Consider the following 57,671-nt stretch of genomic DNA (forward strand, 5'->3'; position numbering starts at 1 on the left):
TCCAAGCATACGCTAATCCAACTAGCAACATTACAACAAAGATGAGCATCTCAATTAATGCAAATAAACCTAGCTTGTCATACGCAACAGCCCAAGGATATAAAAATAAAGTTTCTACATCAAAGATCACAAACAATAAAGCGAAAATATAATAACGAGCATGAAACCGAATATTTGCATCGTGAAAAGGCTCAATTCCACTCTCATACGTCGTCGCCTTTGCTGCACTTGGTTTATTTGGGCGCAGCATCCTTCCTAATGTAAGAGCCACTACCGGCAGCAATATACCTAATAGCAAGAAAATCAAAACGATCATATAACTATTTTCATATACACTTGCCATTGTGAAACCCTCCCCCCTAAATTAAGAACAAGTTCACATAGTAAACAATATGTCCTAGTTGCAGTAATTATTATTTTTAAATTTTTCTAAATAATGCAACTATTCTAATCATTATAGCAAACTTCAAATTCCTATGTCGATATGTTGGGAGACAGAAACAAGAATTATTAAAATCTATCTTTACAACTTGCTATAATTGTGCAAAATAAATATAAAACTTATATATGCTTTTCAAGGAACCGTAGGTGATATAAATGAAAAAACAAACACATGTAAGTATTCTTATAAGCATTGTATTGCTGTCCATAACGCTTCACTACGTAGCGATGCCTTTTCTATATGAATACTCATTTCCTTTTCAGCTATTAATCGGAACGAGTACCCTATTAATTGATATTATCGCTTGTAGTTATATTCTTTACTTTTCAAACATGAAAGAAGGGCTACCTCGTTTATTTTGGATCATATTATCTGTTGGAGCTCTCTCTTATTTTATCGGTGATATAGTCGTTGCCTATCAGCGTTTAATTGTAAAGGACTTCTATACGTTCGTTGATCCGTCTGATTTTTTTTACTTACTTTTTTTAGTTAGTTTTGCCTTTGCCTTTCTATACGAAATCATTTACAACCGAGATTTATTAGAAAAACTTTTTATGCTATGTGATATTTGTATTATCGTTACAGCCCAATTTACTTTAAGTTACTACTTACTTATTGAACGAACCATTCACATCTTTACAACATCCTATATCGACATATTTGTTCAACTTACCTATCCAATGGCTGATTTACTCTTTCTCTTAATAGGAATCAATCTTTTATTCAAACCACTATCCTTATTACCTAAAAAGGTTGGTGCGCTTCTTGGCAGTGCTTTAATTTTATATGCTACTACCGATGCGATTTATGCTTATATAAAATACTTCATACCAGAGTATTCTATGTTTACAGTTACTCCTTTCTATCAAGTAACCTTAGTACTAGTAGCAATTGCCTGTATTCTCCATACAAAAGAACCTGAAAAACAAGAACAAGTACTACTAACACTTAAAATTGGTGAAGCAATCCGATTATCATTACCGTATATTTCGGTAGTAATGCTTATTGTTTTTATATTAGTCGAATACGTTTTTGCGCCTATTATAGTAATCGGACTTATAATAACTTTCTCTTTCGTTCTCATACGTCATAGTTTAGTTCGAAAACAAAATAAAATATTATTGCTAGCTCAAATGCAATTCAACTCAGAACTCGAGAAACAAATTGAACTACGTACAGAAGATTTAGTAGAACAGAAAAATGAACTCTATCATAATCAACAAATGTTTAAATCTTTATACGAGCATCATCCAGATCCAATCTTCACATTAGATTTGTACGGTAATTTTCTCAAAGTAAATAACGCTGGTACTACTTTACTTGGTTATCAAACGAATGAATTATTAAACCAGCCTTACTATTCACTCATATACGAAGAAGATTTAGAAGAAATGATTAACGCCTTTCATCGTGTAAAAAAGGGATATTCTATCTCTTTAGAAATACGGGCGTACCATAAAAACAGAGATATTTACTACTTGCACGTTACCGCCGTACCGATCTTTTTAAAGGAGAAAATTTCTGGGGTTTATTTAATGATTAAAGATATTACGGAAAGCAAACAACAACAAGAACAAATTAATTTCCTAGCATACCATGATACTTTAACAGAGCTTGCAAATCGTCGTGCATTTCATAAACATTTAGAACAGGCAATTGCACGAGCAAAAGTATCGAAAAAGCCTTTTGCTGTTATGTTTCTCGACCTAGACCGTTTTAAAGTTATTAATGATACCCTCGGTCATCGAGTAGGAGACCTATTGCTTATCGCAGTAGCAAAAAGGCTCGAAAGAATATCAACATCAAATATGAAACTCGCTCGGCTAGCTGGGGATGAGTTCACGATCCTTATCGAAAATTACAAAAAAAAGCCAGATGTCCAAAAAATGGCTGATATGATTGTAGCGGCCATGAATGAGCCATTTGAAATCGAAAATCAACATTTACAAATCTCACCAAGTATCGGAATTGCAATATATCCTGAAGCAGGTGAAGATCCACTATCCATTTTGCAGCATGCTGATATGGCCATGTACGAAGCAAAGAATAAAGGAAAAAACGGTAGCTCTCTTTACACGAAAGAACTATATAAAAAAATGGAGCGAAAAGCTCGAATTGAAAAAGATCTGCCAATCGCTTTAGTAAACAAAGAATTTTATCTCGTTTATCAACCACAAATTGATACGACAACAAATAAAATTATCGGTGCTGAAGCTTTAATACGGTGGAAACACCCGCTATTAGGTGATATTTCACCATGTGAGTTTATTCCAATTGTAGAAGAGACGCCACAAGTAGTCCCACTTGGACATTGGGTATTACAAGAAGCTTGTCTCCAATTAAAAATATGGCATACCTTTGGCTACCAAAATTTAAAAATAAGTGTTAATTTATCTGCAAAAGAGTTCCGGCAAGATCAATTAATCGAAAACATTTCACAAATATTAAACGACGTGCAAGTCGACCCAAAATATGTAACCCTTGAGTTAACAGAAAGAATTGCAATGATTGACGAGAAAGAAACGTTATTAAGACTGAAGCAATTAAAAGAATACGGTATCCAAACTTCCATTGATGACTTCGGTACTGGGTATTCTTCTCTTGCTTATTTATCAATTTTTCCAATCGACACATTAAAAGTACCGAGAGAATTTACACAATTAGCTGATCATCGTCCTGAAGAACGAGCCATCGTTTCTACAATCCTTTCCCTCGCAAATACTTTAAATCTTTCAGTCGTTGCCGAAGGAATTGAAACCGAAAAACAACTTAAGTTCCTGCAAAAACATAAATGTAAATATATGCAAGGTTACTATTTCAGTAAACCACTTACTAGCAATCAATTTATAAAGTTTCTACAAAAAACCCCCAGTATGAACAAATAATTCATACTGGGGGTTTTATAGTGCTAAATATTTTTCTCATAATATTCTTCTGCAATCTCTTCGTAAAAAGCTGCAGATGTCGTATAGAAATATGGAATTAACCATAAGAATCCAATCCCTAATGTAATACAACTTAATATAAACCAACCGATAAAACTTAAACATAAAATGAAATACTCCATCTTATGTCCATCCATCATACGACGACTTTCTGTAATAGCTTGGTTCAGTGAATACTCAGGATGATCATTTATAATAAAGTATGTCATCGCATAAGAAAATGATTTAATAATACCTGGAATAATGAACAATAACGTCCATAAGAAAAGATAAAGATTTACTAATAAATATAATAAAAATGATTTTAGAAATCTCTTTCCCTCTGAAAACCAAATGAATACATTACCGATACTAGCTTGATTTTCACGAAGGATATTTAAACCAAGGTAATATCCACCTAAAGTTAACGGTCCAGTAACAAAAAATGTAAGAATATTCGTTGAAAGTGAACCATTTGTTTTTTGCCAACCGAAAATTAAAGAAAATCCCCAATCAACACTAAAACTAAAAGCCGTGATAAGAATTGAAATGAGCAGTGTAGCTCCAACAGCTAATCCCCATTTCCCTTCTAATGAATCTAGTGCTTCTCCTTTTAAATCACTAATCATGCGTAGCCTCGCCTCCTATACACAATAATTCTATTAGTATAGCATGTTCCTATTGCAATTCACCTTTTGAAATGTAACGATAAAAGTGTGCTGTCGTTGTACTCATATACGGACTAAGCCAAAGAAATCCTATTCCAAAAGTAAGAAGCGCTAAAACAACCCAGCCTATGAAGCTCAGCCATAAAAGAAACAAATCTAACTTATGACCCCTCATAAGATTCTTACTTTCCTTCATCGCCTGCGAAACACTATATTCTGGATTTTCAATCATCACATAGTACGTCAGTGCATAAGAAAAATACATCACAATCATACCAACAATTGAAATTGCTAATAGTACGAAGAAAGCTATTGTAAACGACAGATTTCCTTCTTCACCTAAGAATATGAATAAACCTGTTAACAACATCGGAATCCATGTACCCGTATATAACAAAATTGCAAGCATTGCCCACATTGTTTTCATCATTCTTTTAAAGCCACGAAATCCTTCGAATAAGTAATCTACTTTAGCATCTTCTCGTTTACTAATCTGTAAAAATACATTTGTATAACCATATGACGTAATCCCATACGATGCGTTACTCAAAATTATCATAATGCAATAAAAAATTCCAAAGGTAATACCCGCTCCAATTGACATCGTTTCCGCTTCAAATGATCCAGTCACACTTACAACTAAAAGAAATATAATAATTCCTGGAATTAATAATATAAGCATTGCAGCCATCGAAACGACATAACTTAAAATAAAATATAAAATCGTTGATCCAACACCTAGTCCCCATTTTCCCTTTAAAGAGTACAATGCTTCTCGTTTCATTTCACCAATCATTGATTCATCCCCTTCATAAAATATAAATTGTTGTACACTTCTACTTATACAAGCATCAATATAATTATACCATTTTTGTAAAATTATCCATAAAATACACACAAAAAAAATCTGTAAGGGCAAGAGCCCTTACAGATTTTTTTATTTCATATCAGAAACGTTTAAACGGTTCACGGCACGTTGCAAGGCCATTTCTGCACGTCTAAAGTCAACATGTGCTTGTTTGTCTTGCATACGTTGCTCAGCGCGACGCTTCGCTTCATTTGCACGATGGATATCGATATGGTTTGCTTCTTCAGCAGATGATGATAATACAGTCACTTTATCTGGACGAACTTCGATAAAGCCACCGCTTACTGCTACATAATCAGTGTGTCCACCATTTTTCAGACGAACTGCACTAATTTTTAATGGTGCAACAGTTGGAATGTGACCTGGTAAGATCCCCATTTCCCCACTCTCTGCTTTTACACTTACCATTTCTACTTCTTTTTCGTAAACCGGTCCATCAGGAGTTACAATACTGACTGGAAATGTCTTCATACTTCGTCCCTCCTAAGGCCTTACGCCATCATTTTCTTCGCGTTCTCAATAACTTCTTCAATGCTACCAACTAAGCGGAATGCATCTTCTGGAAGGTCATCATATTTTCCTTCTAGAATTTCTTTGAAGCCACTAACTGTATTTTTTACAGGTACGTAAGAACCTTTTTGACCTGTAAACTGCTCAGCTACGTGGAAGTTTTGAGATAAGAAGAATTGAATACGACGAGCACGATGTACAACTAACTTATCTTCTTCAGATAACTCATCCATACCTAAGATAGCGATGATATCTTGAAGTTCTTTGTAACGTTGTAAAGTTTGCTGCACTTGACGTGCTACTTCATAATGCTCTTCTCCTACGATTTCTGGAGAAAGTGCACGAGATGTAGATGCTAATGGATCTACGGCTGGGTAAATACCCATTTGTGTTAAACGACGCTCTAAGTTTGTTGTTGCATCTAAGTGAGCGAATGTTGTAGCTGGTGCTGGGTCAGTATAGTCATCGGCTGGTACATATACCGCTTGGATAGACGTGATAGACCCTTTATTTGTAGATGTAATACGCTCTTGTAATTGACCCATTTCTGTTGCAAGTGTTGGTTGGTAACCTACCGCAGATGGCATACGACCAAGAAGGGCAGATACTTCAGAACCAGCTTGCGTGAAACGGAAGATGTTATCGATGAACAGAAGTACGTCTTGTCCTTGCTCATCACGGAAATGCTCAGCCATTGTTAAACCTGTTAATGCAACACGTTGACGTGCTCCAGGTGGCTCATTCATTTGTCCGAATACCATCGCAGTTTTCTTGATTACGCCAGAATCGCTCATTTCATGGTATAAGTCATTACCCTCACGAGTACGCTCACCTACACCAGCGAATACAGAGATACCACCGTGCTCTTGTGCGATGTTGTTAATTAATTCCTGAATTAATACTGTTTTACCTACGCCGGCACCACCGAATAGGCCGATCTTACCACCCTTAATGTAAGGAGCAAGTAAGTCTACTACTTTAATACCAGTTTCAAGAATTTCTACTTTAGTAGATAATTCTTCGAATGCAGGTGCTTGACGGTGAATTGGATCACGGTGTACATCCGCAGGAAGTTCACCATCTAAGTCAATTGCATCACCTAATACGTTGAATACACGACCAAGTGTTGCATCACCAACTGGTACAGAGATTGCTTTACCAGTATCTTCTACTTCTGTGCCACGAACAAGTCCATCTGTGGAAGACATCGCAACTGTACGAACTGTATCATCACCTAAATGAAGTGCAACTTCAAATGTTAAGTTCATGCTTCCGTTTTCGTTGCTTTGTTTTACCGTAAGGGCGTTGTAGATTTCTGGTAGCTTTCCGCCATCAAACTTAACGTCTACAACCGGACCCATGATTTGCGTAACGCGCCCTTTATTCATCGGGTTCCCTCCTAGCTTTCTTTTAATTAGCCAGCTTTCTAAGCGAAGTCGGCTTTTAATTTTTTATTAGTTTAGCTTACGCGACTCTTTTGAAAGAGCCGCTTCCACTTTTTATTGAATCTAGTTCCAGCGGCTAGAACAGTCGGTCATTTCGCGCCTTCCTGTGAGGCAAACTACGCCTCTTCGTCAGGAGCTCCAATGCCCTCCTGTTCTGGACGAGCCGCTTCCACTTTTTATTACTATTCTAACGCTGCTGCTCCACCAACGATTTCCGTAATTTCTTGCGTAATCGCTGCCTGACGCGCACGGTTGAATGAAAGTGTAAGTGAATCGATAACTTCCATTGCGTTGTCTGTAGCACTCTTCATTGCTGTCATACGCGCTGCGTGCTCACTTGCTTTACCATCTAGTAATGCACCGTACACTAAGCTTTCTGCGTATTGTGGCAATAATACTTTTAAAATTTCTTCTTCAGAAGGTTCAAATTCATAAGCTGTCGTCGGTTTGTCAGACGCCACATCAGTAAGCGGTAAAATTTTATTTTCCGTTACTTCTTGTGAAATTTTACTTACGTAATGGTTGTAGTAAATATACAGCTCATCATAAGCACCATCTGCGAACATCGCAATTGCTCGAGAAGCAAGATCTTTAATATCAGTAAATGATGGGTGGTCAGATAATCCAACTACTTCATCAATGATGTTAAAGCCGCGACGTTTTAAATAATCACGTCCTAGTCGTCCAAGTACAATAATTGAATATTGATTTGAATCCATATTATGACGTTCACGAATTACGTTACTTACTGTACGTAATACGTTACTGTTATAACCACCTGCTAGTCCGCGATCAGATGTAATAACGATGTATCCTGTACGCTTTACAGGACGCGCATTTAGCATTGGATGATTAATTCCTTTACTTCCTTGCGCAATGCTCGCTACTACTTCTTGAATCTTTTCCATATACGGAACGAAAGATTTAGCATTTTGCTCTGCACGGTTTAACTTAGATGCAGATACCATCTCCATCGCCTTCGTAATTTGACTCGTTTTCTTTGTCGAGGTAATCTTCGCTTTTATATCGCGTAAAGATGCCACAGGTTTTCACCACCTTTTTTCCGGAAGTTGGCACGATTAGTAAGAATCCTCTTCCTAATCTACGTTGCAAGATATTCTTGCTCATGATTGAAGGAAAAGAATAGGTGCACCTACTCTTTTCCTTTACATAACCGTCAGCAATCTCAGAGGCTGAGATGCCTTATATATTATCTAGCGTCGGCGGCTTGTACGAGCCGCTTCCGCTTTTATTAATCTAGTTCCGCCTCTTAGCCGATGGGGCTGAACAGTCGGCTTCACTTTTATTATTATTCAGAAGCTACGAATACTTTTTTAAATCCGTTAATTGCTGCTGCAAATTTGTCGTCATCCGCAAGTTTCTTAGTTGTGCGGATTTCTTCTAATAAGTCAGTCGCATTAGAATCTAACCAAGCATGGAATTCTTCTTCGAAACGAGTGATATCTACTACTGGGATATCATCTAGGAATCCACGTGTTAAAGCGTAAAGAATGATAACTTGTTTCTCTACACGTAACGGTTTGTGTAATCCTTGTTTTAATACCTCAACAGTACGAGCACCACGGTTTAATTTCGCTTGAGTTGCTTTATCAAGGTCAGAACCGAACTGAGCGAACGCTTCTAACTCACGGTAAGATGCAAGGTCAAGACGAAGTGTACCTGATACTTTACTCATTGCTTTAATCTGAGCAGATCCACCTACACGAGATACAGAAGTACCCGCATCAATCGCTGGACGTACGCCAGAGAAGAATAGGTCAGATTGTAAGAAGATTTGTCCATCCGTAATAGAAATTACGTTTGTTGGGATGTATGCTGATACGTCCCCTGCTTGTGTTTCGATGAAAGGTAGTGCAGTTAAAGAACCGCCGCCTCTTGCATCACTTAATTTTGCTGCACGCTCTAATAAGCGAGAATGTAAGTAGAATACATCCCCTGGATAAGCTTCACGACCTGGAGGACGACGTAATAGTAATGACAGCTCACGGTAAGCCGCTGCTTGTTTTGATAAGTCATCATATACTACTAATACGTGTTTACCATTGTACATGAACTCTTCACCCATTGTTACACCAGCATAAGGAGCTAAGTATAATAATGGAGCTGGTTGAGAAGCAGATGCAGTTACAACGATTGTGTACTCTAATGCACCGTGCTTACGTAGTGTTTCTACTACGTTACGTACAGTTGATTCTTTTTGTCCGATAGCTACATAGATACAAATCATATCTTCATCTTTTTGGTTAATGATTGTATCAAGTGCAACTGCTGTTTTACCAGTTTGACGGTCACCGATGATTAACTCACGTTGACCACGGCCAATTGGTACAAGAGCGTCGATCGCTTTAATACCTGTTTGAAGTGGCTCATGAACAGATTTACGATCCATTACACCTGGTGCTGGACTTTCGATTGGACGAGTGTTTGTTGTATTGATTGGGCCTAAACCATCAACTGGTTGACCTAATGGGTTTACAACACGACCAATTAGTTCTTTTCCTACTGGTACTTGCATGATGCGACCAGTACGACGAACTTCGTCACCTTCACGGATTTCTGTGTAAGGTCCTAAAATGATAATACCTACGTTGTTTTCCTCTAAGTTTTGTGCTAGTCCCATAACGCCGTTAGAGAACTCTACAAGCTCACCAGCCATAACGTTATCAAGACCATGAGCACGCGCAATACCGTCACCAACTTGGATAACTGTACCAACATCACTAACTTCGATTTCAGACTGATAGTTCTCGATTTGTTGCTTTATCAGTGCGCTAATTTCTTCAGCTCTGATGCTCATGTGCTTCACCCCTATCTATTCTTCATTAATTCACGCTGAATACGTGCTAATTTTCCTTGTAAACTTCCGTCATAAATGCGATTTCCAATGCGTACTTTAATTCCGCCTAGTAAATCTTCATCTACAACATTTTTCACGCGAATTGCATCTTTTCCCGTTCTCTTTGCAAATGCTTCTGCAATGTTAAGCTTCTCTTCTTCAGATAGAAGACGAATAGAATATACAGTTGCATCCGCTACGTTACGTTCTTCATTAGCAAGAACAACATATTCATCTGCAATTTCAGGTAAGATATCAATACGCTTGTTATCAATTAAAATATATAACGTATTTAAAATTGATTCAGAAACAGATCCGAATACGTTTGCAAGAAACGTTTTCTTCTGCTCTTTTGAAATGTTCGGTTGCGTTAAAAAGCTATGTAGTTCTCCGTTCTTTACATAAACGTTTTGTACAAGGCGTAATTCTTCTTCAAACATTTCTAATACGTGTTTTTCTTTTGCAATTTTAAAAAGAGCGACAGCATAACGTTTTGCTACAATCCCATTGCTCATCGCGCTTCTCCTACTTCTTTAATATAATCGCGAATTAACTTAACTTGATCTTCTTCTTTTAATTCTTTTTCAATTACTTTAGAAGCAATTTGAACAGATAAAGAAGCGACTTGTTCTTGTAAAGCAGCAATCGCTTGCTCTTTTTCGCGTTGAATTTCTTGTACAGCAGATGCTTTAATTGACTCTGCTTCTTCTTTCGCAGCAGCAACAATAACATCCTTTTGATCTACAGCTTGTTTTTTCGCTCTTTCGATTAACTCTTGTGCTTCAACACGTGATTGTTTTAACATTTCACGTTGTTCTTCTACTAACTTCTTCGCTTCAGCGTTACTTCTTTCTGCAGCGTCGATTTCATTAGTAACATGCTCTTCACGTTCTTTCATAATTCCCATTAAAGGACCCCACGCAAATTTGCGTAGCATTACTAATAGAATTAAGAAAATGAACAATGTATAAGCAATCGTTCCAAATGGAATGGCAGCTCCTAATAATAAAGTTGGCACAAGGATTCACTCCCTTCAAAATATCTAAATTGATCATATGAAAAAAAAAGACATACGTTTCGTTCATAAAGCAATGGCGAAGAAAGTTCGGAAAAACACTCTTCGCCATCTATGTAAGGGGAGTCTCCCTTATTTGTTCATTACGATGAATGCAATAACTACACCGATGATTGGAAGTGCCTCAACTAAAGCAACCCCGATGAACATAATTGTTTGAAGTGCGCCTTTTAATTCTGGTTGACGAGCAACACCTTCGATTGTACGTGATACGATAAGACCGTTACCAATACCTGCACCTAATGCTGATAAACCAATTGCAATTGCAGCTGCGATTACACCTAAACTCATTTAATTTGTCCTCCTTTGTATTATAAAAAAATAAATTTTTTCTTACTTAAATTATATTAATGGTCATGACTTACTTTATGAGCCATATAAACCATCGTTAACATAACGAAAATAAATGCTTGGATTGATCCAACGAATACACTGAATCCCATCCATGCTAACATTGGTACAAGCGCACCTAATGCTCCAAGGAATGATGCCCCGCCTAACTTAGCAAGTAATCCTAATAAGATCTCACCTGCATAAATGTTACCGAATAAACGAAGACCTAACGTTAATGTGTTAGCAAACTCCTCAATAACCTTTAATGGGAATAAGAATTTCATAGGTTGGAAATAACCTTTAACATACTCTTTCGTACCCTTCATCTTAATTCCATAATAATGGGTGAGGGTAACTACCATCACGGCTAATGTTAATGTAACTGCTGGATCAGACGTTGGTGACCTCCACCATGCAATATGTTCGCCAGCTTCAGTTGCTGAATACATGAATGGTAAACCAAGGAAGTTCGATACGATGATAAACATGATAAGCGTAACGCCAAGCGTTAAGAAACGTCCACCTGTTTTCCAGTCCATCGTACTATTGATAATCCCTTTCACGAAGTCAAACACCCATTCCATGAAGTTTTGCATCCCGGTTGGGCGAAGGGCTAAGCTGCGAGTTCCGATAACAGCGATTAAGAAAACAATAACTGCTGCTACAGTAACCATCATAACTGATGACAAATCGAACGTTAAACCTAGAAATTCAACTAATTTACCGTGTTCCACTAGTAATTCACCTCTCTTCCCTGCTCTTATACTCTAAATAAAGAAAATCTATGATCATGACAAGGTATCCTGTCAGCAATCCTACACCTAAGCCCCACATCGCAATTAACTCTTGATATTTGGCTGCAAATAAAATTAATAACCCAATCGTGGCGAATCTTGAATATGTACTTACAGCTGTCGCCTTAAACTTCACGTTTTCTCCATTTGTTACGCGATCTAACAGCTTGTCTGTTCTACGTGCAATGATGCGCAAACTAAGAAAACTGAAAATCGTTCCGATAATCAGCCCAAGAAATACATCCTTGTAAGAGGTAAATCCCCATCCTAGCACTAGAAGCGCAAGCAAGTAGTACATATATTTCTTTTGTCTTTGGACAAGTCCATGTACGTCTATCATCATTGCTCTCCCGAATAGTAATGTCGAATGAGTCGAATCATTGCGTATACCCCTGTTCCTAACCCGAGTAATAACCCTATAATAAGAAACAATGGAAACGTTCCAACCTTATTATCAATCCACTGCCCACCAAAGATTCCAACAAGTATAGAACCGACTAACTGAGCAAGAATTCCTGACATTAAAGCATATGCTTTTATATGGCTGCGATCGTTTTTTTGCAAGGATTCATCCCTCCAATATGTAACCCTCATTCACGATGTGTTAATAATAACTCATTTTTTTGCATAAATCCTATACAAAACAAAAAGTTTACATTTTCGTCACGGAATAGATGTAATTTTGTCACTGAAAGCCCTACCATCTATCCCCGTTGTTAGCATACAATAGGGTATTAACAGTGTCAACGAGAAATCGTAAAAAATCTAAAAATTTGAGTATTAGGCATTTCCTCCCAAAAATGAAAACGTTCCCCTTCTAAATACTGGTTACATATATGCAATTTCTAACAGTTTTCTCTTTATAATAGAAGGAAATGTTCACAAGTTTGTCACTATTATATTTTCGAGATATAACGCTTTTCTTCCATAATATAGTGTTCCTCAGACGTAAGACTTCTATATTATATGTGATGTGTATGCAACTTATGTTGTATATACGATGTATATTTATCCTCCCCCTCCCCTACTTGTTTGCAGCAAAAAAAAAACGAGCAGGGGAATCTCCCCTGCTCGTCAGTTGTCTTACTTCGTTCCGAATAAACGGTCACCAGCATCACCAAGACCTGGTACTACATATCCGTGGTCATTTAATTTCTCATCTAATGCTGCTACATAAATATCAACATCAGGATGTTCTTCTTGTACTACTTTTACCCCTTCTGGAGCTGCAACGATACACATTAATTTAATTTGTTTCGCACCGCGCTTTTTCAGAGAGTTAATCGCTTCAGCCGCAGAACCACCTGTTGCTAGCATCGGATCTAGTACGATAAAGTCGCGCTCTTCTACATCCGTTGGAAGTTTCACATAGTATTCTACCGGTTGCAATGTTTTAGGGTCACGGTATAAACCAACGTGTCCTACTTTTGCTGCTGGAATTAATTTCAGAATTCCATCAACCATTCCTAAACCTGCACGTAAAATCGGAATTAAACCAAGTTTTTTACCAGCGATCACTTTTGTTGTCGCTTTGCTTACAGGCGTTTCAATTTCGATGTCCTTAAGCGGAAGGTCGCGAGTAATTTCGAAAGCCATTAAGCTTGCTACTTCGTCCACTAATTCACGAAAATCTTTCGTACCTGTATTCTTATCGCGAATATATGTAATCTTATGTTGAATTAACGGGTGATCAAATACATACAGTTTTCCCATGTGAATCTCTCCTTTAGATGATATTCATGCGTTTGCACGCTTTTTTACACTATTTACGATTGTAAAGAAAACGCTACTAATATTCAAGGGCAAATTTGGCAAAATCATGATTTTACGATGAATCTATCTAGTATCTTTACCAATTATGGGAGCTGTATCCTTCATTATATCGCCAAAATTTATTCATCATTTGTATACATACTTTAAAAATAATATATGTCCACAAAAAAGACCGCCAAAACAATTAAGTCTCGGCAGTCTTCTTCAATCTATTATAGATTTGGATACATTGGGAATTTGCTAGTTAACGCTTCTACACGCTTACGTACTTCTTCTAATGCAGCTTCATTTTCATGATTTTTTAATGTATAAGCAATAAGTGACGCAATTTCATCCATTTCTTCTAAACCGAAACCACGAGATGTTACAGCTGCTGTACCGATACGTACACCACTTGTTACAAATGGGCTTGCTGTTTCAAATGGAATTGTATTTTTGTTCACTGTAATACCAACTTCATCTAATACGTGCTCTGCTACTTTACCTGTGATTTCTAAGTTACGAACATCAATCAAGATTAAGTGATTGTCTGTTCCGCCAGAAACAAGTGTAAGTCCTTCTTTTTGAAGACCTTCAGCTAAGCGGTTCGCATTGTTAATGATATTTTGTGCATATGTTTTGAAATCATCTTGAAGTGCTTCACCAAACGCAACAGCTTTTGCAGCGATTACGTGCATAAGTGGACCACCTTGAATACCAGGGAAGATTGATTTATCAATTTGTTTTGCAAATTGCTCTTCACATAAAATCATACCACCACGCGGGCCACGTAACGTTTTATGTGTTGTCGTTGTAACGAAATGTGCATGTGGTACTGGATTTGGATGTAAACCAGCAGCTACTAAACCAGCGATATGTGCCATATCAACCATTAAATAAGCGCCCACTTCATCTGCAATCTCACGGAATCGCTTGAAATCGATAACACGAGGGTATGCACTTGCACCTGCAACGATTAATTTTGGTTTATGTTCTTTCGCTTTTGCTAATACATCATCGTAATTAATACGGTGAGAATCAGCATCCACGCCATATTCTACGAAATTATATTGTACTCCACTGAAGTTAACAGGGCTTCCGTGTGTTAAGTGACCACCATGAGATAAATTCATACCAAGTACTGTATCGCCTTGCTCTAAAATCGTGAAGTATACTGCCATGTTCGCTTGTGCACCAGAGTGTGGTTGAACATTTACGTGCTCTGCGCCGAAAATTTCTTTCACGCGATCACGTGCGATATCTTCTACTACGTCTACGTGTTCACAGCCACCATAATAACGTTTTCCAGGATATCCTTCAGCATACTTATTCGTTAAAACAGAACCTTGCGCCTCCATTACTGCTTCACTTACGAAGTTTTCCGAAGCAATTAACTCAATCTTCGAACGCTGTCTTCCTAGTTCTGCCTCAATTGCAGCAAATACCTTTTCATCTTGACGTTTTAAATGATCCACCAAAATCCCCCTTTTCTGAACGAATTACATCAATTCCCAACAGTTTTTTCTTATTTATTCAGAAAAAACGAAAATTCAGGTTGTAATTCTTTCGAACCTTCATGTTTTCAACTACATTCTAACATGACTTTCTATATCATAAAAGAAAAAAAAGACCGAAAATCGGTCTTTTCTTTCTTCTACTATAAAGTCAGACAACATACCTTTTATCTTATGATAAACAGCTACTATATGACTTCCTAATTTCTCATATTTAACTGCAAGTGGTAGTCTCTTCCGCCACCGCGTAAACAGCACGTGCTCCACCTATTAGTTTTCCACGTGTTTTGGCCATCGTTACATGTGCACTTCCAATTGCCTTCACACTTGTACGAACCGGAACAGCTACATGTTTTAAATGCATACCAATAAACGTATCACCAATATCCATTCCTGCATCTGCTTTAATAAACTCAACTACTACCGGATCTTTCAAATTGTGATACGCATATGTTCCCAATGCACCACCTGCTGATCTAACAGGCGTAACTGTTACAATTTCAAATTGATATTTTATCGCTACTTCTCTCTCAACCACTAAAGCACGGTTTAAATGCTCACAACATTGAAACGCTAATTCAATACCTGTTTGCTCTTGAAATTGTTTTAACTCAGAAAAAATCGCCTCTGCTACTTCCATCGTTCCTGATGTTCCAATTCTTTCGCCTAGCACTTCGCTCGTGCTACAACCCACTACAAAAATTTGACCGCTTTGTAATGAAGCTTGTTCTTGGAAATCAGAAAGCGACATTTGTAGCTGTTCTCTTACCTTTACGATTTCTGTCATTACGCCTCTTCCTTTCACAGGTTGGTTCACCAAATTATATTTCACACTACTGATAGTTAGAATGTATTACTTTGTTTCGTATGTTTTAATTTTTCCTACGCGGTTTTCGTGACGACCACCTTCATAGTCAGTTGTTAACCAGATTTTCGCGATATCACGCGCTAGACCAGCACCAATTACACGCTCGCCCATTGCTAGCATGTTAGTGTCATTATGCTCTCTCGTTGCTTTCGCGCTGAAAGTATCATGAACTAACGCACAACGGATACCATTTACTTTGTTTGCTGCGATTGACATACCAATGCCTGTCCCACAAACTAAAATACCACGATCCACTTCACCATTCGCTACCATTTCAGCTGCTGGAAACGCAAAGTCAGGGTAATCAACAGAACCAGCTTCACATTCACAACCTAAATCAACATATTCAATATTTAACTCTTCTAATAAATTTACAAGTTCTTTGCGGATATTCATACCGCCGTGATCAGATGCTATTACTACTTTCATTTTTACCCCTCCAAAGTTTCAATCAATTATCTTCATTTCACACTCGCTACCTCAATAGGACGAAGTGATCTCCAATATCGTATTATACACGAAACATCAACCTACCGAATGTTTTTTCAGTAAAGTTTGTACAAGTTTTTCCATCTCATCTAACGTTTCTTTATAAATAGAAAGCGAGCCTCCAAATGGATCTGAAATGTCCTTGCCTATACCTTCAGTTAATCCATATAACGTATTCAATTTCTTTTCAACACTCGGATAATGCCCAAGTACAATTTGTTTATGATTTTCTGTCATCGTTACGACAATATCAGCCCAATCAAGCAAAGTTTCGTTTACTTGCTGCGCGGTATGGTCAATTGAAATCCCTTTTTCAGCTAAAGCTTCCTTCGCATGTACCGATGCATCGCTCCCAGGATAGGCGAAAACACCGGCAGATTGTACTTCAAACCTATCTCCTCCGTGATGACGAAGCAACGCCTCAGCCATTGGACTACGACATGTATTGCCAGTACAAACAAATAATACTCGTTTCATCCAAACCCACCCCTATATTCGATTTCTTACCACTCATCATAACTTACATTAGAATAGAACAAAAGAAATGTGAATATACAAAAGGCGCATTTCTCTTATATTTTTTCTAAGAAAAATGCGCCTTATCCACATATATGTGAAACCCTATTTCCAAGTGCCCAGAGTATTTTAACATACCTACTGAATATGCAACAAAAATAAGGAATCCATTTCATACGAAACGGATTCCTCTTATACAGCAATTATTTCATTGTAACTTTCATTACTTCTGTTGAACCTTTTGTAGCTGTTACGCCTACAGTTGTCTTAATAGACTCAGCTGCATCTGTGTTTGTAATAACGATTGGAGTAATTGTGCTTTTCGCTTTTTCACGGATTAATTCTAAGTCGAATGAGATTAATTTATCTCCAGCTTTTACAGCTTGGCCTTCAGAAACGTGAGCTTCGAAACCTTCGCCTTCCATTTTTACAGTTTCTAATCCAACGTGGATTAAAATTTCTGTGCCGTTTTTCGCTTTAATTCCGATAGCATGTTTTGTGTGGAATAATTGTACGATTTCACCATCAACTGGAGATACAACTACACCTTCAGTAGGATCGATTGCAACACCGTCACCCATCATACGACCAGCGAATACTGGATCTGGTACTTCTTCAATATTTTTCACTGCTCCAGTTAATGGAGCTACGATTGTTTCTTCATTTGTTTTTGAACCAAGACCGAATAATTTTTTAAACATAGGATAGTCCTCCTTATAATTTACCTAAAAGTTTATAGGGCAATCCCTAGTAAAGCTCGGGATACATGTAAGACTTCATACTTCGAATATTATACTGTAAAAACGCTTTCGAAATAAATTACGTCATTACTAATAGACTCTTATTGTAGCGCTTCACAAAATTCCAGTCAATTCTGATTGTCTGAATAACAATAAGAAGTTAACTTCTATTTATATTTTCTCTTTTTTTGCCCAACTTGTCTAGAGGTCTTTACCACATTTTATTTTTTGTTGTTAATTTGTAAAATTTAATTCAAAATTTTTTCAAAATCCACTTGACTAAAGTAAGTAACTATTTTATTATTACTTACGTAAGGTAAGTTAATAACTTTTAGGGGGTTTTTTAAAAATGATGGATTTCGGTCTACTTATTATTCGTCTTATTATAGGAATTACATTCATGGGTCATGGCGCTCAAAAATTATTTGGTTGGTTCGGCGGTTACGGTTTAAAAGGAACAGGTGGCTGGATGGAGTCAATCGGTTTACGCCCTGGTGTATTTATGGCATTTATGGCTGGCGCAACTGAATTACTAGGTGGTTTCTTATTCGCATCAGGTATTTTCATTGTAGTTGGTTCATTATTTATCGTTGGAACAATGTTAATGGCTATCTTCACTGTTCACGGAAAAAATGGTTACTGGGTAACACAAAATGGATATGAATATAACTTAATGTTAATCGCTGTTGCTGTTGGTGTAGCTTTAATCGGACCTGGCGCATACGTTTTACTTTAATTTTTATCTCAGATTTGAGATTCTTGAAAAAGAACTTACTTCATTACAATTGAAGTAAGTTCTTTTTATGAAACAAAATATTATTTCCAGCAGGATTTTCTCATCGTTATCTTGTAAACAAACAATAAGTATTCATATTTAGAAAGGGGATTACAAGCATGTTATCCATTAATCCAAATGAACAAACTGAAAAAGATAATTACAAATTACTTACTGGAAGTATCATCCCTCGCCCTGTCGCATTCGTTACTTCTTTAACAAAAGACGGTGTATTAAACGGCGCACCATATAGTTATTTTAATATTGTCGCTGCTAATCCACCACTTATCTCAGTATCTGTACAACGAAAAGCCGGAGAAAGAAAGGACACTTCCCGAAACGCAATTGAAAAAGGTGAATTTGTCGTACATATTTCTGACGAATCATATGTAGCAGCAATTAATGAAACAGCAGCTAATCTCCCGCCAAATGAAAGTGAAATTGAACTAGCAAAACTAACACCAATTGAAAGTGAAGTCATCTCCGTTCCAGGTGTAAAAGAAGCAAATATTCGAATGGAATGCGTATTAGAACGTGCAATTCCACTTGGTGGAACAGAAGACTCACCAGCTTGTGATCTACTAATTGGACGCGTCGTTCGTTTCCACGTTGCCGAACATCTATATGAAAAAGGGCGCATTCACGCAGAAGGACTCAAACCAATAAGCCGCCTAGCAGGACACAACTATGCAAAATTAGGAGAACAATTTGAATTAGTTAGGCCAATCTAAAAGTGGAAGCGGCTCGCTCAGAATCGCAGGGCATTGGAGCTCTCGACCTTGAAGCGCTTTTTGCTTCATGCGAGAGAGCGAAATGACCGGAGATTCTAGCCGCTGAAGCTGGATAATATTTAAAAGCGAAAGCGGCTCGCTCAGAATGGGAGGGGGATAGAGCTTCTGACGTAGAGGCGCTTTTTGCCTCGCAGGAAGACGCGAAGCCACCGACCATTCTAGCCGCTGGAACTGGATAATATCTAAAAGCGGAAGCGGCTCGCTCAGAATCGATTCCTGCCATCACTCAAACATAAAAATCCCCTGCTTTTTAGCAGGGGATTTTTATCATTGTAATTCTTCCTTCTTTTCCTCTAAAGTAGGCAGTTTTTCTTTTTTCGGTTTCCCTAGCTTCATTACGAAGAAGTATAGGGAAAGCAGTGTAATAAGAAAAACAATTAAAAACGGGTACGGAGAGTAAAAGGCACGCGCCGCCTCAGTCTTTCCCGCAACAAATTTCAATGACTCAATATCTAAAAACTCAGCAAACATTTGTACACCGAGCATACTAAACCAAAAAACAAAAAAACTAATAATAACACCAAAAACTTGCTTCAATCTCGTCATTCATCTCATCCTTTCTATATCTGTAATTTTTAGTGCAATAAATATAGTACAAACAAAATATTCACAGAAAGGAACCATCTCACCATTCACGAATTAACTTAATCCAACCTAACATCGAAATTTGCAAAATAATACCCCAAATTATAAGTATTCTTAGCCATCGAGGAAAGAAGGTTAAAAACTTAACATACCATTCCAATAGCTTGTTCGTAATTCCCTCCTACATAAAATTATATAGGAAAAAGGATATATAATCCAAATCCAACCAAAATGATGCCACCTACTATCTCGCCATATGTACCGAGCATATCTTTCGCATGTCTACCAATTAATAGGCCAATCCATGCTAATAACATGCTAACAAATCCAAAAAGTAATATTGTAATGATTGTTTGTGCCCCATAAATACCAAGACTAAGCCCTACTGAGAAACTATCTATACTAACGCCAAATGCAAATACGAATAAGCTAATTCCAATAGGGGCAGTTCTAGTCTCTTCATTTTGTAAAATGGTCGAATATACGATATAAAAACCTAATCCGATTAATAAAATAGCACCCGCAAAATGTGCAATATCTCCATATTTCTCTGATAAAAAACGACCTAGTACCATTCCTATAAACGGCATAATAATATGAAATATCCCTATCGTCATACCAATATACAGGATTTGTCTTAACTTTAGGGGCATCATCCCCATACCAAGACTCACCGAGAATGCATCCATCCCTAAGGCGAATGCCATAATTATTAAAGGTATTAGCTGTTCAAACGTCATTCATGCCCCTCCTTGGACGTGCTACTTCACAATATGCTTATCCAAGGAGAAATATTCTGTTTGCTAATCGTACCTTATCATTCAATAATAATATGATGTCCTGCCGCTTTTGTTAAACGATTCATAATAGCATTTCCTATTCCTTCATTAGGGAACGACTCACTAAAAATAACATCCACTTCACTTGCATCAAATGTTCTAAGTACATCATATAATTTAGTCGCAACGCTAGCTAAGTCACTTCGAACACCACAAGATAATATAACATCTGCGCTATATACATGCTGATACTCTTCTGTCGTTAATACGCCTACTTTAAATCCTTCTTCCTTTTTCTCATCTACAAGATGCTGAATAAACTCACGTGAGCCCTCAACAATACTAAGTGGTGCTTTCGGCGCATAATGTGTGTATTTCATTCCAGGTGATTTCGGTTTTTCCTTCTCATCCTTTAAAGCTGGATCTAAAGAAACGGTACCTATCACTGCTTCTAATTGTTCTTTCGTAATCCCACCTGGACGTAATATTGTTGGAACCGTGCTTGTACAATCAATTACAGTTGATTCAACGCCTACTCCAGTTGCACCACCATCAACAATACCTGCGATCTTCCCGTTCAAATCTTCATATACGTGAGAAGCTAGTGTTGGACTTGGACGCCCTGAACGATTCGCACTTGGTGCCGCAACAGGTACATTCGCCTCTTCAATAAGAGCAAGTGCAACTGGATGATCAGGCATTCTTACCCCAACCGTATTAAGTCCTGCTGTCACCCTCTCTGAAATCCCTTCTTTTCTCGGCAAAATAATTGTTAATGGTCCTGGCCAAAAATGCGCCATTAACTTCTCTGCAACTGGTGGAATTTCTTTCACAATCCCATCTAACTGAGATTTTGTACCTATGTGGACAATGAGTGGATTATCACTCGGTCTTCCTTTCGCTTCGAAAATTTTTGCGATTGCTTCATCATCCATCGCGTTTGCACCTAACCCATATACTGTTTCCGTAGGGAAAGCAACCGCCTCATTTTCTCTTAATAATTTTGCTGCTTCTTGTAACTGTGGATAATATTTTTTTCTTTCCACAACATTATCCACAACCCACATATTTGTATGCATTTTTTTCCACGTCCTTTTCTACCCTTAAATACTTGTCTATTTTTAGTTTACTATGAGATTTATCCAAAAGACAAACAAGGTTTATCCACAAAATGTGGATAAACCTAATTAATCCGTGGATAACTTTGTGAATAGCTGACAATTTAGTATTATTGCATTCTGCTCTTTTATATTTTTACAAAAATGTTCTAACTGTTGAATTCCCTCTGGAACCTCATCCTTTTCTATAGTAAAAAAGTCAAAGAACTGAAAGATTGGTACAGATTGTGGATGGTTTGTTAGTAAGTACAATTGTTGAACACTTTTTTCTTTCATATACTGCAAAAACATTTCAAAAAAATATAAGAAAGTCTGTTTATCCACATGAGGTGTGAATAAACAAGAACGAATAAGTACATCTTCCCCACTTTGTTCATAACCAATTACAGCTCGTATTTCTTCCGCCTCTTCCAAAATCATAAATTGTGCGTACAACTCATTTATTTTATCATCTTTTTTATTAGCTTGTCCGAAAAAAGAATGTAATCTTTCCACATCTGCTTTCGTAGCAAAATACACTTTCTTCATAATAAATCCCTCCTCATTTTTATATATGAGGAGGGATTTATTAATAGTACTATTTAGAGAATAAAGATGTAAAAGCTTCTACAATAAACAATTTAACTTCTGGCTTTTCTTCTTCCTCTTCTACTTTTACATACTCATTTTGCTTTTCTTGTTTTTTCTCCACAGGTTTCTCCACTTTTTCCACAGTTTTTGTTTCTTCTTTACTTACAGGCTGCTCTTCGACTTTTGTTTCATTTTTTACTACTTTCTTTTCAGAAGATGTTACTTTTTTTACTACCTCCTGTTTTACAACTTTCGTTTCTTTTACCTTATCCACTTTCTTCTCTTCTGTATTTACTACTTCCTCATCTAGTTGTTTCACCTGCTCCTCTTCAGGAGATTCCGCCTTCACAACGTGCTCTTCTTTTCTTACAGCTGTCCCACTCGAAAAATCTAAGAAACACATTGGTGGAAATAATACACACCACCAGTTCGCCCCTTCACCTTCTCCAATTGTAATCAATACCGCTTCATATTCTCCTGCTGGATAAATAAAATTCCCATATACCTTTGTAGGAAACTTTACATTCTTACTAAATTTCACTTGAAATGATTCTTTACTTCCTTCTCTTTTTAACGTATTTTCCACCGTTTTCTCGATTTCTGGAATATGACTTTGAATTACTTTGCGCGCCTCTTCAAATGAAGTTAAATCCGCTACCCATCCATCAATTTGTGCTTTTACTTCATCACGCACTTTACGCTTTAATGCCTGGTCTTTATCTGAATCACTATTTGCTAAAATTCGTAATCGAACGGCCTCTTTCGGAATAACTGAAGGCCCTTTTGCATCAGCTTTCATATATCCAAACTGCACAAGTAACTGTGCACCAATTAATAATATAAGAAGATAAGCAATAACTTGTTTTTTCATTTCCTCCACCGTCCCCTCTACAAACAGTGTGGACAGACTTTCATATTTCTAAACTATTAAATTCAAAATCTATATGAATTTTCCCACAAAAAAATGGAGTAAGGTGTGAACCTTACTCCATCTCTGCAAATACCATACGGTCTTTTCCGTTAATATCAAAAACAACCTCAACATGGGCATGTGGAAAAGCTTGTTGTAACAATCTTTTTACATCCTCACCTTGTCCTACTCCAATTTCAAACGCTACAATTGCTTTCTCCTGCAACACATTCGGCAATTCTTCCATAAAACGGCGATAAAAATCTAATCCGTCTTCTCCACCAACAAGCGCTCTCTTCGGCTCATGCTCTTTCACAACAGGAGAAAGACCACGCCAATCCTCTTCCGGTATATATGGAGGATTTGAAACAACAACATCTAGCTTTTGACCCGTTTTATCAAATGGTGACAATAAATCACCGTGATAGAACGTTACTTCTGCACCTAAAGCTTTTGCATTTTCTTTTGCAACTTCAATCGACTCTTGTGCAATATCTACTGTATACACGTGGAGATTTTTATTTTCTAAAGCAAGCGTAATAGAAATCGCTCCACTACCTGTGCCTATATCTGCTACATGTAGTTCCTTGTCGCCAAAATGGCGCTCAATTCTTTCTAATACTCCTACTATAAGCTCTTCTGTTTCCGGTCTTGGTATTAATACTTCTTCATTCACAAAGAACGACCGGCCATAAAACATTTCATAACCAATCATATATTGAATAGGAATACCTTCTACATGCTTGTGGATAAACTCTGTAAAGCTTGCCTCTTGTTCCTCATTTATTTCTTCACGCATATTCATAAGTAATCCTGTTCTGTTCATCTTTAATACATGACAAAGGACAATTTCTCCCGCATTTTCATCTCGTCCATTTTCCTGTAAAAAAGAAGAAGCCCATTTCAGGGCTTCATAGACACGCATTACTCAGCTGCCTCCATCCTTTGAGCCTGATCTTCCATCACTAAGGCATTGATGAAATCATCTAACTTACCTTGTAAGATTTGATCTAGCTTTTGAATCGTTAAACCGATTCGATGGTCTGTAACACGGTTTTGCGGGAAGTTATACGTACGAATACGCTCTGAACGATCACCCGTACCAACAGCTTGTTTACGGTTTTGATCATATTCAGCTTGTGCTTCTTGTCTAAACTTATCATAAACACGTGCGCGTAATACTTTCATCGCTTTTTCTTTATTCTTAATTTGTGATTTCTCATCCTGACAAGATACAACTACACCAGTCGGTAAATGCGTTAAACGTACCGCTGACATCGTTGTATTAACACTTTGTCCACCAGGACCACTAGAAGCGAATGTATCAACACGAACATCTTTCTCGTGAATGTCGATTTCTACTTCCTCTGCCTCTGGTAATACAGCTACAGTTGCTGTAGATGTATGAATACGTCCACCAGATTCCGTTTCAGGAACACGTTGTACACGGTGAGCACCATTCTCGAATTTCAGCTTCGCGAAAGCACCTTTACCGTTAATCATAAAGATAATCTCTTTATATCCACCTAACTCTGTATAGCTAGCCTCGATAATTTCTGTTTTCCAACCTTGAACCTCAGCATAACGGCTATACATGCGGTATAAGTCACCAGCAAATAAAGCGGCCTCGTCGCCACCAGCAGCCCCACGAACCTCAACGATAACGTTCTTATCATCATTAGGGTCCTTTGGAACTAGTAAAATTTTCAGACGTTCTGATAACGTTTTTTCTTGTGATTCTAACTCAGAAACCTCTTCTTTTACCATGTCACGCATTTCTGCGTCTAACTTCTCTTCTAACATTGCTTTCGCATCTTTTAATTGCTCACGAACATCCTTATACTCACGATACACCTCTACCGTTTCCTGTATATCAGACTGTTCCTTTGAATATTCACGAAGTTTATTTGTATCGCTAATAACCTCTGGGTCACTTAACAATTCATTTAACTTCTCATAACGATTTTCTACAGCTTGCAAACGATCTAACACATCATTCACCTCTACATCCTAGTATCTAATACAAATAGTATATGGTACTTACTCAAAAAAACGCAAATTATATTTAAAAGCGTAAGCGGCTCACACCAACCACACTCTCTATTCTGAAAAAAACCCGCCTTGCGCAGCGAGTTTTACTTATCTTTGTTTGTAGGAACTGCATGACAATGACGACAGCGTGGCTCATACGATTCTGAAGCCCCAACTAAAATAATCGGATCATCAAATGCCGCTGGTTCTCCATCAATTAATCGTTGTGTACGACTTGCCGGAGATCCACATGCAGAACATACTGCTTGTAGCTTTGTTACATGTTCAGCAATCGCCATCAGCTGAGGAACTTGTCCAAATGGTAGACCACGGAAATCTTGGTCTAAACCAGCTACAATGACACGATAGCCACGATTTGCCAATACTTGCACCACTTCCACAATGTCCCCATCAAAGAATTGTACCTCATCGATTGCAATTACATCCATATCTTCAGTGATATGTTCAAATATATCTTTTGAAGCTGAAACAGGAACTGCTTTTACCTTTAATCCGTTATGTGATACAACGTCTTCTTCACTATAGCGATTATCAATACATGGTTTAAATACAATTGCATGTTGTTTCGCAAATTGCGTACGGCGCACACGGCGGATTAACTCTTCTGATTTACCAGAAAACATACTACCGCAAATCACTTCAATCCAGCCATTTTGATTTATTAAGTACATGAAGCTCTCCTTTCATCTACTTTTTAGTTAAAAGTAGGGTAAAGGTATAATATTTTCACAAAAAAAACAGACAAGCGAATACATACACTTGCCTGTTTTATGTTTTTATTACTTGATACCGTATTTCTTATTGAAGCGATCAACGCGTCCGTCTGCAGTAGCAAACTTCTGACGTCCAGTGTAGAATGGGTGAGAATCAGAACTGATCTCAACTTTTAGTAATGGATAAGTGTTACCATCTTCCCACTCAACAGTTTCGCTAGAGCCTTTAGTAGACCCGCTTAAGAATTTGAAGCCTGTGTTTGTGTCCATGAATACAACTTTCTTGTAATCTGGGTGAATTCCTGCTTTCATTCTTTTCATCTCCTTCCGCCCTGAATCATTTTCGAAACAGAGTTTTTCATCTTCAGCTGCATACACAACTATATTGATGAAACACATATGATGAAATTATAACAAGGCTAACTTCATTTTGCAACTACCTGTTTTTGTCTTTTGAAATTTAAAGTGTAGACGGCTCGTTTAGCTCTGACTGGCTAAGGTTCTCTCGCACAAAAGGTGCTTTTTACCTTTAGTGCGGGAGGTTCTTAGACACGAAGAGCTAGCCGTCGGAACTAGATACAATTTAAAAGCAGAAGCGGCTCGTTCAGAATGGGAGGGGGATGGAGCTTCTGACGTAGAGGTGCTTTTTACCTCGTAGGAAGACGCGAAGCCACCTACCATTCTAGCCGCTGGAGCTAGATATCACCTTAAAGTGGAGGCGGTTCGTTCTGCTCTGACCAGCTAAGGTTCTCCCACTTATTTCTCTCTTTAATATCACCTAAAAGGCATAAAAAACTCGCTTACTATAAAATAAGCGAGTCCCAATCTTTTCCCTTTACTTAGTTGTTACATATCTTTTCGAGTCTGCAACAATGTTTTGTAAAAATTCTTCGTTTGTCTTCGTTTGACGAAGCTTACGTAAGAAACTTTCAACAAAGTCTGGTGTATCACGCATTGTTTTACGAATGCCCCATAACTTGTCTAAATGCTCTTTTGGAATTAATAGATCTTCTTTACGTGTACCAGAACGACGAATATCAATCGCTGGGAAGATACGACGTTCAGCTAACGAACGATCTAAGTGAAGTTCCATATTTCCAGTTCCTTTAAATTCCTCGTAAATAACATCGTCCATACGAGATCCTGTATCAACAAGGGCTGTTGCTAAAATCGTTAAGCTACCGCCTTCTTCAATATTACGTGCAGCTCCAAAGAAACGCTTCGGTCTATGGAAAGCCGCTGGGTCGATACCACCCGATAATGTTCTACCACTTGGCGGAATAACGAGGTTGTAAGCTCGCGCTAAACGGGTAATACTATCCATTAAAATGATAACATCTTTTTTGTGCTCTACAAGACGCATTGCACGTTCTAACACAAGTTCAGCTACTTTAATATGATTTTCTGGTACTTCATCAAAAGTAGAACTTACAACGTCGCCCTTAACAGAACGTTCAATGTCTGTTACTTCCTCTGGACGCTCATCAATTAAAAGCACAATTAATTCTGCTTCTGGATGATTTGTTGTAACACTGTGTGCAATTTCTTTTAATAGACTTGTTTTACCAGCCTTTGGAGGCGCAACAATTAAACCACGTTGTCCAAATCCAACTGGTGCGATTAAATCCATGATACGTGTCGGTAACTTTTTCGGTTCCGTTTCCAATTTCATTTGGCGATCTGGGTATAATGGTGTTAATGCAGGGAAATGCACACGCTCTTTTGCTGAATCTGGATCATCTCCGTTTACAGCTTCAACTTGTAATAACCCAAAATAGCGTTCATTTTCTTTCGGAGGTCGTACTTTACCAGAAACTTTGTCTCCATTACGTAAATCGAAACGACGAATTTGCGAAGCTGAGATATAAATATCTTCTGAGCTTGGAGAATAGTTGATAGGACGTAGGAATCCAAATCCTTCTGATTGAATAATTTCTAATACGCCTTCCATGAAAAAGAAACCTTCTTTTTCTGCTCGAGCTTTCAAAATAGAAAAGATTAACTCTTTTTTCGTTAACTTGCTATAATACGAAATCTTAAATTCTTTCGCAAGCTCGTATAACTCTTTTAATTTCATGTTTTCTAATGCTGCAATTGACAAATTCATTCAGACACCACACTTTAACGTTATTCTCTTTTTTCATGGGTAAAGGGAAAAAATACGGAAGGCAAATAATTAATAATGAAAGGCAATAAGTTCAAGTAGGGTAATATTCACTATTGTAACCCTTTTATCTAGTTTTAATCAATACGTTGGAACACAAATACAAGAAGCGAAGACAAGAAAATTTGTCTTCGCTTCTTATTTAATTTAGTTCCGGCTCCGATAGTTAAAAAGATCGACCATTTTAACCTTTCTGAACGAGCCGCTTACGCTTTTTACTTAATCCAGTTCCAGTGGCTAGAATCTCCGGTCATTTCACTCTCTCACTCGAAGCAAAGAGCGCTTCAAGGTCGAGAGTTCCAATGTCCTGCGATTCTGAGCGAGCCGCTTCCACCTTTTACTTAATAACCAAGTTCGGTTTTTTATTTAAGCTATGACGACCATCTACGAAGCGAACTGTGCCTGATTTTGCACGCATAACAAGAGATTGTGTTGTTCCTACGCTACCTTTAAATTGAACACCACGTAATAGTTCACCATCTGTTACACCTGTTGCTGCAAAGATTGCATCGTCACCTTTTACTAAGTCCTCCATACGAAGGATACGATTAATGTCTTCTATGCCCATTTTTTTACAACGTGCTAATTCAGCTTCGTTTTGTGGCAATAGTTTTCCGTGAATTTCTCCACCTAAACATTTTAAAGCAACTGCTGCTAATACACCTTCAGGTGCTCCACCAGATCCAAATAGAATATCTACACCTGTACGGTCAAACGCTGTATTAATTGCTCCAGCTACATCTCCATCGTTAATTAATTTAATACGAGCACCAGCCTTACGAATTTCTTCGATAATTGCTTGGTGACGTGGACGGTTTAAAACTGTTGCTACAACATCTTCAATGTCTTTATTTTTCGCTTTCGCAACTGCACGTAAGTTATCAATAATAGGCGCATCAATGTCGACTGCCCCAACTGCTTCTGGGCCAACCGCGATTTTATCCATGTACATGTCAGGAGCATGTAACAAATTACCGTGGTCTGCAATTGCAATAACAGCAAGAGCATTCCAGCCACCAGCTGCTACGATGTTTGTCCCTTCTAAAGGATCAACCGCAACGTCTACACGTGGTCCATATCCTGTACCTAATTTCTCTCCGATATATAGCATTGGTGCTTCATCCATCTCACCTTCACCAATTACGACTGTACCTTTCATCGGAATTGTATCAAATACATCACGCATAGCTGATGTTGCTGCACCGTCTGCCTCATCCTTTTTCCCGCGCCCCATCCAACGCGCTGATGATAATGCTGCAGCCTCTGTTACACGTACTAACTCCATAGATAAACTTCTTTCCACAATAATCCCTCTCCTTTAAGTCTTTGTATTTCTGCCGTATTTTGTGAACCGTGTTTTTCTATAAAGTGTACTTCCGCAAGTAGTGATGCTTCGCTTCCCCCTTACGGAAGTATCACTTATGCGTTCTTCATCTCTTCAATTTCTTGTTTTGTCATTTGTTCTCGCCAAATGTTTGCTCCAAGCCCTTTAAGCTTGTCCACTATATTCTCATAACCTCGATCAATATGCTCAAGTCCTGTTACTTCTGTAATTCCATCTGCCATTAACCCTGCAATAACAAGTGCTGCTCCCGCTCGTAAATCACTCGCCTTCACTTTTGCACCTTGCAGTAACACAGGACCAGTTACAATTGCCGAACGACCTTCTACTTTAATTTGAGCATTCATACGACGTAATTCATCAATGTGTTTGAAACGGGCACCGTAAATTGTATCTGTTACAACTCCCGTCCCGTGCGCCTTTGTTAAAAGCGTCGTAAACGGCTGTTGTAAATCTGTTGGAAAACCTGGATATACAAGCGTTTTGATATCAACTACTTTTAACTTTCTATTACCGTTCACTGTAATTTGATCATCATTCGTTTCAACTTGAACACCAGCTTCTCTTAGCTTAGCAGTAACTGATTCTAAATGCTGAGGAATAACGTTATCAACCGTTACTTCTCCTCCTGATGCAGCTCCTAGAATCATATACGTACCAGCTTCAATACGATCTGGGATGATAGTATGGTGACAACCATGTAAAGAGTCCACACCATCTATTCGGATTACATCTGTACCAGCACCTTTAATACGTGCTCCCATGCTTGTTAACAATGTAGCTACATCAATAATCTCGGGCTCTTTCGCTGCATTTTCAATAACAGTTCTACCTTTTGCTCGTACAGCTGCTAGCATAATATTAATCGTAGCCCCCACACTAACAACATCTAAATAAATACGTGCTCCATGTAGTTCATCTGCTCTTAAATAGATGGCACCTTGTTCATTTGTAACATGTGCACCTAGCGCTTCAAACCCTTTAATATGCTGATCAATCGGCCTCGGTCCTAAGTGACATCCACCCGGAAGCCCAATAACAGCTTTTTTAAAACGGCCAAGCATCGCACCCATTAAATAATAAGAAGCGCGCAATTTTTTCACTTTTCCATTTGGCAAAGGCATTGCAACCATGTTAGAAGGATCGACTACCATCTCTTCCTCCTGTCCATAAGTTACTTTCCCTCCAATTTCCTCTAGTAAGTCACCTAACATTTTCACGTCCGAAATATTAGGGACACCACCAATAGTTACTGGAGTATCTGCTAAAATTGTCGCTGGAATTAATGCAACGGCACTGTTCTTTGCACCGCTTACTCGAATTGTTCCATTTAAAGCTCTTCCGCCTTCAATTAGCAATTTTTCCATATTGAGCTCCCTTCTTGTGAATGTATTTACTTTCTATCTTTTCATAGAAAGCTCCCCTTAAGAATCTCAATTACTCTTTCCATCCCAAAACTCAATAAATAGGAAACCATTATCTCCATTTCTCCTGTAGCACGAATAGATAAAGATCAACTATTCATCGAATTCACTTTATCAATTTAGATACGTTATCACATTTATTAATAGGACTATGCACATTATTTTCTATTTAAAAACCAAAAATGATAAAATCTTTCGACTTGTTCACGCTTTCATTATACAACGAAAGGAAACCGTCTAAAAGACTAGACGGTTTCCAAAACGGAATTTTATTCTTACGCTTTACCGTTAGAACCGAACTCACGCATTTTACCAGCAACAGTTGCTTTAATAGCGTCGCGGCCAGGTCCAATAAATTTACGAGGATCGTAAACTTCTTGGTCTTTGTTTAATACTTCACGAACAGCTTTTGTAAACTCGATTTGGTTCTCAGTGTTTACGTTGATTTTTGAAGTACCTAAAGAGATAGCTTTTACGATATCAGCAGTTGGGATACCAGTACCACCATGTAATACTAAAGGTACGCCAGTGAAGTCACGAACTTGTTCCATTTCAGCGAATCCTAAGTTAGGCTCACCTTTGTAAGGACCGTGTACAGAACCTAAAGCTGGAGCTAGGCAATCGATACCTGTTGCTTCAACAAGGTGCTTACACTCTGCTGGGTCAGCGTAAATTACGCCTTCAGCGATTACGTCGTCTTCTTGTCCGCCAACTGTTCCAAGCTCAGCTTCAACAGATACGTTACGAGCGTGTGCGTATTCTACTACTTGTTTAGTAGTTTCAACGTTTTCTTCGAATGGGTGGTGAGAAGCGTCGATCATTACAGATGTGAAACCTGCATCGATTGCTTCTTTACATTTTTCGAAGCTTGAACCATGGTCAAGGTGAATCGCTACAGGAACAGTGATGTTCATTTCTTCGATTAAAGCTTTAACCATAGCTACAACTGTTTTGAAACCAGTCATATGACGAGCTGCACCCTCAGATACACCTAGGATTACAGGAGATTTTTCTTCTTCCGCAGCAGCTAAGATAGCTTGAGTCCACTCTAAGTTGTTCATGTTGAATTGACCAACTGCGTATTTTCCTTCTAGTGCTTTGTTTAGCATTTCTTTCATAGAAACTAAAGGCATGGTGAATCCTCCTAAAAAACGTTTTTTGTATCCGATAAGTTCTTATCGCTGGTAGTATGACCAGAATAAGGTAAAATATGTATATCTACATACCGGACTTTTTTCTACACTCAATAGGATAACAACTTGTACTCAAAAACTCAACCGTATTCACCTGCACAATAGTCCATGTAAACGCTTTTTTCCATATTTTTTATAAAAAATTCATTTTTACGCCTCTACAGCGAGCTCATTTCTCACAGCTTGACGAATTTCATCAATATCAAATGGTTTAGCAAAATGCATTAAAGCTCCTAAATCTTTTGCTTCTTGGATCATATCAAGCTCTCCATAAGCAGTCATTAAAATGACTTTAATACTCTCATCAATTTCTTTTACATGCTTTAAAATCTCTATACCATCCATGCCTGGAATTTTCATATCTAACACTACTAAATCTGGATTATCTTTTTTCACGATATCTAAAGCTTGAAATCCATTCGCTGCTTGGAATGTCTGATAACCTTCTTTTTGGAACACTTCATGTAATAACACACGAATCCCATATTGATCATCAACAATTAAAATTTTACCTTCCATAATTCCCAACCTTTCTGTGTAAGTACAAGATTTAAAGCTTCTTATATCTTAACGATTTATTTTCGCTATTCTTTGGCAAATTCCTTCCTATTCTTTCTTATTTTACCGTTTCCTATTTTGTTATGCTACCCTACGATTTCACCTTTCTAAAAAAATAAACTATAATGAAAGCCGGCAAGCACGTACGAAAGGAGTAATATTATGTTAAAAATTTTTTCAACTCAATTAAGTGGTTATTTCTCCAAAATTTCTCAAAAAGAAGAAATGAATATAGAAGATAGCGCTCGTTTACTTGCTCAAGCACTAGTTGGCGATGGTTTCATTTATTTATATGGTACAAATGAAATGGAGGGCGTTGTTGCCGAAGCACTATTCGGTGCTGAACCAATGAAGCAAGCAAAACGCTTATTTGAAAATGGTAAAGAAGCAGAAGTAACCTCTGCGGATCGTGTACTTCTTATTAGCCGTTTTTCAACAGATGAAGCGGTTGTAGAAATTGCAAAAAAACTACAAGAAGAGGGACACTCTATTGTCGGCATTTCTGCTCTTCAAGAAGGTACGGAATCACTGGAACAATATACAGACGTACATATTGATACAAAATTGTTAAAAGGTCTTATTCCAGACGATGAAGGTAATCGCTACGGGTTCCCAAGCTTAATAGTAGCTTTATTTGCTTATCACGGAATCAAATTTATAATTGATGAAATGTTAAATGAATATTAAAAAAAGCGCCTTATTTCAGGCGCTTTTTTTATTACTTGCTCTCTTTATTCGTAATAGAAGCTCTTACGAAGTCATGGAACAATGGTTGTGGACGGTTTGGACGAGAAACAAGTTCTGGGTGGAACTGTGCTGCCACGAACCAAGGGTGGTCTTTTAATTCAATGATTTCAACTAGACGGCCGTCTGGGCTTGTACCAGAGAATACGAATCCTTCTTTTTCCATATCCGGACGGAACTGGTTGTTGAACTCATAACGATGACGATGACGCTCATATACAACCGGCTCATTATAAGCATTGTAAGCATTTGTTTCTTCAGCAAGCTTACATGGGTATAGACCAAGACGAAGTGTACCACCTAAGTCCTCTACATCTTTTTGTTCTGGTAATAAGTCAATGATTGCATATGGCGTATCAGGATTGATTTCAGAAGAGTTAGCACCTTCTAAACCTAATACATTACGTGCGAATTCGATTGATGCAAGTTGCATACCTAAGCAAATTCCTAAGAATGGAACTTTGTTTTCACGAGCATATTGAATCGCAACGATTTTACCTTCTACACCACGATCGCCGAAGCCACCTGGTACAAGGATACCATCTGTATCGCCAACTAATTCTTTTACGTTTTCTGCTGTTACGTGCTCAGCATTTACCCATTTTACTTCTACATCTGTGTCGAATGAGTAACCAGCATGACGAAGTGCTTCTACAACAGAAATATATGCATCTTGAAGTTCTACATATTTACCAACAAGAGCGATTTTTGTTTTCTTAGAAAGGTTACGTACTTTGTTAACTAGCGCAGTCCACTCTGTCATATCTGCAGCTGGATTGTCTAATTTTAAGTGATCACAAACGATTTGGTCCATGTTTTGTTCTTGAAGAGATAATGGAACCGCATATAAAGTATCTGCATCGCGAGCTTCGATAACTGCTTTTGTATCGATGTCACAGAATAATGCAAGCTTGTCTTTCATATCTTGAGAAACAGGAAGTTCTGTACGAACAACGATAATGTTTGGTTGAATACCTAAGCTACGAAGTTCTTTAACGCTATGTTGCGTTGGTTTTGTTTTCATTTCACCCGCTGCTTTTAAGTACGGGATTAACGTACAGTGAATGTACATTACATTGTCACGACCGATGTCGCTCTTAATTTGACGGATTGCTTCTAAGAATGGTAGAGACTCGATATCACCAACAGTTCCACCGATTTCTGTAATAACAACATCCGCATTTGTTTCACGGCCAGAACGATATACGCGCTCTTTAATTTCGTTAGTAATGTGAGGAATAACTTGAACTGTTCCTCCTAGATATTCACCGCGACGCTCTTTTTGAAGAACTGAAGAGTAAATTTTACCTGTTGTTACGTTGCTGTATTTGTTTAAGTTAATGTCGATAAAACGCTCATAGTGACCAAGGTCTAAGTCAGTTTCTGCGCCATCATCTGTTACGAATACCTCACCGTGTTGGTATGGGCTCATAGTCCCTGGGTCTACGTTAATGTATGGATCAAACTTTTGAATCGTTACATTTAAACCACGATTTTTTAAAAGTCTTCCAAGAGATGCTGCTGTAATACCTTTCCCTAAAGACGATACTACACCGCCTGTTACAAAAATATACTTAGTCATGAAAAAGCTCCCTTCTATTTTGCTGTTATATAATCACCGTTGCAAAGCGCAACGTATGTAGATAACACTGTATCCATCTTATTGTTAGACTCTTTTTATTTTCTAAACAAAAAACAAAAAAGAAAATTGCTCCCCTCATCACATAAAGTAACAAGTAGGGAGCAATTTTCTTTTATATTTACACTTTAAAAGTATTATCGTCCTTTTTTAAAGAGCCCAAAAATGATTCTACATGGACGATAATGAAAAGTCAAGAACTACAGTTCTTCCTCTTCTTCTTCTTCAGTTTCATCATACTCAAGTTCTTCTTCAGCGAAGTCGTCGTCTTCATCCTCTTCTAAATCATCAAGATCGTCGTCATCTCCGTCTTCATCTTCAAGAACCTTGTCCAAATCTTCTACATCATCTTCTTCGTCTACATTTCCGTCTGCATCGTCAAAGTCATCTTCATCTTCTTCAATGTAGTCGTCAAAACCGTCTTCTTCAACTTTACGTTTCTTCTTCGGTTTTGGCTGCGGTAAGATTTCTTCATCAATTTGCTCATATGGGTACCAGCTACGTAGTCCCCAACGATTTTCTCCTAAATTAATGAAACGTCCATCGATGTTTAAGTCTGTATAAAATTGTGCGAGTTTCGCATTAACTTGCTCTTGAGATAGTCCCAGCACTTGAGCGATTTCTTGAACCAACTCGTTGAATGTCGTTGCTTGTCTTTTATCCCCTAAAACGCTATGTACAACTTCAATCATTGAACATTCTTTTAGCTCTTCTGGTGAATATTGCTTAAAATTCACTTATGCGGCACTTCCTTTCATCAAATATAACCTTATATATAACGGTCTGCCTAAAAAAATCCATACTATTCATTATAAACAAAAGTCGCACAAATATGCTACAAAAAAAACGGGAAACTTTTATTTGGTAATAAAATTAATAATTTGTCTGTTCCTTATTTCGGAAGCATATGGGCACCTTGCAACACATACCTAATTTGCATTTCTGTATATTCTTCGAGCGTATACAGTTTTTGCAGTGCCCAACGTCTAAACCCCCACATTTGTCCTTGTATAAAAATATTATGTGCAAGAAGCTGTATTTCTTTTTTATTTAATATAAATGTTCCATTTTCCGTACACTGTTCTAAAATATCCTCAAACATTCCTACCATTTGAAACTCTTTTTCTAATACATATGGGAGAGATTCTTTCGGTAAAAAACGTACTTCTTGATACATAATTAATACTTCTTCTTGTAATTCGTCCATCACTTTAAAGTAATTCGTTATCGCTACCTTTAAACTTTCTATACTCCCTTTTTCTGTACATACTACTTCCTCTAATCGTTCTTTTACATGTTCATATATACTATCACAAACTAAATACAAAACATCATCTTTTGTACGAATGTACTCATAAAGTGTCCCTATACTAAATCCAGCCGCTTTTGCAATCTCTCTCGTTGTTGTACGCGGAAATCCTTTTTGTTTAAACAGTTGCACCGCACCTTTAATCATTTGTTCACGTCTTAACGCAACTAATTTTTCATCTTTCACCGATGCATGTACATTATGTTTAACCATTCCCTTCACCTCTCTCTATTATTTTTTGGAAGGAAAAAGCGTAGGAGAATACCTACGCTTTCGTTCCTACTTCGTTAACATACGAGAAATTACAAGCCTCTGAATCTCTTGTGTTCCTTCATATATTTGTGTAATCTTTGCATCTCGCATATAACGCTCTACTGGATAATCTTTCGTATAACCGTAACCACCAAATACTTGCACCGCTTCAGTCGTCACCTTCATCGCTGTATCCCCTGCAAATACTTTTGACATCGCTGATTCTTTTCCATACGGAAGCCCTTCTGATTCAAGCCAAGCCGCTTGATATGTCAAAAGGCGTGCCGCTTCTACATCTGTTGCCATATCCGCAAGTTTAAAGCCAATCCCTTGCTGCGCCGCAATTGGTTTTCCAAATTGATGGCGCTCCCTTGCATATTCTACAGAAGCATCTAAAGCCCCTTGTGCAATACCAACAGCTTGCGCCGCAATACCGTTACGACCTCCATCTAATGTTTGCATCGCAACTTTAAATCCTTGCCCCTCTTCTCCAAGTAGATTCTCTACCGGAATACGGCAATCTTCAAACATAATTTCAGTCGTTGGTGAAGAGCGAATCCCTAGCTTGCTCTCCTTCTTCCCAACTGAAAATCCCGGTGTATCACTTTCTACAATAAATGCACTCGTACCGCGCTGCTTCGATTCAGGATCAGTTAGCGCAAAAACAACATAAATATCAGCAATACCGCCATTTGTAATGAAAATTTTTGATCCATTTAAAATATAATGGTCGCCATCTCTCTTTGCGATTGTCTTCATTCCACCAGCATCCGATCCAGATGCTGGCTCCGTTAAGCCGTATGCACCAATTTTCTTCCCTTCAGCCATCGGTCGTAAAAACTTTTGCTTTTGTTCTTCTGTCCCAAATTTAAAAATTGGCCATCCTGCAAGTGAAGTATGCGCAGATAGTGTTACACCTGTTGAAGCACAAACTCGAGATAATTCTTCAATCGCAATTACGTACGCTAAGTAATCGCTTCCAATTCCACCGTACTCTTCAGGCCACGGAATACCGGTTAAACCAAGCTCTGCCATTTGATCAAATAACTCTCGATCAAATCGCTCTTCCTCATCACGCTCAGCTGCTGTTGGTGCTACTTCATTTTTAGCAAAATCTCGAACCATTTTTCTTATCATTTCATGTTCTTCTGATAGTTTAAAATGCATCTCCGTCTCCCCCTCGCCCTTTTATAAAGCACGGCTAATAACAAGTTTCTGTATTTCACTTGTTCCTTCATATATTTGCGTGATCTTCGCATCACGGAAAAATCGTTCTACTGGATATTCTTTCGTATAACCGTAACCACCAAATACTTGCACCGCCTCAATCGCGACTTCAACCGCTGTCTTAGAAGCAAATAATTTCGCAATAGATGCTTCTTTACCGCATGGTAATCCTTGTGCCCTAAGAGACGCCGCTCTATATACGAGTAACCTTGCTGCTTCGACACTTGTTGCCATATCTGCAAGCTTGAAGCCAATCCCTTGCTGCGCCGCAATTGGTTTCCCAAATTGTTCTCGTTCTTTTGCATAATCAATCGCACATGCAAGCGCCGCTTCAGCAATTCCTAACGCCTGTGCACCGATTCCAATTCGCCCAACATCTAAATTCGCCATCGCCACCTTGAATCCTTGTCCTTCTTCCCCAAGTAAATTCTCCGCTGGCACTTTCATATCTTCAAAAGTAAGTTGTACTGTACGAGAACCGAGGAGCCCCATCTTATGTTCATCTTTTCCGATGATTAAACCAGGTGTATCTTTCTCTACTATAAATGCAGAAATACCACTTTTCCCTGCCTCTGGATTTGTAGAAGCGAATACAATGTATGTACTTGCTTCACCACCATTTGTAATAAACACTTTCGATCCATTAATAATATAATGATCGCCTTTTTTGACAGCTCTTGATTTCAAACTCCCTGCATCTGATCCTGCATTTGGCTCTGTTAAAGCAAATGCGCCTAAATATTCCCCGGTTACAAGTTTAGAAACATATTTTTTCTTCTGTTCTTCTGTTCCGAAATATAAAATCGGATTCATTCCAACTGACGTATGTACAGCTAAAATTACACCAACTGTTGCACTTACCTTTGAGATTTCCTCAATTGCTAGAATATAAGAAATAAAATCCATTTCTGCCCCGCCGTATTTTGCAGGTGCTGGAATACCCATTAATCCAAGATCACCCATCTTTTGCAAAATCTCTTTCGGGAACACCCCTTGTTCCATACTAGGAACAAAGGGAGCTATTTCCTTCTGTGCAAAATCCCGAACCATTTTCCTCATCATTTGCTGCTCTTCATTAAAACGAAAGTTCATATATTCCGCCTCCATTTGCTATATATCCTTTTAACAATTTGGTAAGACCACTATTTTGTAACAAAAGGGGCATTTATTCGTAAACGTAGAATCCACGACCTGTTTTACGCCCTAACCATCCTGCATTTACATACTTACGTAATAACGGACATGGGCGATATTTACTATCTCCTAATCCTTCATGCAACACTTCCATAATGTATAAACACGTATCTAAACCGATAAAATCAGCGAGCGTCAAAGGCCCCATCGGATGGTTCATACCTAGCTTCATTACTTCATCAATTGCTTCTTTCGTCGCTACACCTTCATATAACGTATAAATTGCTTCGTTAATCATCGGTAGCAAAATGCGGTTTGATACAAAGCCTGGGAAATCATTTACTTCAACTGGTACTTTCCCAATTTTTTTCGTAATATCTTCAATTGCTTCATATACCGCATCATCTGTAGCCAAACCACGAATAATCTCAACAAGCTTCATAACTGGAACTGGATTCATAAAGTGCATGCCGATTACTTTTTCCGGACGCTTCGTTACCGCTGCAATTTCTGTAATTGGCAGAGATGACGTATTCGTCGCTAAAATTGCGTGTTCTGGAGCAATTTCATCTAGATTCGCAAAGATTTTCTTTTTAATATCCATTTTCTCAACAGCTGCTTCAATAATAAGATCCGCTTCTTTCACACAATCTAAATCAAGCGTTACTGTAAGACGATTTAATGTCGCTTCCTTCTCTTCTTCCTTCATGCGTCCTTTTTCTACTTGGCGCGCTAAATTTTTCGTAATGATAGCCAATCCTCTATCTAATTGCTCTTGTTTTAAATCTTGTACCTTCACGTCATACCCTGCCATTGCACATACTTGCGCAATTCCTGATCCCATTTGCCCTGCACCAATTACAACAATGTTTTGTACACCCATTTTTTCTTCCCCCTTAATTGTTAATAAATTTTATACCCTCGAACTTTAATTAATGAACTTCAATCATCACTGCGTCCCCTTGACCGCCACCGCTACAAATCGAAGCAATTCCAATTCCGCCGCCGCGCTGCTTAAGTGCATGGATTAGTGTTACGATAATGCGCGCTCCGCTTGCTCCAATCGGATGTCCCATCGCCACTGCGCCGCCATTTACATTCAATTTTTCTGGATCGATTCCTGCGATTTCTGTACTTGCAATTGCTACTGCTGCAAATGCTTCATTAATCTCGAATAAATCGATGTCTTCAATTGTCTTGCCTGTTTTTTCAAGCAATGCGTTAATTGCATAACCTGGCGTTCTTGGGAAATCTTTAGATTCCACTGCAATTGCTGTATGCGCCAAAATTGTCGCTAATGGCTTTCTTCCTTCTTGCTTCGCTCTGTCTTCGCTCATTAACACAAGTGCGGCACCACCATCGTTTAGTCCTGGCGCATTACCAGCTGTCACCGCCGCTTCCTTATCAAATACAGGTTTTAACTTTGCTAACTTTTCAATCGTTGTATCTTCACGTGGCGCCTCATCCTTTGCAACGACAATAGGATCGCCTTTTCTTTGCGGGATCGTTACTGGCACGATCTCCTCTTCAAAACGTCCTTCTTTATGCGCTGAAACCGCACGCTGATGGCTACGATATGCCCATTCATCTTGTGCTTCGCGAGAAATTCCATCTTCCTTCGCAACTTCTCCGCCATAAACACCCATGTGTGTACCTGAAAATGCGCATGTTAAACCGTCAGCAACGTTTAAATCAATAACTTCGTTGTTGCCCATTCTGTATCCCCATCTTGCTCCGCGTAAAATGTAAGGACTGTTACTCATCGACTCCATACCGCCAGCTACAATCAGTGATTGATCGCCAGTACGAATAATTTGATCCGCTAACGTAACCGCACGAAGTCCTGATGCACAAACTTTATTCACTGTTTCCGTCTGCACTTCCCAAGGGATTCCAGCAGCCCTTGCAGCTTGACGCGATGGAATTTGCCCCTGTCCCCCCTGAATAACCGTTCCAAATATAACTTCTTCAACATCACTAGCCGCAACATTTGCTCTTTCAAGCGCTGCTTTAATTGCAATTCCTCCAAGTTCCGTCGCTTTTACATCTTTTAAAGATCCTCCAAATTTTCCAACTGGTGTTCTTGCAGCACTTAAAATAACTGTTTTACTCATGTTTCTTTCCCCCATTTCATTTTTTAACACTGAGCGCTCGCTCGGTATCCCTACGTTGAGAAGAGGTGCAATCATTGCACCTCTTTCTAAAGTTGTATACATTCTTATAAACTACATCGCTTCTTTTTTCTGTCCGATAACAGATCGTTCTAAAATCTCTGTCACATCAAGAGTTTGAACTTTCTCTTCTACCTCTTTCGCTTTCGTTCCATCACTGATCATCGTTAAGCAATATGGACAACCTGTACCGATAATGGATGGCTGTACAGCTAATGCTTGTTCTGTACGAGCAACGTTAATACGAGAACCTGTTGTTTCTTCCATCCACATTAAGCCACCACCTGCGCCACAGCACATTCCAGTTTCACGGTTACGTGCCATTTCTACAAGATTCACTCCAGGAATCGCTTTCAAAATGTCACGTGGCGCTTCGTACACTTCGTTGTATCTTCCTAAATAACAGGAATCATGGTACGTAACTGTTTCTTCAATAGCGTGAACAGGCTTTAAGCGCCCTTCTTTCACCCACTGAGCTAACAATTCTGTATGATGATAGACTTCTGCTTGCAAGCCAAAGTCCGGATACTCATTTTTAAATGTGTTATAAGCATGAGGATCAATCGTAACGATTTTCTTCACTCCTGCCTTTTCAAATTCTTCGATATTCTTTGTCGCCATCTCTTGGAATACAAATTCATTTCCAAGGCGGCGTGGTGTATCTCCAGAATTCTTTTCTTTATTACCGAGAATTGCGAATGAAATGCCTGCTTCGTTCATTAACTTCGCAAACGATATCGCAATCTTCTGACTACGATTGTCGTATGATCCCATTGAACCAACCCAGAATAAATACTCGAATTCCTCCCCAGCTTTTGATTTTTCTTTTACAGTTGGAACTGTTACTTCGTCATCACCTTGGCGCCATGTTTCACGCTCTTTACGGTTCAGACCCCACGGATTCCCTTGACGCTCAATATTTGTCATCGCGCGTTGTGCTTCCGCGTCCATTTTTCCTTCTGTTAAAACGAGATATCGACGTAAATCAATAATTTTGTCAACATGCTCATTCATAACTGGACATTGATCTTCACAGTTACGACACGTTGTACATGCCCAAATCTCTTCTTCTGTAATAACATCTCCGATTAAACTCGGATCGTAAGCGAGAGTTGTAGCCGCTGATTCTTGTTGTCCTTTTCCAGCTGCCATCATCGCTAACTGATTTCCTTGTGTATTATTGAAGGCAACTACTGGAACCCATGGTGCTTTTGATGTTACCGCAGCTCCTTTATCAGTTAAATGATCACGAAGTTTTAAAATTAAGTCCATCGGCGATAACATTTTTCCTGTTCCTGTTGCCGGACACATATTTGTACAACGACCACACTCTACACAAGCGTATAAGTCAATAAGTTGATTTTGTCTAAAGTCTTCAATTTTACCAACACCAAATGTTTCTTGTGTTTCATCTTCAAAATCAATCTTTTCAAGCTTTCCTGGGTTTGAAAGACGACCGAAGAATACATTAGCTGGTCCCGCAATTAAATGCGCATGTTTTGATTGTGGAACATAGACTAAAAACGTTAACAAAATTAGTAAATGCACCCACCAAGAAAAATAGAACACTGAAATGGCTACGGTTTCATTTATCCCGCTAAAAACGTAAGCGATCGCAGAAGCGATTGGTTCACTCCATGAAAGCTCCTCACCATGCCATATAAGTCCCATACCGTTACCAAGTAGCACAGAAATCATTAAGCCACCGATAAAGATAAGAACAAGACCTGATTTGAAGTTACGTTTTAAACGAACAAGCTTTTCTACATAACGTCTATGAAAAGCCCAAAATACTGCAATTAAAATAACAAGTGTGACAATTTCCTGGAAGAATGTAAATGCAGGGTATAGTGGTCCAAGTGGAAGATGTGATCCTGGTGCGAGTCCTTTCCAAACGAAGTCAATTGCTCCAAATTGGACAAGAATAAATCCGTAAAAGAACATAACGTGAATGATGCCGCTTTTCTTATCTTTCAGCAGCTTTTTCTGACCGAAAACATTGACCTTAAGGAGATCCCAACGCTCTTTAAAACGACGGTCAAATTCAATTTTTTTTCCTAATTGTATGTAGGCCATTCTCGTCCGTATAAGATATACAAACAAATATCCTGCATAAGCAATAACAGCAATGGCAGCCAGCCAATTAATGATCAGTAAGCTATTCATTTTTATGCTACCCCTCTCTTTGTAAGCCCTCTTTCTTTTTTGAATCTTCAAAAATATATAATTTTCTGAATTATATCCCCTATCCCCATTATATAATGAGTGAGCATTCAGTCAACAGTTTTTTGTTATAGAACAACACATTTTTTCATAAAGCTGTTTATTTCGGTGAAACTATAAAGTGAAACTTTAATCAGTAGGGCTTTTACGGGCAGTTGATTTCCAAACTAACTTCTACTTATCCACCAGTTTTTGAGGTGGAGGCTTACTGCCCGTTAAAGCGGGATAAAGTGAAACTTTAATCAGTGCAACATACTATCATCTGATGAAATTTATAATAACAGCCGTGCTACCCGTATCATTTGTAACACACTGAAGGTGAAAAGAATGCGAAGGAGGGAATTCACTGATGCTCTACTTATCTCTTTTGTTAATATCCGTTGCTCTTTGGATTACAATTGATCTTTCATACGGGAGATTTCTTCATTTAAAACGGGTAAGCTCTCGCACTTTCCCTTTACGTCAAAGTGATTTTCACCTTTATACATACGGGAAAGATTTGTATGACGCTTTATTTACTGATATAAAACAAGCACAGCACCACATTCATATTTTATTCTTCATTGTAAAAAACGATAAAATCAGTCGTGAATTTTTAAATTTGCTGATTGATAAGGCTCAGGAAGGAATTGAAGTACGACTTTTACTTGATCGATTTGGCAGCCATTCTTTATCAAACGAAGCTATTCGCTCCCTCCGAAAACATGGTGTATCTTTTTCATTTTGTCATAAGGTAAAATTTCCTCTGCTTTTCTTTTCTGCCAATCAAAGAAACCATAGAAAAATTACAGTGATTGATGGGAAAACTGGCTATATCGGGGGATTTAATATCGGCGAAGAGTATCTGGGGCATAATGAATATTTAGGATTATGGCGAGACTATCATTTACGTCTTACAGGAGAAGGGGTTCAAGATTTACAAAAGCAATTTTTGCATGACTGGTTTGATGATACGAAACAGGATTTATTGAATGCTTCTCTTTATTTTCCAAAACAAAACCCAGGTACCATACTGCATCAATTTATTCCGACTGATGGTGCTTATTTACAGCATACTTTTTTACATTTAATTAACGGAGCAAAAAAAGAAATCTGTATCGGTACACCATATTTCATTCCTGGAAAAAAAATTATGAATGCCTTATTAAAAGCAAGAGAAAGAGGGGTTCAAATCACAATTCTTGTTCCAGAAAAAGCTGATCACCCTCTCGTTCGAGAAGCAAAATTCCCATACTGCCGAAAATTAATACAGGCTGGTTGCAATATTTATGCATTTCAACAAGGTTTTTTTCACGCCAAAATTATTATAGTGGATGATGATATTTGTGATATCGGAACAGCAAACTTTGATATGAGAAGTTTATATATTAACCATGAAATAAACTGCCTGTTATATAGTAAACATTTCGTTCAAACAGTAAAAAATAAATTCCATGAAGACCTAAAGAATGCATCCATACTTTCCTATAGCGATGTAAACCCAACTTCTCTTATCGATAGAGGAAAGGAATTGATTGGAACAATGCTTGCTTTCTTTTTATAGGAAAGACAATGAATAAAAGAGGTGTATCTTATATGATTATGCGGTTTGGATATGTCTCACATGCAATGACACTCTGGGACTGTTCTCCTGCCAAAACAATGACGTTTACAAGCTTTAAGAAACTCAGCAAGCAAGAGCGAGAAGACAAACTGTACCACGTTATAAGGCAAAATTTAGAGCACACAATACGTATCCTACATTACAATATAGCGCATGAAATCCCACTATATCGCCTATCGTCTTCAATCGTCCCACTTGCAACACATCCCGAAGTCGAGTTTGACTATATTGGGGTATTCACACCACTTTGGCGTAAAATAGGAGCTTTAATTAAAGAACACAATTTACGAATAAGTTTTCATCCAAATCAATTTACGCTATTTACAAGCGACAAGCCACATATTACTACTAACGCTATTACGGATATGACTTATCATTATAAAGTATTAGATGCTATAGGCATTGCAGATTCCTCTTACATTAATATTCATGTAGGTGGAGCCTATGGAAATAAAGAAAAGGCAATTGAGCGCTTCCATGAAAACATAAAAAAACTTCCTGCACATATAAAAAAACAAATGACTCTTGAAAATGATGATAAAACCTATACAACCGCTGAAACTTTATCAATTTGCCAAAAAGAAAATATTCCATTTGTATTTGATTATCATCATCATATGGCCAATCTTTGCGAGGAACCACTAGAAGAGTTGCTTCCTGCAATTTTTGAAACTTGGTCACATACAAATATCTCTCCTAAAGTTCACATTTCCTCTCCGAGATCGGAAAAAGAATTTAGGGCTCATGCTGAATATATCGATTTAGAGTTTATCAAGCCCTTCTTACACGTTGCAAAAAAAAACAATCATAATTTCGATATTATGATTGAAAGTAAACAAAAAGACTTAGCACTATTCCAATTAATAGATGAACTTTCTGCTATAAGAGGAATTAAAAGAATAAGTGGTGCAAAGTTACAGTGGTAAATTGTAACTTTGCACCATTTTTTCAAAAAAGTAATTTTTATAGTAAAAAACATCCTATTTTATATGCTATTATTTAAATTAGCATTCCCCCGAGATTCAACTTTATTGAAACGGAGTCATAATATGATTAGTCAAAAAAAGTATGTACAATTTGTCATAATATACATATCTATATTCGCTCTTTGGATACTCTTTATTCCAAATGAGTCGCATATAAAGGAAATTGGGATTCTTTTCTTATTCTGTTTCGCTGCACTTTTTTCTTGCCACTGTTTATATAAAGCTATTAAGAAAATGAAACGCAGTGATAAACTATTTTGGATTTTATTACTATGTACTTGCCTATGTGGATTAATTATGGAGATAACCCTATTTCTTAGTTCACTTTCCATACATGATCAATCTATATTTTCATATAAAGCATTGCCTTTTTTTATCATACAATATATTTTGCTCTTTGTTGGATTTGCTATAAAGTTTATAAAGAATTACTCTATTAAGGGGCTTTCGCAATTTTCATTCGATAGCATCTTTATTATTATTATGAACATTTATTTCACCTTAACTTTTATCTTAGATCTTTCAAGTTTCCGCATGTTAACAAAGGATACTTGGATTTTAATTGGGTATTTCATTGCACAATCATTAGTAATTTACGCCGTTATTAGCCTATATAGAAGAGAACAATATTCTTCTAGTAGAGTCGCATTAATTATCGGCTTCACTATTATACTCATATACGGTTATATTCATCTGTTTCAATTGAACTTTGGGATGAAAACTTCTGCTGAAATTAATTATTTAATACACACTGCTTCTATTTTATTAATTGGACTTTCTTCCATACTATATATTTTAGATAAACCAATGCAGCATGAAACGAAAACAAAATATTATCGATTCGATTATGTACGTTTTATACTACCTTATTTTAGTATAATTATTACTTTTTCTTTTATTATCATTCAACCTTGGGATGATAAGTTCATGTTAATCGGTCTCGTATTATCACTTATTTTGTTATTCTTGCGGCAACTTTACATGTGGAAAGATAATCAAGCACTAATCCATACATATGAACAGTTGACTACACAACTAGAGGATGAAGTTGAAGAAGGTGCATTTGCATTATCAAAAAGTGAACAACGTTATAAATCTTTATTCGAAGATCATCCCGATGCCGTTTTCTCTTTAAATATGAATGGCATTTTTCAACACTCTAATAAGGCATGCGAAAGCTTATTTACTGCCTATTATTGCGAAGTGGCAAGCTATTCTCTGGTACACTTCATTGATTCAAAAGACCACGAACTACTAAAGAAGGCTTTACAAATTACAAAGGAAGGTAGGCCACAAACGTTAGAAGTTCGTACAAAAGAACAAGAAGGCTATTATTATTATCTCCATATTACACTTATCCCTACTTTTATAAACAAAGAAGTGGTCGGAATGTTTGGGATAGCGCGTGATATTACCACTTTATATGAAAAACAAAAACAAGTAGAACATTTAGCCTTTCACGATGCACTTACTGGATTACCAAATCGCCGAAAGTTCGAAAAAGATTTAAAAGCCATTTTAAATACAGCCCAAACTAACGCAAATGATGTCGCCGTCATATTCCTTGATTTAGATCGATTTAAAAAAATTAACGATAGACTTGGTCATGACGTCGGAGATTTATTATTAATTGAAGTAGCAAAAAGATTACGCGGTTGCTTGCGTTCAAAAGATGTCGTCGCTCGCCAAGGTGGAGATGAATTTACCATTCTATTACCAGAAATGTACTCAGAAAAAAGTGCAATTTTTATAGCTGAACAGATTTTAACTATTTTAAACAAACCATTCTTCATTCAAGGCGAAGAACTCTCTATTACACCAAGTATCGGAATTGCGATGTATCCTGATTACGGAACTGATGTAAATGAGTTAATGAAAAATGCTGATATGGCTATGTACCGTGCGAAGGCAAATGGAAAAAACAGATTTGTTTTCTTCTCAAAAGAAATGAGTATCGCTCAAAATGAAATTCAATTCTTAGAAGGTGAACTTTCAAAAGCATTACAACAAAATGAATTTTTCCTTGAATACCAGCCACAAGTAAGCACAAAAACAAAACAAATTATCGGTTTTGAAGCATTAATACGTTGGAAGCATCCAAAACTTGGCATCGTATCTCCAGCCCAATTTATCCCTCTAGCAGAGGAAACTGGTTTTATTATTGAACTTGGTAATTGGATTTTACGTACTGCCTGTTTAGAGGCAAAAAGATGGCATAATCAAGGTTTTTCTCACTTAAAAGTTGGTGTGAATTTATCTGTTGTTCAATTTAACCATGCAGATTTAATCTCAACTATTTCAAAGGTGTTGGAAGAAACAGAACTGAAACCAGAAGCACTAGATATTGAAATTACGGAAAGCATCGCAATTAATCAAAATCAATCTGTAGTTGCAAAACTAGAACAGCTTCAAAATCTCGGCATTCAAATTTCAATCGATGACTTTGGAACTGGTTATAGTTCTTTAGCTTATTTAACAAAATATCCAATTAACACATTAAAAATTGCTCGAGAGTTTATTTGTGGAATTACAACTAGCCCTTTAGAAGAAGCAATTGTCTCTTCCATTATTACACTATCAAAAGAACTAAATTTAGAAGTGATTGCAGAAGGTGTAGAAACGGAAGAAGAATGGGAATTTTTACATAGACAAAATTGTGATCACATTCAAGGATTCTTTATTAGCAAACCTGTTTCTAGTAAAGACGTTTGGATGTTACTCCATAAAAAAACAACCGTCTAAGTAAGACGGTTGTTTTTTTAAAACTCAAAAGGCATATCTGAAGCTAATTGTACCTCTTGATCATCATGAGAAATTACTTGGCTTTTCTCTAAAGCTGTATCCGCTAATGAAATACCCCATGTCATTGCTAACGTTAATAGACTACCGATAAGTAGTTTCTTCATATTCCATCACCCACATTTTTTCTTTTAATATATCATGAAAATTTATCCATACATTATGCAATTATGCATATTTAGTTTTTGCGTTATTTTATTTCGTCATTTTTTTCATAAATTTTTCTTTATACGTATGCATTTCTAATATATCAAAAAAGAAATAAGCCTTTTCATAAGCTTCTTCACTCTCTGTCTCATCATAGCCTAGCTTTTCTAAACATTCACCTTTTTGATAGTATAGCTGCCCAATCAATGCCATACTATTAATTCGACACGATATTTCAATAGCTTTATTTATTTGATAAAGAGCCTCTTCATATTGATTATCTAAGTATAATGTTTTCGCATAATTATGTCTTACCTTCACATCAAACTCTTTATTTTCAGGTAATGCCTCTAATTGCTTTAATATACCTTCAAATAACTCCATGCCCTTCTTAAAGTAACCATTTTCAGCATAAATATTTGCAATTGCATTCTCTATATAAAGATTTTGGTACACATCAATCCCAGTTAATTGTTGATTTAACAATTTTTTTAATTCTAAAATACAATATTCATAATCACTTTTCTTCAATACATACGCTGCTACATGATATTGCCATTGAAGAAATTGCTGAAACTCAGGATGATATTCTTCCTTTTTCAACTCATTCCATACTTTATTATAAATTTCTTTATATTTCTTTTGCTTACAAAGCATAATGATTTGATCTTTTAACTGCTTTTTCCTCTCAATATCGGAATAAATGAGTACCTCATAAAAATGAATAATGGGAACTTGTAACTTTGCTGCAATACCTTGCAATATATCCATACTTGGGTATACCGCACCCGATTCAATTCTGCTCACTTCCGATTGATGACATATGTTCTCGGATAACTGTTTTTGTGTTAATCCTCTCAACACTCTAATTTTCTTAATTTCACTTCCTAATTTCTCTGCGTGCATACTTACTCACCATCCCATTATAACAATCTAATTTGTTAAGTTGTCATACCACTACAATAATGTGAATTCGACAATTTTTGATATGAAATAATGCATAATATATATAAAATTCGGCAAATTTTTCATACAATTCATCTCACATACAATAATAGATTAGGAGTGTTATAGATGAATTATAGAAAACTTGCTAGTGCTTTCGTTACATTCGGTCTTCTTTGTCCTTTATCAACAGAAGCTATTCATGCTCAAGAATTAGACAAAAGTGCAGTCAAAGTTGAAATTGCTCAGCCTGGTTTAACAATCGGGAAATTAACACAACCTCAAAATGATACGAAAGAAAATATTGCTAAAAAGTATTTAAAGGGTGAGGTAAATGGGGCGAAAGCTCAACAAGAACAAGTCACTACTGAAAAAAATGTAGATTTCCAACCTACAAATAAAGAAACCAAAGAAAATCAAACCGAAGTTCGCCTTGCACAAACATATAAAAACTATAAAGTATATGGCCAAGATCTCATTGTAAAAGTAGATAAAAATGGAGTGATCACAACTGTTAGTGGTAAAGTTATTCAAAATTTAAATCAACAACCTAATCTTACTATAACAAATTTTTTGTCGAAAAATGAAGTAAAATCTAAATTACGCGATATAGTTCAAATTCCAAGTGATGCAGTTGAGACAGAATTCTCTAGCGAAACCGTTGTTTATAAGAAAAAAGATGGCTATTATACATTCGCAACTGTTATTACATTTACTTATGAAAACAATGAACAAATTATAAACGGCAATGCTATCGTTGATCTAAAAACTGGCGAAGTACTTTTCCAAGAAAAGTTCATTAAAAACAAAGAGAATAAGACTATAAATCAAGTAACATCACCTAGATTATCCCCTGCAAGTGAGCAAGGAACTGGGAAAAATGCACTTCAAGAAAACATCTCTTTCAATATTGCCAAAGGAACTGATGGGAAATTTTATTTAGCGGATTTATCACGCGGAAATGGTATTTATATTTATAATGCAAACTACGCCGATTCCCTCGGAGGATATAGTCAAGCTGGTTATCCAGGGACACTAATTTCAAGTAGCAATCCTAATTTTGCAGATAAAGAAGCCGCGGGCGCTATGAAGAACATGAGTGATATTTACGATTACTTTAAGAAAGAACATAATCTAAAAAGTTACGACAATAAAGATTCAAAAGTTGTTGCTAGTGTACACGGTTTTGATTCTACTGAAGTTAGTGATGGTGTAAAAGAAGACTATGTAAATGCATTTTGGCATCCCGCTTGGAACCAAATGGTATTTGGTGATGGTTTAGACGGAAAACTAACATCCGCTCTTGACGTAACAGCTCATGAATTTGGACATGCTGTATTCAGTGGCACGACGAAAAATAAAGTCGTGAGATATCCAAGCGCTGAAACATCTGCACTAAACGAGGGATTAGCGGATTTCTGGGGTACACAAATTGAATATTACGTAAAGAAAGATAAAGGAAACTGGATTATGGGCGATACATTAGGTGGCCTAACAATTCGTGATATCCCAAGGGAAATTGGTGACGGCGGTCATAAACTATATACAAATTTACAAGATTTCTATAACGATGGTAATAATCAAGAATCACACGTGAATTCTGGTATTATCAGTCACGTATTATATCAATTAGCTGAAGGTAAAACATATAACGATGTTGCTGTTCAAAAGCAAGGCAATGAAAAAGTAAGTAAAGTTGTTATGCGTGCATTGCAAAATTATGCAACTTCCGCTGAAGACTTTGAATCACTTCAATCTCATATCGTACAAGCTGCAAAAGATTTATATGGCACTGCCGTATCAAATGAATTTGCAAAGGCATTTGAAGCACATGGTTACAAGTCGTTACAAAAAGTAAATCAAGTAATAGAAATACAATAATTATAAAAAGAAGGTTACCTCTCATAGGTAACCTTCTTTTTATATCCAACCCTTTTCTTCCGCAATTGTAATTGCCTCAATTCTATTTTTCGCATCGAGCTTCGCTAATACTTCAGAAATATAATTACGTACTGTACCCGGCGAAAGATAAAGTGCCTTCGCAATTTCGTTTGCCGTCTTTCCTTCTTTCGCAAGCAACAATACTTCCTTTTCGCGATCTGACAACGGATTTTGCTCCTGCCATAAGCCAAACATTAAATCTTGGGAGACCTCTCGTTTCCCCTTCATTACATTACGAATTGCTGCCGCTAAATCTTCACTTGGGCTATCCTTTAATAAATAGCCGTGCACACCAGCTTTCATTGCTCTTTCAAAATATCCCGGCCGTGCAAATGTTGTTAAAATCATTACTTTACATAATGATTTTTCTTTTTTTAACGCTTCAGCAACATCTAATCCACTTTGAATCGGCATTTCAATATCCATAATACTTACATCTGGCTTTAACGATTCAATTAATTTTAACGCCTCTTCCCCGTTCGCAGCTTGCCCAATTACTTCGATATCATCTTCTAGATCAAGAAGGGCCCCTAATGCACCACGAAGCATCCGCTGGTCTTCTGCAATAATAATTCGAATCATGCCCTCACCTCATCTTTTCCTGTTCTAATAACAACTGGAACTTTTACCGTTAATAACGTCCCTGGATTGATTGTACCTAGTTCAACAAATCCATCAATAAGAGCAATTCGTTCTTTCATGCCGCGAATACCATTTCCATCATGATTTTGATCTGTTAAACCGATTCCGTTATCTTCTACTTTCAAAATCAGTTCACCTTGTGATTCTAATACAGAAACTGCGCACCGCGTTGCCTTACTATGTTTTACAACATTTGTAACGGCCTCACGTAAACACATCCCGACAATATTTTGTTCAATTGGTGATAACGAGCTCGATCTTGCTTCTTGCCTCACTTCTAATTCAATATTAGCTGCTTGTAAGATCGCTTTTATTTGCTCTAGCTCTTCTTCTACCGTAATCATACGCATATCAGAAATTAATTCTCTCAGCTGTTTTAAAGCTGTACGAGAAGTTTGTGTAATTTCCTTAGCTTCCGCACTTGCACGCTCTGGATTTTTCACAATTAACTTCTCAACGAGCTGGCTTTTTAAAGTAATAAGAGATAAGGTATGCCCTAATGTGTCATGAAGATCTCTTGCAATTCGCTGCCGTTCTTCACGTTTTACTAAATCTTTAATTTGCTCGTTCGCCTCATCTAATTGATTTCTTAACATCTTTTTCTGATTAAAATTACGCATACCAAATGGCGTAAGAAGCATTAAAATAAACATCGGAACGATATTTACTAAACTTGTAGTTGTTATTTGATTCATATTTACAAATAAAAATGCTCCAAGCATTATAACTAACAAGCATAACAGCACTCGAAATACTTTCTTATTTGGCGCAAATCCCATCGCACTTGCTGTGAAAAAGCCAAAAAATATCATAAAAGGATTATAAAATAAAGCAAATAAAAAGATGAGTACCATTTGAATACACGCCCAAAAAACAAACGTCCTCTGAACAAAATAAAGCTGACGGTATGTGACGATAAAAATTATCAACATACCGCTTCCTATTACAAGCTTCCATCCTGATGCCTGCGCTAAGTGATAAATTGGAAATAATAGATAAACAAACCACATATACGGGAAGAATCCCATATGTTTCGGAAAAATCTCAATCCTCTTCTTCTCTATCATTTATACCGCTTCCTGTCTTTTTCTTATATATATTGATACTACAACAAACATAAGGAAATAACCTCCTAATACCGCGATATTTTCCCATCCAATTGATTTTCCAGCTACAATATCCCACGCACCGCTTCCGAAGTGGTATGTTGGTGTCCATTCACCAATTGTTCTTAATATTTTTGGGAATACTTCAATCGGCATCCATAACCCGCCAACTATAGCTAAACTCATATTTAAAATATTTGCTAAGCCAGCAGCTGCGTCCGCCTTCTTAATGGAACCTATTACTGTTCCTAATGCTAAAAATGGTGTTACCCCTAACAATAACCATAATCCCGCACCAATCCATTGCCCTACCGTTAACTCAACATGATTAATTAGTATCCCTGCTATAAAAATAACTAATATTGAAAAAGCATTTACTACTGTTTGTGCAATAATTTTAGCAGTTATATACGCACCCTCTGGAAGTGGTGTGATTTTCAAAAGATGTGTCCATCCTTGTCCTCTTTCCTGAGAAAGTCTCACACCGAAACTAAAGAGTGCAGTCCCTACAATACTGAAAGTTGCCATCGAAATTAAATAGTGTGCTTTCCACGCATCTCCGTTTTGTGGTACTTGAACAACATTTGTAAAAATGTAGTAAAACATAACAGGCATTAATAATGAGAAAAAGATAAATAATTTATTGCGGAATGTACGTAAAATTTCTATTTTGCATTGCATCCATAATGCTCTCATGCGATTTCCTCCTTCTGATTTGCGACAAACTGTTCGAATGCTTCATCAAGACTTCCACGTTCAACTGAAACATCTGTTACAGGTAAACTCTTTTGATAAATGGCTTTTAAAGTTGCATCCGTATCCTCCGTTGTTAAAATGAAGCGTCCTTCGCTTGACTTTACTTCTGTTACATTTGGTAATTCCTTTAGTAATTTTGTAGGAATACTTTCCTTCGAGTAAAATGTGATTGTTTTTCGCGAAATCGTCGCTTTCATTTCGTCTGGTGTACCATCTGCGATAATCTTTCCGTTCGCAAATAATAAGATACGATTTGCTAAAGCATCTGCTTCTTCTAAATAATGCGTCGTTAAAATAATTGTTTTCCCTTCACTTGCTAACTTTCGAATCGTTTCCCAAAACATTCTTCGAGACGTAATATCCATTCCGACTGTCGGCTCATCTAAAAATAACAAATCTGGATTTCCCGCAAGTGCAAGCGCAAAATTCAACCTTCTTTTTTGCCCACCTGATAACTTCTCACATCTTTGCTTTCGCTCTGATTCTAAATTTGATAACTGCAGTAACATTTCTTTCGCTATAGGATTCGTATAATAACTACGGAATAACTCGATTGCCTCTTCCACCGTAATACTATCAATGACACTTACTTCTTGCAGCATCGCACCGAGGCTATTACGAACATCTCTATGCTTTGGACTCTTTCCAAATATAAAGACCTTACCTTCTGTCGGATCCTTTAATCCAAGCATCATCGACATCGTCGTTGTTTTCCCCGCACCATTCGGACCAAGTAACGCTACTATTTCCCCTTTATTTACATGAAATGAAACATTATTTACTGCGTTTTTATGTTTAAATGTTTTAGAAACACCATTTACTTCAATAATCTTTTCCATCTCTCCACCCCCGCTGTTTCTTATATTTACATTGTATTACTTGGAAAACTTAGGAAACAGTATGATGCGTCATGACATCGATATGACAATTGTCATGTATTCTTTATGAGAGGAATCAAGCTGCATACCGCAAGCAAGTAGCAGGACGAAAATAAACATGATACAATCGGTTAAGATATATATTCGAGGAAGGACAGTGGTTTTCATGATTATTCGTAATGAACAAGATTTAGAAGGCTTACGAAAAATCGGCCGCATCGTTGCGCTTGCACGTGAAGAAATGAAAAAAGAAGCGAAGCCAGGTATGACAACGAAAGAGCTTGATTTGATCGGTAAAAAAGTATTAGATGAGCATGGTGCTATTTCTGCACCTGAAAAAGAATATGATTTCCCAGGTGTAACTTGCATTAGTGTAAATGAGGAAGTTGCTCATGGTATTCCAGGAGATCGCGTATTAAAAGAAGGCGACTTAGTAAACGTCGATGTATCTGCTGCACTTGATGGCTATTATGCAGATACAGGTATCTCATTTGTTCTTGGAGAAGACGAAGCAAAAGAAAAGCTTTGCCAAGCAGCAGTTGATGCATTTTGGGCAGCAATGAAAAAGGTTAGAGCTGGCTCAAAACAAAATCAAATTGGTCGTGCTGTTTCAAACTTCGCACATAAAAGTGGATACAATGTTATTCAAAACTTAACTGGTCACGGCATTGGTCTTAGCTTACATGAAGCACCAAATCACATTTTAAGTTACTATGATCCAATGGATAATGCGCTTCTAAAAGACGGTCTTGTTATCGCTGTAGAACCGTTCATCTCTATGAAAGCTGATCATATTATTGAACGTGGTGACGACGGCTGGACATTCGTTACACCTGATAAAAGTCTTGTTGCACAATGTGAACATACCGTTGTCGTAACGCGCGGCGAACCAATAATTTTAACAGAAATCTAATACCAAAAACGGCTGTTTTGTAGATTTATTCCACATAAAACAGCCGTTTTTATTTTTGGTAAAATATGTGAACTATTGTTGAACTCTTTATCATTTAAGTATATAATCTTTAGCGGAGGTTACTTCAGCTTATCTTTACTAAAAAGATATTGTGACTACGGAGTAAAACACCTTCTTTCTTATTGTTTAAACAGTCTCAAAAATGACCGTAGTAACGTGTTAGTCGAATATTCTGTAATTCTTATATTTCTCTAACAATGTAAGAAACTATCATCTTTCAACTTCGGTCCACTAATCGCACAACTCTCTTTAGACAAAATAGATGACTATTTTCAAAGTACATATTGTCTTCATTCTGACCAAAACCAACCCTATCTAGATTTTTATTTCCACATAACTTTAAGGCAAAAATAAGCCTTCCAAAGGGATACACTACATTGGTTAGTATGTATCGTAAAACTTACCTTTATAACCATTCTTTTTTACTAGATATACATGAAAACTATCTCACATATAAAGGTCTGATATCATTCTTTATATCAGTATTTTTTTCGACATTTTTTGTCGAATTGTGTATATTTCCGCAGAAATGTGTAAATATACATTTTGTTTTACGTTAAATAATATTACTTTGAACATAATTCTGTTTGTCTGAGAAAGCGTATAGGAACGGAGGGATAACAAAAATAAATAGCTTATAAAAAATACTTTTAATATTCCATTTGTTCATGTGGAATAAGTCCCCAATGGACAAATGAATGTTCAGAGGAGGAAAAATGAAAAAACTTTTTAATGTATGTTTAATTGTATTCGTACTATTTTCGCAACTTGCTAGTTTTCCATACAATCAAGTAAAAGCGGAAACCTTAACAGGAGATTCCTTATTTGACACTGTTGAAATGAAAGATGCAACGAATCATATTATTGACGAAGCAAAAAATCCTAACAATTTAATAAAGATAGGATCAACCATTCAAGTAGAATACGCTTGGTCAATAAAGGATCAACAAGCTGCACACGCAAATGATACAGCAGTAGTTCAAATACCACTTGCATTAAAAGTATCTAAAGATTTGCAAGGGGATTTAGTAACAGATCAAAAAAATATTGGTCAATATTTTATAACAGCTAAAGATAATAAATTAAAATTAATATTTAATAATCAAGTAGAAAATTTGAAAGACGCTAAAGGAAAAATTAAAGTTGATACCGTGTTTAACTCAACTTTAAAAACTGGGGAAAAATCAGTTCAAATCGCTTTTCCTTTAGGAACAATGGTTCAGCCTATATCAGTTCCGGTTCAAGTAGAAAACTCTAAAGAAGATGGCACCAAACAGGATACTAATAAACAAGCGCAAGATCCAGTAGCTAAACCTGTTACTGACAATCCGGAGCAAGATCCAGCAACTAAAACTGTTACTGATAATCCGAAACAAAACCCAGCAACTAAAACTGTTACTGATAATCCGAAACAAAACCCAACAACT

Annotated in this window: 58 protein-coding genes (2 of these 58 running past the window's edge); 10 read left to right on the top strand and 48 right to left on the bottom strand. The window is 37.2% G+C overall.

Going from position 1 to position 57,671, the window contains the following annotated elements:
* Window positions 1–343, bottom strand: the 5' portion of a protein-coding gene (nuoA, locus tag ACO6VI_RS07120; protein ID WP_000179273.1) for an NADH-quinone oxidoreductase subunit NuoA. It extends 26 nt beyond the left edge of the window; 343 of the gene's 369 nt are visible here — the first part of the coding sequence; it begins with the start codon at window positions 341–343; its stop codon lies off the left edge, out of view.
* A 254-nt stretch (window positions 344–597) separates the two neighbouring features.
* Between nuoA and ACO6VI_RS07125 the strand changes: the two genes are divergently transcribed.
* On the top strand, window positions 598–3,327 hold the full coding sequence (locus ACO6VI_RS07125; protein ID WP_422423059.1) for a putative bifunctional diguanylate cyclase/phosphodiesterase: 2,730 nt from the start codon (window positions 598–600) through the stop codon (window positions 3,325–3,327).
* Between the two features lie 23 nt (window positions 3,328–3,350).
* On the opposite strand, the gene ACO6VI_RS07130 is transcribed toward ACO6VI_RS07125, so the two are convergent.
* The 19 genes from ACO6VI_RS07130 to ACO6VI_RS07220 all read right to left on the bottom strand — a co-directional run bounded on the left by ACO6VI_RS07130 (window position 3,351) and on the right by ACO6VI_RS07220 (window position 17,756).
* Complete coding sequence (locus ACO6VI_RS07130; protein WP_023523558.1) at window positions 3,351–3,995, bottom strand: DUF975 family protein; 645 nt, start codon at window positions 3,993–3,995, stop codon at window positions 3,351–3,353.
* Window positions 3,996–4,044: 49 nt separating this feature from the next.
* Entirely contained in the window at window positions 4,045–4,830 is a 786-nt protein-coding gene (locus tag ACO6VI_RS07135) for a DUF975 family protein (RefSeq protein ID WP_161520361.1), read from the bottom strand.
* A 141-nt stretch (window positions 4,831–4,971) separates the two neighbouring features.
* A complete protein-coding gene (gene atpC / locus ACO6VI_RS07140; RefSeq protein ID WP_000847215.1) occupies window positions 4,972–5,373 on the bottom strand; it encodes a F0F1 ATP synthase subunit epsilon in 402 nt (133 codons plus the stop codon).
* Between the two features lie 20 nt (window positions 5,374–5,393).
* Complete coding sequence (gene atpD / locus ACO6VI_RS07145; RefSeq protein WP_001032596.1) at window positions 5,394–6,800, bottom strand: F0F1 ATP synthase subunit beta; 1,407 nt, start codon at window positions 6,798–6,800, stop codon at window positions 5,394–5,396.
* Window positions 6,801–7,039: 239 nt separating this feature from the next.
* A complete protein-coding gene (gene atpG / locus ACO6VI_RS07150; RefSeq protein WP_000157703.1) occupies window positions 7,040–7,900 on the bottom strand; it encodes a F0F1 ATP synthase subunit gamma in 861 nt (286 codons plus the stop codon).
* Between the two features lie 266 nt (window positions 7,901–8,166).
* Complete coding sequence (gene atpA / locus ACO6VI_RS07155) at window positions 8,167–9,675, bottom strand: F0F1 ATP synthase subunit alpha (protein ID WP_000027521.1); 1,509 nt, start codon at window positions 9,673–9,675, stop codon at window positions 8,167–8,169.
* A gap of 11 nt (window positions 9,676–9,686) precedes the next feature.
* The gene (gene atpH, locus ACO6VI_RS07160; RefSeq protein ID WP_000064682.1) at window positions 9,687–10,229 is read right to left on the bottom strand and encodes a F0F1 ATP synthase subunit delta; all 543 of its coding nucleotides are present in this window, start codon (window positions 10,227–10,229) and stop codon (window positions 9,687–9,689) included.
* Window positions 10,226–10,732 carry a F0F1 ATP synthase subunit B gene (gene atpF, locus ACO6VI_RS07165; RefSeq protein WP_001142615.1) on the bottom strand — a complete coding sequence of 169 codons (507 nt, stop codon included), beginning with the start codon at window positions 10,730–10,732 and terminating at the stop codon, window positions 10,226–10,228. Before atpF ends, atpH begins: the two co-directional genes overlap by 4 nt.
* 129 nt (window positions 10,733–10,861) lie before the next feature.
* Window positions 10,862–11,080 (bottom strand): F0F1 ATP synthase subunit C, encoded by a 219-nt coding sequence (atpE, locus tag ACO6VI_RS07170; protein WP_000052064.1) that lies wholly within the window; start codon window positions 11,078–11,080, stop codon window positions 10,862–10,864.
* Window positions 11,081–11,136: 56 nt separating this feature from the next.
* Window positions 11,137–11,856 carry a F0F1 ATP synthase subunit A gene (atpB, locus tag ACO6VI_RS07175; RefSeq protein ID WP_000399870.1) on the bottom strand — a complete coding sequence of 240 codons (720 nt, stop codon included), beginning with the start codon at window positions 11,854–11,856 and terminating at the stop codon, window positions 11,137–11,139.
* 7 nt (window positions 11,857–11,863) lie between these two features.
* On the bottom strand, window positions 11,864–12,256 hold the full coding sequence (locus ACO6VI_RS07180) for an ATP synthase subunit I (RefSeq protein ID WP_000567600.1): 393 nt from the start codon (window positions 12,254–12,256) through the stop codon (window positions 11,864–11,866).
* On the bottom strand, window positions 12,256–12,480 hold the full coding sequence (locus ACO6VI_RS07185) for an AtpZ/AtpI family protein (protein ID WP_001171223.1): 225 nt from the start codon (window positions 12,478–12,480) through the stop codon (window positions 12,256–12,258). Before ACO6VI_RS07185 ends, ACO6VI_RS07180 begins: the two co-directional genes overlap by 1 nt.
* Before the next feature lie 26 nt (window positions 12,481–12,506).
* On the bottom strand, window positions 12,507–12,620 hold the full coding sequence (locus tag ACO6VI_RS07190; RefSeq protein ID WP_000232962.1) for a DUF4024 domain-containing protein: 114 nt from the start codon (window positions 12,618–12,620) through the stop codon (window positions 12,507–12,509).
* A gap of 379 nt (window positions 12,621–12,999) precedes the next feature.
* Window positions 13,000–13,629 (bottom strand): uracil phosphoribosyltransferase, encoded by a 630-nt coding sequence (gene upp / locus ACO6VI_RS07195; protein WP_000517539.1) that lies wholly within the window; start codon window positions 13,627–13,629, stop codon window positions 13,000–13,002.
* A gap of 272 nt (window positions 13,630–13,901) precedes the next feature.
* Complete coding sequence (gene glyA / locus ACO6VI_RS07200) at window positions 13,902–15,143, bottom strand: serine hydroxymethyltransferase (protein ID WP_000349806.1); 1,242 nt, start codon at window positions 15,141–15,143, stop codon at window positions 13,902–13,904.
* A 253-nt stretch (window positions 15,144–15,396) separates the two neighbouring features.
* Complete coding sequence (locus ACO6VI_RS07205; RefSeq protein WP_000136377.1) at window positions 15,397–15,969, bottom strand: TIGR01440 family protein; 573 nt, start codon at window positions 15,967–15,969, stop codon at window positions 15,397–15,399.
* A gap of 66 nt (window positions 15,970–16,035) precedes the next feature.
* Window positions 16,036–16,479, bottom strand: a complete 444-nt coding sequence (gene rpiB, locus ACO6VI_RS07210; protein WP_000869539.1) for a ribose 5-phosphate isomerase B — start codon at window positions 16,477–16,479, stop codon at window positions 16,036–16,038.
* Between the two features lie 96 nt (window positions 16,480–16,575).
* Window positions 16,576–17,016, bottom strand: coding sequence for a low molecular weight protein arginine phosphatase (locus ACO6VI_RS07215; protein ID WP_000832375.1), 441 nt, complete (start codon window positions 17,014–17,016; stop codon window positions 16,576–16,578).
* 242 nt (window positions 17,017–17,258) lie between these two features.
* A complete protein-coding gene (locus tag ACO6VI_RS07220) occupies window positions 17,259–17,756 on the bottom strand; it encodes a PTS sugar transporter subunit IIA (RefSeq protein ID WP_000473666.1) in 498 nt (165 codons plus the stop codon).
* A 388-nt stretch (window positions 17,757–18,144) separates the two neighbouring features.
* Between ACO6VI_RS07220 and ACO6VI_RS07225 the strand changes: the two genes are divergently transcribed.
* Together ACO6VI_RS07225 and ACO6VI_RS07230 are read left to right on the top strand one after the other, a co-directional pair.
* A complete protein-coding gene (locus ACO6VI_RS07225) occupies window positions 18,145–18,531 on the top strand; it encodes a DoxX family protein (protein ID WP_000968616.1) in 387 nt (128 codons plus the stop codon).
* A gap of 158 nt (window positions 18,532–18,689) precedes the next feature.
* Entirely contained in the window at window positions 18,690–19,301 is a 612-nt protein-coding gene (locus ACO6VI_RS07230) for a flavin reductase family protein (protein WP_000949045.1), read from the top strand.
* Window positions 19,302–19,628: 327 nt separating this feature from the next.
* On the opposite strand, the gene ACO6VI_RS07235 is transcribed toward ACO6VI_RS07230, so the two are convergent.
* The 14 genes from ACO6VI_RS07235 to spo0F all read right to left on the bottom strand — a co-directional run bounded on the left by ACO6VI_RS07235 (window position 19,629) and on the right by spo0F (window position 32,730).
* The gene (locus ACO6VI_RS07235; protein ID WP_071731517.1) at window positions 19,629–19,907 is read right to left on the bottom strand and encodes a DUF3935 domain-containing protein; all 279 of its coding nucleotides are present in this window, start codon (window positions 19,905–19,907) and stop codon (window positions 19,629–19,631) included.
* Window positions 19,908–20,137: 230 nt separating this feature from the next.
* Entirely contained in the window at window positions 20,138–20,686 is a 549-nt protein-coding gene (locus ACO6VI_RS07240; protein ID WP_000142475.1) for a manganese efflux pump MntP family protein, read from the bottom strand.
* A 77-nt stretch (window positions 20,687–20,763) separates the two neighbouring features.
* On the bottom strand, window positions 20,764–21,804 hold the full coding sequence (locus ACO6VI_RS07245) for an L-threonylcarbamoyladenylate synthase (RefSeq protein WP_050844751.1): 1,041 nt from the start codon (window positions 21,802–21,804) through the stop codon (window positions 20,764–20,766).
* A gap of 108 nt (window positions 21,805–21,912) precedes the next feature.
* Window positions 21,913–22,371 (bottom strand): mechanosensitive ion channel protein, encoded by a 459-nt coding sequence (locus ACO6VI_RS07250; protein ID WP_000758437.1) that lies wholly within the window; start codon window positions 22,369–22,371, stop codon window positions 21,913–21,915.
* 49 nt (window positions 22,372–22,420) lie between these two features.
* On the bottom strand, window positions 22,421–23,284 hold the full coding sequence (gene spoIIR, locus ACO6VI_RS07255; RefSeq protein WP_000745068.1) for a stage II sporulation protein R: 864 nt from the start codon (window positions 23,282–23,284) through the stop codon (window positions 22,421–22,423).
* A 112-nt stretch (window positions 23,285–23,396) separates the two neighbouring features.
* Complete coding sequence (gene prmC, locus ACO6VI_RS07260) at window positions 23,397–24,248, bottom strand: peptide chain release factor N(5)-glutamine methyltransferase (RefSeq protein WP_001267022.1); 852 nt, start codon at window positions 24,246–24,248, stop codon at window positions 23,397–23,399.
* On the bottom strand, window positions 24,248–25,315 hold the full coding sequence (prfA, locus tag ACO6VI_RS07265; RefSeq protein WP_000887066.1) for a peptide chain release factor 1: 1,068 nt from the start codon (window positions 25,313–25,315) through the stop codon (window positions 24,248–24,250). The genes prmC and prfA overlap by 1 nt, the downstream gene beginning before the upstream one ends.
* Window positions 25,316–25,458: 143 nt before the next feature.
* On the bottom strand, window positions 25,459–26,046 hold the full coding sequence (locus tag ACO6VI_RS07270) for a thymidine kinase (RefSeq protein ID WP_000280851.1): 588 nt from the start codon (window positions 26,044–26,046) through the stop codon (window positions 25,459–25,461).
* Window positions 26,047–26,154: 108 nt separating this feature from the next.
* Window positions 26,155–26,400: a type B 50S ribosomal protein L31 gene (locus tag ACO6VI_RS07275; RefSeq protein WP_000643435.1), complete on the bottom strand. Its 246-nt coding sequence runs from the start codon at window positions 26,398–26,400 to the stop codon at window positions 26,155–26,157.
* Between the two features lie 523 nt (window positions 26,401–26,923).
* Window positions 26,924–28,195, bottom strand: coding sequence for a transcription termination factor Rho (rho, locus tag ACO6VI_RS07280; protein WP_001053903.1), 1,272 nt, complete (start codon window positions 28,193–28,195; stop codon window positions 26,924–26,926).
* 394 nt (window positions 28,196–28,589) lie between these two features.
* A complete protein-coding gene (glpX, locus tag ACO6VI_RS07285) occupies window positions 28,590–29,555 on the bottom strand; it encodes a class II fructose-bisphosphatase (RefSeq protein WP_000442336.1) in 966 nt (321 codons plus the stop codon).
* 116 nt (window positions 29,556–29,671) lie between these two features.
* Window positions 29,672–30,961, bottom strand: coding sequence for a UDP-N-acetylglucosamine 1-carboxyvinyltransferase (murA, locus tag ACO6VI_RS07290; RefSeq protein WP_000413248.1), 1,290 nt, complete (start codon window positions 30,959–30,961; stop codon window positions 29,672–29,674).
* Window positions 30,962–31,293: 332 nt separating this feature from the next.
* The gene (locus tag ACO6VI_RS07295) at window positions 31,294–32,151 is read right to left on the bottom strand and encodes a class II fructose-bisphosphate aldolase (RefSeq protein ID WP_001131856.1); all 858 of its coding nucleotides are present in this window, start codon (window positions 32,149–32,151) and stop codon (window positions 31,294–31,296) included.
* Window positions 32,152–32,361: 210 nt separating this feature from the next.
* Window positions 32,362–32,730 (bottom strand): sporulation initiation phosphotransferase Spo0F, encoded by a 369-nt coding sequence (gene spo0F / locus ACO6VI_RS07300; RefSeq protein WP_000398594.1) that lies wholly within the window; start codon window positions 32,728–32,730, stop codon window positions 32,362–32,364.
* 201 nt (window positions 32,731–32,931) lie between these two features.
* On the opposite strand from spo0F, the gene ACO6VI_RS07305 reads away from it, so the two are divergent.
* Window positions 32,932–33,456, top strand: coding sequence for a DUF2529 domain-containing protein (locus ACO6VI_RS07305; protein WP_071731518.1), 525 nt, complete (start codon window positions 32,932–32,934; stop codon window positions 33,454–33,456).
* Window positions 33,457–33,487: 31 nt separating this feature from the next.
* On the opposite strand, the gene pyrG is transcribed toward ACO6VI_RS07305, so the two are convergent.
* The 8 genes from pyrG to ACO6VI_RS07345 all read right to left on the bottom strand — a co-directional run bounded on the left by pyrG (window position 33,488) and on the right by ACO6VI_RS07345 (window position 43,411).
* Window positions 33,488–35,095, bottom strand: coding sequence for a CTP synthase (gene pyrG / locus ACO6VI_RS07310; RefSeq protein ID WP_000170447.1), 1,608 nt, complete (start codon window positions 35,093–35,095; stop codon window positions 33,488–33,490).
* Window positions 35,096–35,352: 257 nt separating this feature from the next.
* Window positions 35,353–35,889 carry a DNA-directed RNA polymerase subunit delta gene (rpoE, locus tag ACO6VI_RS07315; protein ID WP_023523567.1) on the bottom strand — a complete coding sequence of 179 codons (537 nt, stop codon included), beginning with the start codon at window positions 35,887–35,889 and terminating at the stop codon, window positions 35,353–35,355.
* A 155-nt stretch (window positions 35,890–36,044) separates the two neighbouring features.
* Window positions 36,045–36,674 carry a TetR/AcrR family transcriptional regulator gene (locus ACO6VI_RS07320; RefSeq protein WP_000238601.1) on the bottom strand — a complete coding sequence of 210 codons (630 nt, stop codon included), beginning with the start codon at window positions 36,672–36,674 and terminating at the stop codon, window positions 36,045–36,047.
* A 66-nt stretch (window positions 36,675–36,740) separates the two neighbouring features.
* Window positions 36,741–37,880, bottom strand: coding sequence for an acyl-CoA dehydrogenase AcdA (acdA, locus tag ACO6VI_RS07325; RefSeq protein WP_000545539.1), 1,140 nt, complete (start codon window positions 37,878–37,880; stop codon window positions 36,741–36,743).
* Window positions 37,881–37,901: 21 nt separating this feature from the next.
* Window positions 37,902–39,032 carry an acyl-CoA dehydrogenase gene (locus ACO6VI_RS07330; RefSeq protein ID WP_071731519.1) on the bottom strand — a complete coding sequence of 377 codons (1,131 nt, stop codon included), beginning with the start codon at window positions 39,030–39,032 and terminating at the stop codon, window positions 37,902–37,904.
* Between the two features lie 73 nt (window positions 39,033–39,105).
* Window positions 39,106–39,957 (bottom strand): 3-hydroxybutyryl-CoA dehydrogenase, encoded by an 852-nt coding sequence (locus ACO6VI_RS07335; RefSeq protein ID WP_000538874.1) that lies wholly within the window; start codon window positions 39,955–39,957, stop codon window positions 39,106–39,108.
* A gap of 49 nt (window positions 39,958–40,006) precedes the next feature.
* On the bottom strand, window positions 40,007–41,290 hold the full coding sequence (locus tag ACO6VI_RS07340) for an acetyl-CoA C-acetyltransferase (RefSeq protein ID WP_106823484.1): 1,284 nt from the start codon (window positions 41,288–41,290) through the stop codon (window positions 40,007–40,009).
* 9 nt (window positions 41,291–41,299) lie between these two features.
* Window positions 41,300–43,411 (bottom strand): heterodisulfide reductase-related iron-sulfur binding cluster, encoded by a 2,112-nt coding sequence (locus tag ACO6VI_RS07345; protein WP_001086772.1) that lies wholly within the window; start codon window positions 43,409–43,411, stop codon window positions 41,300–41,302.
* Window positions 43,412–43,817: 406 nt separating this feature from the next.
* Between ACO6VI_RS07345 and cls the strand changes: the two genes are divergently transcribed.
* From cls to ACO6VI_RS07360, 3 genes are all read left to right on the top strand, one after another.
* On the top strand, window positions 43,818–45,011 hold the full coding sequence (gene cls, locus ACO6VI_RS07350) for a cardiolipin synthase (protein WP_161520359.1): 1,194 nt from the start codon (window positions 43,818–43,820) through the stop codon (window positions 45,009–45,011).
* Window positions 45,012–45,043: 32 nt separating this feature from the next.
* On the top strand, window positions 45,044–45,997 hold the full coding sequence (gene uvsE / locus ACO6VI_RS07355) for a UV DNA damage repair endonuclease UvsE (protein WP_161520358.1): 954 nt from the start codon (window positions 45,044–45,046) through the stop codon (window positions 45,995–45,997).
* Between the two features lie 123 nt (window positions 45,998–46,120).
* Window positions 46,121–48,799 carry a DUF4084 domain-containing protein gene (locus ACO6VI_RS07360; protein WP_097920062.1) on the top strand — a complete coding sequence of 893 codons (2,679 nt, stop codon included), beginning with the start codon at window positions 46,121–46,123 and terminating at the stop codon, window positions 48,797–48,799.
* A gap of 17 nt (window positions 48,800–48,816) precedes the next feature.
* Here ACO6VI_RS07360 and ACO6VI_RS07365 read toward each other — a convergent pair whose 3' ends face one another.
* A complete protein-coding gene (locus tag ACO6VI_RS07365; protein ID WP_000734744.1) occupies window positions 48,817–48,963 on the bottom strand; it encodes a quorum-sensing peptide PapR in 147 nt (48 codons plus the stop codon).
* Window positions 48,964–49,051: 88 nt separating this feature from the next.
* Window positions 49,052–49,909, bottom strand: a complete 858-nt coding sequence (locus ACO6VI_RS07370) for a helix-turn-helix domain-containing protein (RefSeq protein ID WP_023523572.1) — start codon at window positions 49,907–49,909, stop codon at window positions 49,052–49,054.
* 168 nt (window positions 49,910–50,077) lie between these two features.
* Between ACO6VI_RS07370 and ACO6VI_RS07375 the strand changes: the two genes are divergently transcribed.
* The gene (locus ACO6VI_RS07375; RefSeq protein ID WP_023523573.1) at window positions 50,078–51,829 is read left to right on the top strand and encodes a M4 family metallopeptidase; all 1,752 of its coding nucleotides are present in this window, start codon (window positions 50,078–50,080) and stop codon (window positions 51,827–51,829) included.
* Between the two features lie 39 nt (window positions 51,830–51,868).
* On the opposite strand, the gene ACO6VI_RS07380 is transcribed toward ACO6VI_RS07375, so the two are convergent.
* Genes ACO6VI_RS07380 through ACO6VI_RS07395 form a run of 4 tightly spaced genes read right to left on the bottom strand, consistent with a single transcriptional unit; the run spans window position 51,869 to window position 55,232 of the window.
* Entirely contained in the window at window positions 51,869–52,471 is a 603-nt protein-coding gene (locus ACO6VI_RS07380; protein WP_023523574.1) for a response regulator transcription factor, read from the bottom strand.
* Window positions 52,468–53,598, bottom strand: a complete 1,131-nt coding sequence (locus tag ACO6VI_RS07385; RefSeq protein WP_023523575.1) for a sensor histidine kinase — start codon at window positions 53,596–53,598, stop codon at window positions 52,468–52,470. Before ACO6VI_RS07385 ends, ACO6VI_RS07380 begins: the two co-directional genes overlap by 4 nt.
* Window positions 53,599–54,333 carry an ABC transporter permease gene (locus tag ACO6VI_RS07390; RefSeq protein ID WP_071731525.1) on the bottom strand — a complete coding sequence of 245 codons (735 nt, stop codon included), beginning with the start codon at window positions 54,331–54,333 and terminating at the stop codon, window positions 53,599–53,601.
* Window positions 54,330–55,232 carry an ABC transporter ATP-binding protein gene (locus tag ACO6VI_RS07395; RefSeq protein ID WP_097961426.1) on the bottom strand — a complete coding sequence of 301 codons (903 nt, stop codon included), beginning with the start codon at window positions 55,230–55,232 and terminating at the stop codon, window positions 54,330–54,332. Before ACO6VI_RS07395 ends, ACO6VI_RS07390 begins: the two co-directional genes overlap by 4 nt.
* Before the next feature lie 157 nt (window positions 55,233–55,389).
* Here ACO6VI_RS07395 and map point away from each other — a divergent pair, with 157 nt between their 5' ends.
* Together map and ACO6VI_RS07405 are read left to right on the top strand one after the other, a co-directional pair.
* The gene (gene map, locus ACO6VI_RS07400) at window positions 55,390–56,184 is read left to right on the top strand and encodes a type I methionyl aminopeptidase (protein WP_100910518.1); all 795 of its coding nucleotides are present in this window, start codon (window positions 55,390–55,392) and stop codon (window positions 56,182–56,184) included.
* A 776-nt stretch (window positions 56,185–56,960) separates the two neighbouring features.
* A protein-coding gene (locus ACO6VI_RS07405) for a SpaA isopeptide-forming pilin-related protein (RefSeq protein ID WP_422423084.1) crosses the window boundary here: on the top strand, window positions 56,961–57,671 show its 5' portion. 8,922 nt of this gene lie beyond the right edge of the window; only the first 711 of its 9,633 coding nucleotides appear in the window; it begins with the start codon at window positions 56,961–56,963; its stop codon lies beyond the right edge, outside the window.

Source organism: Bacillus sp. PSXD-155, assembly GCF_049310765.1.
GTDB lineage: Bacteria > Bacillota > Bacilli > Bacillales > Bacillaceae_G > Bacillus_A > Bacillus_A cereus.

Coding starts and splice junctions, on each gene's coding strand:
- ACO6VI_RS07225 (WP_000968616.1), top strand. CDS start 18,145: ATGATGGATTTCGGTCTACTTATTATTCGTCTTATTATAGGAATTACA.
- ACO6VI_RS07335 (WP_000538874.1), bottom strand. CDS start 39,957: ATGGGTGTACAAAACATTGTTGTAATTGGTGCAGGGCAAATGGGATCA.
- ACO6VI_RS07235 (WP_071731517.1), bottom strand. CDS start 19,907: ATGACGAGATTGAAGCAAGTTTTTGGTGTTATTATTAGTTTTTTTGTT.
- ACO6VI_RS07275 (WP_000643435.1), bottom strand. CDS start 26,400: ATGAAAGCAGGAATTCACCCAGATTACAAGAAAGTTGTATTCATGGAC.
- ACO6VI_RS07135 (WP_161520361.1), bottom strand. CDS start 4,830: ATGATTGGTGAAATGAAACGAGAAGCATTGTACTCTTTAAAGGGAAAA.
- ACO6VI_RS07245 (WP_050844751.1), bottom strand. CDS start 21,804: ATGCATACAAATATGTGGGTTGTGGATAATGTTGTGGAAAGAAAAAAA.
- map (WP_100910518.1), top strand. CDS start 55,390: ATGATACAATCGGTTAAGATATATATTCGAGGAAGGACAGTGGTTTTC.
- murA (WP_000413248.1), bottom strand. CDS start 30,961: ATGGAAAAATTGCTAATTGAAGGCGGAAGAGCTTTAAATGGAACAATT.
- spo0F (WP_000398594.1), bottom strand. CDS start 32,730: ATGGAAGGTAAAATTTTAATTGTTGATGATCAATATGGGATTCGTGTG.
- ACO6VI_RS07305 (WP_071731518.1), top strand. CDS start 32,932: ATGTTAAAAATTTTTTCAACTCAATTAAGTGGTTATTTCTCCAAAATT.
- ACO6VI_RS07295 (WP_001131856.1), bottom strand. CDS start 32,151: ATGCCTTTAGTTTCTATGAAAGAAATGCTAAACAAAGCACTAGAAGGA.
- ACO6VI_RS07340 (WP_106823484.1), bottom strand. CDS start 41,290: ATGTATACAACTTTAGAAAGAGGTGCAATGATTGCACCTCTTCTCAAC.
- ACO6VI_RS07395 (WP_097961426.1), bottom strand. CDS start 55,232: ATGGAAAAGATTATTGAAGTAAATGGTGTTTCTAAAACATTTAAACAT.
- pyrG (WP_000170447.1), bottom strand. CDS start 35,095: ATGACTAAGTATATTTTTGTAACAGGCGGTGTAGTATCGTCTTTAGGG.
- uvsE (WP_161520358.1), top strand. CDS start 45,044: ATGATTATGCGGTTTGGATATGTCTCACATGCAATGACACTCTGGGAC.
- atpD (WP_001032596.1), bottom strand. CDS start 6,800: ATGAATAAAGGGCGCGTTACGCAAATCATGGGTCCGGTTGTAGACGTT.
- ACO6VI_RS07270 (WP_000280851.1), bottom strand. CDS start 26,046: ATGTACTTAATAAATCAAAATGGCTGGATTGAAGTGATTTGCGGTAGT.
- ACO6VI_RS07320 (WP_000238601.1), bottom strand. CDS start 36,674: ATGGTTAAACATAATGTACATGCATCGGTGAAAGATGAAAAATTAGTT.
- ACO6VI_RS07365 (WP_000734744.1), bottom strand. CDS start 48,963: ATGAAGAAACTACTTATCGGTAGTCTATTAACGTTAGCAATGACATGG.
- ACO6VI_RS07240 (WP_000142475.1), bottom strand. CDS start 20,686: ATGACGTTTGAACAGCTAATACCTTTAATAATTATGGCATTCGCCTTA.
- acdA (WP_000545539.1), bottom strand. CDS start 37,880: ATGCATTTTAAACTATCAGAAGAACATGAAATGATAAGAAAAATGGTT.
- ACO6VI_RS07375 (WP_023523573.1), top strand. CDS start 50,078: ATGAATTATAGAAAACTTGCTAGTGCTTTCGTTACATTCGGTCTTCTT.
- ACO6VI_RS07370 (WP_023523572.1), bottom strand. CDS start 49,909: ATGCACGCAGAGAAATTAGGAAGTGAAATTAAGAAAATTAGAGTGTTG.
- atpE (WP_000052064.1), bottom strand. CDS start 11,080: ATGAGTTTAGGTGTAATCGCAGCTGCAATTGCAATTGGTTTATCAGCA.
- rpiB (WP_000869539.1), bottom strand. CDS start 16,479: ATGAAAGTAGTAATAGCATCTGATCACGGCGGTATGAATATCCGCAAA.
- atpH (WP_000064682.1), bottom strand. CDS start 10,229: ATGAGCAATGGGATTGTAGCAAAACGTTATGCTGTCGCTCTTTTTAAA.
- ACO6VI_RS07360 (WP_097920062.1), top strand. CDS start 46,121: ATGATTAGTCAAAAAAAGTATGTACAATTTGTCATAATATACATATCT.
- ACO6VI_RS07330 (WP_071731519.1), bottom strand. CDS start 39,032: ATGAACTTTCGTTTTAATGAAGAGCAGCAAATGATGAGGAAAATGGTT.
- ACO6VI_RS07390 (WP_071731525.1), bottom strand. CDS start 54,333: ATGAGAGCATTATGGATGCAATGCAAAATAGAAATTTTACGTACATTC.
- ACO6VI_RS07220 (WP_000473666.1), bottom strand. CDS start 17,756: ATGTTTAAAAAATTATTCGGTCTTGGTTCAAAAACAAATGAAGAAACA.
- ACO6VI_RS07380 (WP_023523574.1), bottom strand. CDS start 52,471: ATGATTCGAATTATTATTGCAGAAGACCAGCGGATGCTTCGTGGTGCA.
- ACO6VI_RS07250 (WP_000758437.1), bottom strand. CDS start 22,371: ATGAAGAAAGTGTATTTTGCTACGAAAGCAGATGTGGAAAGATTACAT.
- ACO6VI_RS07130 (WP_023523558.1), bottom strand. CDS start 3,995: ATGATTAGTGATTTAAAAGGAGAAGCACTAGATTCATTAGAAGGGAAA.
- cls (WP_161520359.1), top strand. CDS start 43,818: ATGCTCTACTTATCTCTTTTGTTAATATCCGTTGCTCTTTGGATTACA.
- ACO6VI_RS07205 (WP_000136377.1), bottom strand. CDS start 15,969: ATGACAGAAATCGTAAAGGTAAGAGAACAGCTACAAATGTCGCTTTCT.
- atpC (WP_000847215.1), bottom strand. CDS start 5,373: ATGAAGACATTTCCAGTCAGTATTGTAACTCCTGATGGACCGGTTTAC.
- ACO6VI_RS07215 (WP_000832375.1), bottom strand. CDS start 17,016: ATGAAACGAGTATTATTTGTTTGTACTGGCAATACATGTCGTAGTCCA.
- ACO6VI_RS07125 (WP_422423059.1), top strand. CDS start 598: ATGAAAAAACAAACACATGTAAGTATTCTTATAAGCATTGTATTGCTG.
- ACO6VI_RS07385 (WP_023523575.1), bottom strand. CDS start 53,598: ATGATAGAGAAGAAGAGGATTGAGATTTTTCCGAAACATATGGGATTC.
- upp (WP_000517539.1), bottom strand. CDS start 13,629: ATGGGAAAACTGTATGTATTTGATCACCCGTTAATTCAACATAAGATT.
- ACO6VI_RS07190 (WP_000232962.1), bottom strand. CDS start 12,620: ATGGTAGGGCTTTCAGTGACAAAATTACATCTATTCCGTGACGAAAAT.
- rho (WP_001053903.1), bottom strand. CDS start 28,195: ATGAATTTGTCAATTGCAGCATTAGAAAACATGAAATTAAAAGAGTTA.
- ACO6VI_RS07180 (WP_000567600.1), bottom strand. CDS start 12,256: ATGATAGACGTACATGGACTTGTCCAAAGACAAAAGAAATATATGTAC.
- ACO6VI_RS07230 (WP_000949045.1), top strand. CDS start 18,690: ATGTTATCCATTAATCCAAATGAACAAACTGAAAAAGATAATTACAAA.
- spoIIR (WP_000745068.1), bottom strand. CDS start 23,284: ATGAAAAAACAAGTTATTGCTTATCTTCTTATATTATTAATTGGTGCA.
- prmC (WP_001267022.1), bottom strand. CDS start 24,248: ATGCGTGTCTATGAAGCCCTGAAATGGGCTTCTTCTTTTTTACAGGAA.
- ACO6VI_RS07345 (WP_001086772.1), bottom strand. CDS start 43,411: ATGAATAGCTTACTGATCATTAATTGGCTGGCTGCCATTGCTGTTATT.
- atpA (WP_000027521.1), bottom strand. CDS start 9,675: ATGAGCATCAGAGCTGAAGAAATTAGCGCACTGATAAAGCAACAAATC.